Here is a 51,126-nt window from a genome sequence, read left to right as displayed (position 1 = left end):
TTAAGATCCAACCTATGAGTTAATGTATAGGTTTTGCTCTTATTTAGAGAATTTAATTACTGCATAAAAATTACACAGCATTCATTTGGCCGATTCAACTTTAATAGCAAGTTTCTTTTTTAACTTTTCTTGCCACTCTACAGCAAGCTCTGGCAGAGTTAGGGCCTCTAAAAGTACGTCTTCGTAACCTACGTATTTTTTGTCAAAAAACGCCTGAAACAGCTTTTTAACTGAAATTTTATGCGCCGCTTTTTTTTCTATAGTGACTGCGTCGCCTGTTTTGGCAACACCTTGCTCAATGACTCTAAAATATATGCCCGTGCAGTAATACTGCGTGAACAGTTTAAGGCTGTTTTTATTATTAAGGGCGATAGCCAATTTAAAACAGGGTACACGAGGCTGGCTTACTTCAAGTAATGCAGTACCAATTCGAATATGATCGCCTATATGTATATTCGCTTCATCAAGGTCTGAAATCGTGAAGTTTTCACCAAATATGCCACTGGTTAAATCCTCGTTTGCAAGCATTCTCCTCCAATAGTCATAATGATTGTGCGAAAACGCATAAACCGCTTTATCAACCCCGCCGTGATTAACTAAATCAGCTTGCTCATCCCCTATAATATTTAGCTTTTCAATAACAACAGGTTCGTTAGTTGGGGTTTTAAAAATACCGGTTTTAACCTCTTTGCCGTTATACACTACCGTTTTTATTTTAGAGATATTAGTAGAGATTATTTTCATTAAGACTCCCACCTACCCATCGCTTGTTTGTCACTTTGTTTAAACTCAACCCAATTTGATGAGTCTTTAAAGTGCTCTTTTTTCCAAAACGTGGCGTGGTTTTTTAAATAATCCATTATAAATTGTGCGCCTTCGAACGCGGCTTGGCGATGGCGGGACGTTACGCCTACAAATACAATTTGCTCGCCAAGTGCTAAGTAACCAACGCGGTGAATAATACATATTCGCGCCAGTTGCCAGCGAGTTTGAGCTTGCTCTGCTATAGATTGAAGCAGTTGCTCGGTCATACCAGGATAGTGCTCAAGCTCAAGTGCAATAACGTTATCGCCACTGCTGAACTCTCTTACCAAACCTGTAAAGGTGACAACAGCGCCATCGCTTTTGTTATTACTACAGAGCGTATTGTGCTCGTCACCTACATTAAAGTCATCGGTTTGCACTTGAATATGTATGCTCATTAGCCACCTGTAACCGGCGGGAAAAAGGCAAGCTCATCCCCTGCTTTCACTATTTCATCGCTTGATGACATAGTTTGGTTAAGCGCTGCAAGTAACTCACGCTCATCCAGCCACGGTTGCCAATGCGGGTATTGGCTTACTAATCTTAATTTAAGCTCTGAAATAGTAAGCGGCTGCTCAATCTCAAGGCTTAATTTACTGCACTTTAACCGCTCTTTTAGTTGCCCAAAAAACAATAACTCTACTTTTCCGGCGCTATATATGACATTGTTTGGATTAATCGCGCTGCCAACTACCATTTTTGCCCCCTGCTTTTTGAGTAACGCGCATGCCGCTAATTTCCATTAATGGGTCGGCTGCTTTACACATATCAAACAAAGTAAGGCTAGCCACAGATACCGCCGTTAACGCTTCCATTTCTACGCCAGTTTTACCGGCAAGTTTGCAGTAGCTGGTTATTTTAATTTGGCTGTTAGCTTCATCAAGTTCAAAATCAACAGCGACTTTACTAAGTGCAAGCGGATGACAAAGCGGAATTAAATCAGCGCATTTTTTTGCGCCTTGAATACCTGCAATGCGTGCCACGCCTAACACATCACCCTTTTTGTTTTGATTAAGCATTACTTGTTCAAAGGCAAGCTTGCTCATGCTAATAAATGCTTCAGCTGAGGCATCGCGCAAGGTTACGTCTTTGAGCGATACATCAACCATATTCGCTTGGCCGTTTTCGTCTACGTGGCTTAACATACTATTGCTCACGCGATTCACACTTTTTACCAATGGTAATGTGCGGTACAAAGTTACACGGTTTATGCATTGAGTTAAGTTGATCTTTTATAATGCCTGTCCATGCTGTTTTGCATGCGCCTGTAGAGCCTGGCATACAAAAAATAACCGTGTTGTTAGCAAGTCCTGCCAATGCACGAGATTGAATAGTTGAGTTACCAATTTCACCGTACGATATATGTCTAAATAGCTCACCAAAACCGTCTACGCTTTTATCAAACAGCGGCGCAAATGCCTCAGGTGTTGAATCGCGTTCAGTAAAACCTGTACCGCCAGTCACTAAAATAGCGTGAATGGTGTCATCGGCAATCCACTGCGATGCAATAGCGCGCATTTGGTAAACATCATCTTTAACAATTTCTTTATCGGCTAAGTGATGACCCGCCTCAGTTAGCGCTTTAATTAAGTAATGACCTGAGGTGTCAGTAATTTCATCGCGTGTATCGCTTACCGTCATTACGGCAATGTTTAATGCTATTTGTGACTCAGTTGTGTGACTCATAATGTTCTTCTTAATTGATTAATGCTTTGGTCAAAATGCTCATTTACAGCTTTAAATTGCGCCGGTGTATTGGTGTTTATTAATGCATGCGCTTTATTACATAAAAGCGTTTGCACACCAATACTTTGGGTAAACTGTTTTATTGATTTATGACTGTTTGCGTTTGTGAGTATGTGCTTTAAATGATTTTTTACACTGCTTGTATTACGAATATACAGCGGTAGTGGTTCATTTTCAAAGTGCCAAGCATGTATTTGTGACTGATTTAATTGATTGCTCACACTTTGTACGTTATTTGACTGAGAAGCCAGCACAATTGTGCTTAACAAACTACTCGTAAGTAGAGGCATATCTACCGCAGTAATGAGTAAGTCATGCTCGGTGGTTATTAATGTTGAATAAATTCCGCCAAGGGGTCCACTATTTGGGTATATATCTTTAACGTACTTCTCTGAAGGATAATCGCTCGGTGAATATTGGCTCGATGATTTAACTGGATTTGTAACGTTGCGACTTATAAGTATGTTTTTAGCGCCTACGTCTTTTAATAAATCACACGCATTGTGCAATAGCGTTTTGTTTTTTAAAACTAAATCGGCTTTGTCTGTGCCCATTCTTGATGACTTACCACCAGCAAGCACAACGCCTGTAAAATCTCGCTTAGCTTTTACTTCCATATTAACCGCCTAACATGGCTAAGTGAGTTGTCGCACCTGTTAAGCGTTTATCTAGCTCATGGCTTATTTCTTTATTGCCCATAGCGGCTCGAATTGCCTTTACGGTCGCTGCAGTATCGTCCTCGTTTAGTAGTTCGCGTAAATCTATACCTTGCTCGGCAAACAAGCATAAGTGTAATTTACCCAGCGCCGACACTCTCAAGCGATTACAACTTTTACAAAAATCTTTACTGTACGGCATTATTAAACCAATACGACCATCGTAATCAGGATGACAAAATTCCTCAGCGGGTCCGTTTAATTTCCCCCTAACTACTTGTAACCAGCCTTGAGCTAAAAGCTGGGCTTTAACCGTTTGCCCACTTAAGTGATTTTCTTCAAAAAAGGTCGCGCCGTCACCTGTTTCCATTAATTCTATAAAGCGCACTGTAACTTTGTGGTGTTTTACCCACGCTAAAAAATCCTTTAATTGGTTTTTATTAAACTGCTTGGCAAGCACCGCATTTATTTTTATATCTTTTATGCCCAGCTCTACCGCGCGTTCAATCCCTTTTAAAATAAGGTTAAGTTTGTCGTGCCCTGTTATGAGTTTAAACATACTCGGATTTAAACTATCAATACTTACATTAAGCGCATCAAGCCCGGCTTCAGCAAATTCATCAATTTTTTTTAATAAATTAAACCCGTTGGTAGTAATGGCTACTTTTTCTATACCAGGCGTATTTTTACAGAGTTTTATAATATCGGTTACGTCGTTTCGCAAGCACGGTTCACCACCTGTAATACGCACTTTTTTAGTACCTAGTTCTGCAAACGCATTTACTAGCGTGCTAATTTCGCTTTTATTTAAAAAATTACGCGGCGTATCGCACTGATATCCGTTTGGTAAACAATAACTACAACTAAAATTACATACATCGGTTATTGAGAGGCGCAAATAGTTAAACTGCCGACCAAATTGATCATTAAGCATATGCTTCCTTTTTTCTTTACATTACAACCGCAACATCAATGCTGCTAGAACCTGCTTTGTAATGTTGTTTTATTAATTGGCTTAATTGTGTTTTACACGAACCGCAGTTCGTCCCACATTTAAGTTCAGACCCCAATTGCTCGACTGTGTTTGCACCGTTTTTAATGGCGTTTATAATCGGCTGCTCTCTTACTTTAAAGCAGCTACACACTTGCACGCCTTGAGTAAATTCTTCATCGGGGGTTGCATAAAGCAAAGACTGTAACTGTGTAAAGGTCAGTAATGGCTCTGCAAATAAATGGTTTATCCACTCAAGTGATATTTCTTTTTGCTCGTTAGAAATAACAACAACAAACGCTAATTGATCGTTTTGAATACACTGCACATGCATGGCTTTTGCCGTATTCATAGCCGACCACTGCCCTTGTAAACCGGTTAAGGTTTGGCAGTAATACAGTAAATCACTTTGTGGCTCATTAAGCGCCAATTGGTAATTAAAGCAATTGCTTGCATTAACTTTGAGCCAAAAATCACTGTTTATAACAAGTTCGTTTTTAGCAAACAGCTGCATATATTGCTCAAAGGGTGCTTTAACTATATTAACAGCGCCGTGTTTACACTCAGCCTGACCAGATAGAGGGTCAACTACCGATTGATACAACCCACTTACTGTTGCTGATGACGCAAATTGCTTATTCCAATGAATAGGCATAAAGCATTCACCTTTTCGAACCGAATCGGTTACTTTTGCATGCGCGGTAACGTGTCCTGTTTGGGCAATTGCACTTATTAAATCGTTTTGTTTAATTGCTAATTTACTGGCATCAAGCGGATTAATTTCAATGTACGGGCGTGTAATATGCGATGAAAGCGCAGTGCTTTTACCGGTGCGGCTCATGGTATGCCATTGGTCGCGTATACGCCCTGAGTTCATTACAAACGGATAATCACTTGATGTTTGTTGCACAGGTAATTGCGGCGTTATAGGTATAAAACGCGCCTTTTTATCAGCGGTGCTAAATTGGTTATTTGTAAAAACCTGACCATTTTTATAAGGCTGATTTTTAACAACAGGCCACATAATGGGTTTTAAATTATCATACTCATTTTTTGTGAGCCCAACTAAACCAGAGAGGTTTAATAATCGGCTGCCGTTATTTTCAAAGTCGGTTAATTGTGCCCATTCTTCAAAAATGCCACTTGGATCTGTAAAATCAAAACCTTCAAAGCCCATTTTTTTAGCGACTTCACACATAATTTGCCAATCGTTTTTAGCACCCGAATAAGGCGCTACTAACGGGCGCTGTCTTGATATTCTGCGCTCTGAGTTAGTTACTGTGCCGTTTTTTTCGCCCCATCCGGTTGATGGAAAGGCAACATCGGCAAATTTTAACGTATCACTTTTTGCAATACAGTCAGATACAACCACCAGCTCACAGGTCTCTAATGCTTTTTTAATAGCGGCGTTATTGGGCAAGCTCACCATTGGGTTTGTTGCCATTATCCACACTGCTTTTATTTTGCCTGCGGCTATTTCATCAAACATATCAATAGCATTGCTGCCTGCTTTGTTAGCAATAGTTGGCGAGAGCCAAAAGCGTTGTACAAGTGATTGATGCGCTTCGTTTTCAATATCTAAGTGCGCCGCTAACTGATTAGCCAAACCACCTACTTCGCGCCCGCCCATCGCATTGGGTTGCCCAGTAATTGAAAACGGACCACTGCCTGGCTTAAGTAATTTACCTGAGGCTAAATGCGCATTAATAATGGCGTTGCATTTATCTACACCCGAACTTGACTGATTTATACCCATTGAATAAAAGCTAATCGCACTTGGGCTGTTAGCAAATAGCGCGTAAAACTCAGTGACTTGCTCAATTGCTATATCGCAAAAGTCGCTAACTGCCTCACAGCTCCACTTTTGTGCCTCTTGCAATGCGCTTTCAAAGCCGTTTGTGTGCTGAGCAATAAATTGCGTATCGAGGTGGTTATGCTCATTTAAATAATTAAGCAAACCGTTATAAAGCGCAGCGTCACTGCCTGGTTTTATATTTAAAAATGTGTCGGCAAGCTCAGCTGTGTCGGTTTTACGCGGATCAATAACCACCACTTTCATATTTGAGTTAAGCTGCTTTGCACGCTCCATTCGCTGATACAAAACCGGATGAGTCCATGCGGCATTAGAGCCAATTAAAATAAGCAGCTCAGTTTGCTCTAAATCCTCGTAGGTACACGGCACTACGTCTTCACCAAAAGCGCGTTTATAACCTGCCACAGCAGATGACATACACAGGCGCGAATTTGTATCAATATTGCCTGAGCCTATATAGCCTTTCATTAATTTATTAGCAATGTAGTAATCTTCAGTAAGTAACTGCCCCGATACATAAAATGCCACCGCATCGGGTCCGTGCTTTTGTATTACGTCGTTAAATTTATTGGCAACGTGGTCAGTTGCTTCATCCCACGTGGCTGCTTTATTATTAATGAGGGGCGACGTTAAGCGATTATCACTGCCTGTTGTGTCGAGCAAATGGGTGCCTTTTACACATAAACGACCAAAGTTTGCGGGGTGTTCTCGCATGCCTTCAAGCTTGGTTGGCACATTATTAAAAAGTGAAATATCAACACCGCACCCTACACCACAGTAAGCACATGTTGTTTGTTTTAAACTGGTTTTATTTATAGTTGGTGACGTGTTTGCCGTTGTCATACTACTGCTCTCTTTTAGTGTGCTTTAATTTATGCAGGCTGTTTTACAGGCTCATTAATGGTAACTACGTTAATAGTGTTACTTGCTTTAGCGAGCACGCTGTTTATTACGTTTTGAACGAGCTTTTCACACCCTCCACAACCTGTACTGGCTTTGGTGCTTTGCTGCACACTTGCCAAATCTATGCAGCCGTTAGAAACTGATTGTTCAATGGTGTGTTTGGTTACTTTATGACACGCGCAAATAATGGCGTCATCAGGCAAGTCATCGGCGCTTAGCTCTGCCATGTCGCCGGCAAGGGGCATAATGAGCGCTTCGGGATCGGTGGTAAGCTCAATGTCGTTTAAATGATATTGCAGCAAATTGTCGTAATCGCTGGTATCGCCAACAAGTACCGCGCCAATCAGCTTATTACTTTGTGAATTAGTGACTATTTTTTTATAAATACCATTGGCTTGGTCTTCAAAGTAATAGCTTATTGCGCCTTCGCTGCGTGCATGCGCATCGCCGATAGAGCCTACTTCAACACCCATTAATTTAAGCTTAGTGCTCATATCGGCACCGCTAAATTCATCGGCTTTATTGTCTAAGCCAGTACTTTGTAAACTACCTTGCTGCGTATCTTGTAAAATATGACCAACTGCTATTTTAGCCATGGCGTAACCAGGTGCCACTAAGCCAAAAATAAAATTATTCCACAGTGCACATTCACCAATAGCGTATATGTTTTTATCGCTCGTTTGGCAGTGGTTATTAATTACAATACCGCCGCGCTCGCCTAACTCTAAATTAAACTCGCGGGCCAAATTATCATAAGGGCGAATACCCGCCGAAAATACAATCATGTCGGTTTCAAGGGTTTTACCGCCCTTAAAACACATTTTGTAACGGCAACTTTCACCTTCTACTATTTCCTCCGTTGCTACCGATGTATGCACAGTAACGCCTAAATCCGTAATTTTGTTTTTTAGTAGCCGACCGCCACCAGCATCAACTTGTACACCCATAAGTTGCGGAGCAAATTCTATTACGTGAGTATGCAGACCCAATTGCTTTAATGCGTTTGCAGCTTCAAGCCCCAGTAAACCGCCACCAATTACCACGCCTACTTTGCTGCCGTGGGCTGAATTTTTTATTGCGTGTAAATCGTTAATGGTGCGATAAACAAGGCAATGCTCGCGATCTTTACCCGGTATAGGCGGTACAAATGGGAATGAACCTGTAGCAAGCACAAGTTTGTCGTATTCAAACAACTCCCCTTTAGCGGTCGTTACAGTGTGCATATCACGATTTATATCAACCACTTTAGAATGAGTATGAAAGCGTATTTGCCAATCGTCATAGGTTTTATTGCATGTAAGTGCGAGGTCGTCTGCGGTTTTGCCTTTAAAAAAAGAGGATAGTTGTACACGGTCATACGCTAAACGGTCTTCACCGCTAAGTACCGTAATTTCAAATTGCTCATCAGCTTGATTTTGAGAAACTAGCTGCTGCACAAAATGGTGCCCGACCATTCCGTTTCCTACCACTACAACACGCTGCTTGCTTAACATTTACCCACCTTAAAGTGATACCTATTTTAGTAATTGACTAAAACTGACATCGAATAATTTGTTATAGGTTTGTTATAGCAATATGTAAGCCAAATATATAAGCACTTAAAATCAACAAGTTAACTACATTGGTGCAGAGGTGAAAAGCATAAAGCCCCACAAGATGGTGCAATTGCACCATCTTGTGTCGCTATAAATTACAAGTGAATATTAGAAGATAATGAGGGTTAAAATTTAGCGCTCATCCATACCCACAATTTTTGAGTATCGACTTTATTAGCAGCAGTATCGCCCGCTGAGTAATCAGCGTATTTAACACCCACTGCGTATTGTTTATTAATAGGTTTAACGTATTGTACGTTTAGTTCAGTACCCAAATCGTCAACCCCATTTGATTGCTCATTAGCATCAAAACTGTGATAAGCCACCAGCCATTTTCCGTCAAACGCTTTACCGTTTAAGCTTATGTAAGTGTCGTCCAAGCCTTGTGTGGGTGTATTTAAAAACGTATCTGTCCAACCATTAAATTTATGTAACGTGGCAAGCGGTGTTGCAAACCCGTAATCGCCATTGTCAGAGCCAAGTGACTCTATGCCGACTTTTAAAGTTACTGTTTTTATGCCCAACCCATTTAAATCCACAGCGCCTTCAAGTGCATAGTAATCAGCATCAAAATCACTCACGCTTGTTGACGCAGACTGCGTTGCATACTCCGCTTTGTAATAAAATTTTATGTCGTTTAGGGTTTTATTACCGTTAAAAGAAACGCCATAAGTGTCTAAACTGTCGTCTTGTAGTGCATCGTCACTTAATAAGTAACTGTATAAAACCACTTTACCGTAGTCTGTTTTAAAGCTTGCATTAATTAGATGATCGGACGATTTAATGTCTTTATCGTCAGCAAATATGCGGTTACGCTTATTTAAATAACTGTACTGTAAATCTATGTTATTAAATGCGTAATTAATGGTTGCTGCATCAAAGGTTTGCCTGTCTTGGCGCCAACCTACGTGCCCAACAAAACGCTGCCCATCAAGGGCTATTACTTGGCGTCCTACTTTTAGCGATAGACCATCGCGGGCATATTTAACAAAACCTTGATCTATCTCAGTGTTTTCTGGGTCTGCAATAACAGAGTAATTAGTATTTTTCCCCACCGTATTGTTGTAATCATCTACGCCCAATAGGCTGCGAGTATCTTCTACTTCAATAAGGGCTGAAAAACCATTCACCTCATCTGTTTGATGCGTTAAGCGGGTTCTAAGTGTTAAGCCGCTTGCATCTTTTAAGGCATTTTCTTGATCAACGCTTTCAAAACGCAGTCTAAAATCAAGATCAGTTTGCGAAGCTTGGCTTATTGAAGGCGCAGTGAAGCAACCCAGTATAAAAATAATAGGTAAGTTGTTCTTGTAATTAAGCATTTTGGTTCTCTAAGTTTTAATTATTAATACACATACCAAAGCAATAAATAAACACAGCGAAATACATTTCCACACCATAACTGGATCGCGTTTCATTATTGAACTTTTATTAGCGGTACTTTCTAAATAAGGATTAGGTTTGTTGATATCGTTTATAAACTCAGAAAAAGCTTGGTATCTGAGCTCAGGTTTAGGGGCAAGCGCCTTCATAAGGGCTTGATCTAACCAAAACGGAATATCGGCTCTGTATTTACGAATACTTGTGTAATGCCAATGGGTGTAATCTTTTGGCGCTACGTGGTTAAGTGGCAGTGGTTTATAAGGCAATTTTGAGCACAATAACTCATATGCAATCACGCCAAGTGAAAACAAATCACTTTTAAAATCGGCGTGCATAGTAATAAGTGTTTCGGGTGCGGTGTAGTCGGCAGTACCTTGCGGGCAATCATCCGCAATTTGTTTAACCGACTCGTCCATAGCCGCAACACTTACTGTGCCGTAATCTATGAGCGTTACTTTACCGTGCGCATCTATCATTACATTATCGAGTTTTAAATCGCGATGTACCATATCGAGTCGCTGAAACGCCCTTAGTGCATGTACTATTTGTTCAATAATACTGCGTACTTGGGTTATTTCTGGGTGCGGCACGTCGTGCTTCCAATCACTGAGTGTTTGCCCGTCCATGTACTCACAAATATGATACAAAAAACGACTCTGCGATTGCGTACTCAGTACTTTCATCACGTTTAAATGGTTTATGCGTTGCCCTACCCAGCCTTCTCTTATAAAGCCTTGAAGGTAGTGCACATCGTCTTCAAAATTAACCGAAGGTGCTTTTAAAACCACTGGCGGTATATCGGGCGCTTGTTGCACTAAATAAATGTGTGAGCGACTACTGGCATGTAATTTACGAATAACCGTGTAGTCATCAATTTTTTGCCCAACATTAAGCGCTGGTGGAATTTTTCGTCGTGTTAGCGAATGGTAAAGTTCATCTAACTTTTGCTCGGCAATATTTTCTACTTTTACCAGTAAACAACTTACGTTGTCGTCACTGCCTCGTGCTAATGCAAGTTCGGTAATTGCTTTAGCTGCATTTTCTAAATTAGTGTACTCGTTAATTAATTTAGCTATATCACTACTTGGGAGCACATCGTGTACGCCATCGCAGGTTAATATATAAATATCGTCTGCTTTTAGGTCAACTTCGTATACATCTATTTCTTGATGAAGTTGTGCGCCAAGTGCACGCGTTAGCGTATCGTTTACTTTGTGATCCCGTGTTATTGCCTCTATTTTATTTCCTCGCAAGCGAGTAATACGCGTATCACCTAAGTGAAATATATAACCCGTTGCCGACTTTAAAATAAGTGCTGTAAAAGTCGTCATCCAATCGGCTTGGCGCTGACCAAGGTGATTGTAATTAACCGATTGCGAATAAAGCCACTGATTTAAACTTGCTAACACCTTCGACACTGACTTTTTAACCGCCCAACTTTCGGGGGTATTTAAATACTCATTTATAAAATGAGTAACCGAAAGTTGAGACGCTTGTTTAGCATTTTTTGCTGATGAACACCCATCGGCTAAGCAGGCAATAACGCCTTTAGACTCTTTTTCTTGCGCTTTGGTATTAAGAGCTGCAAACGCATCTTGATTTTCTGCTTTTAACCCTTTAGCACTGTGCCCGCCAAATGAAACGTTGAGTTCATTTTTTAGCGATTTAGCGTGGAGTGTTTCATCAAACATAGTCAATAATGCCTTAAGTCACTGAAATAAGTTCAACGGTGCCGTCTTCATTTACTTCGGTAATATGGCCATCTGGTTCTTTCATAAAAAACAGTGCAGCTAGACCAAGTAATGCACTACCCGCAATAATGAAAAAGAAAGTTTGATAATCAACAAGTGACAATGCCGTTAAGTACACTACTGCACCTACATTACCGTAAGCACCTGTCATACCTGCAATTTGCCCAGTTAAACGACGTTTAATTAACGGTACTGCCGCAAATACAGCGCCTTCACCAGCTTGCACAAAGAACGAACACGCCATAGCTGCAACAACTGCAAGCCATAAAGGCCAAGAAGCATCAACCAAGCCCATTACAAAATAACCAACAGCAAGACCCGTTGTAAGTACAATAAGGGTAATACGACGACCTAATTTATCTGAAATCCAACCGCCACCTGGGCGAGATGCTAAATTCATAAATGCATAAGCAGAGGCTAAAATACCCGCGTACACCATATCAAGCGCAAACACATCCATAAAAAATAGCGGTAACATAGATACAACTGCAAGCTCAGAACCAAAAGTTGTAAAATATAAAATATTTAAAACAGCCACTTGCTTAAATTCATAACGATGAGACTCAGGTACTGGCTCTTTAAAAATATGACCATTTACGTCAAAGGTTTTATACACTTCGTAAATATAAAGCAGAACTAAAAAAGCATACACGGCAAGTACAAAGTTAGCCGAAATTAGGTTAGCACCGGTTGGTGAAAGCTTCCAAGTAAGTAATGCTAGAGCACCATACATAGGAATTTTCATAATAAGAAGTAATACAAAGTCGCCTTTACTGGTTACTTCCATTGCGCCTACTTTTTTAGGCTTAAAGTATGTACCGCCTTTTGGTGTATCGGTTACATTTAAGTACCAAATAATACCAAATATAACGCTTAATACACCCGTTAAACCTACTGCGTAACGCCAACCATCTTCGCCACCAAACATAAGTGCAATAATTGGCAATAACATAGCCGCTGCTGCTGAACCAAAGTTACCCCAGCCGCCATAAATACCTTCTGCTATGCCCAGCTCGTTAGCAGGAAACCATTCACTCACCATACGAATGCCCACAACAAAGCCAGCACCAATAAAGCCTAGCGCAAAACGCGCTATAGCGGCTTGTTCAAATGTGGTTGCCATAGCAAACATAAAACACGGAATACTACAGGTAATAAGTAGCGCCGCATAAACAATCCGGGGACCAAATTTATCGGTCAGCATACCCACCACAACACGGGCAGGAATAGTTAACGCTACATTTAAAATTAGTAATGTTTTAACTTGTGCCATGGTAATACCAAGCGAGCCCGCAATTGCACCCAATAAAGGAGCATGGTTAAACCATACAAAAAATGACACAAAAAAGACCATCCAACTTAGATGTAATACTTTCATTTTTCCTTTAAAGGATATTAAGTTAAATCCAGAACTCGGTTGCATGTTTATTTCCTCGTAAACGTATTATTATTTTATAAATGCCCCACTCTTTTATATGAGTAGCAGCCCAAACTTTGTTAAATTTTAGTTAACCCAATACAGCAATTACTGAGCCACTAATTAAAAACCATATATTTCAGTTGGTTATATGCATTTATTATTTTAATGCGTTATAGTTGCACTATATGAGTGAGGGGGTATGGGCTGTTACAGTGCAAATAAAAAGCGTTACTGCTTGCTCTAGGATTTAACAAATTGGTATTGTTCAAAAAAAGTATGAGATGTTTAAAAATGCAAAAAGCACCGTTAACGTACCAACAGCAACTACGCTATTCTCGGCACATTATGCTGCCGCAGCTTGATATAGACGGACAAGAGAAGCTATGGCAATCGCATGCTTTAATTGTTGGTGTGGGTGGGCTTGGATGTGCGGTAAGTCAATATTTAGCGGCATCTGGCGTTGGCACGCTTACCTTAGTTGATAACGATGAAATAGACGTAACCAACCTACAAAGGCAAATACTGTATAAAGAAAGCGATATTGGTAGCTCAAAATGCAGTGCTGCAAAAAAACAGCTTAACGCACTTAATAGTGAAATAGATATAAACACCATTGAGGCATTTTTTGATGTAAATACCTCTACAAAACAATTATTTAATAACATTGATATAGTGATTGATTGTTCAGATAACCTAGCAACGCGTAATGCACTTAATAACGCCTGTTTTAAAGCTAAAGTTCCGCTAGTGTCTGGCTCTGCAATACGTATGGAAGGACAAGTCGCGTGTTTTACTATGGATGAAAACAGCCATTGTTATGGTTGTTTATCGCAATTTTTTAGTGAACAAACACAAAGTTGCTCCGAATCTGGTGTGCTTTCTCCTATTGTGGGGCTAATAGGCAGTATTCAGGCTACTGAAGCGCTAAAAATGCTTGCTGGTTTGCCAAGTGGTTTAAGCGAGCACTTACTGCTGGTGGATGGTTTAAGCATGGAATTTAATCGTTTTAAAATAGCTAAAAGCAGTCAATGTGCAGTGTGCAGCATTTAGTTATTCTAGATTACTGATTGTTGTATAAAGCACATCGCCCACTTTAAAGTCGTTTTTGTCCCACACTCGTCTTGATGCCAAACAATACAATGTTTGCCCATCTACATTGAGCGTTAACTGCCACTTATTATTAATAAGCTCAGCCTGAGTTAATACCGACTTTAAAACATTGCTATGCGTTGTTTGCTCAGGCTTTAACGCACTAAGCGACATTTGCTCACTTTCTATAATTAGCTTATTACTGCTATCTACAAGTGCAGGAAGCACAAAAAGCGGTTGCTCACTTTGCTGTAATTGCAGTTGATATAGCCCGTAGTCTTCATCAAATTTAACCACATCGTAATTAATTAAGCTCAGCGGTGTTTGCCTGTCGTTTGCGTAAATAGCTTTTGCAACGTGCGCACTTGCACCTTGGTTTATCACCTTACCTTTATCAAGCTGAATAAGGGTATCGCAGCAAAATAGCAGCTCTTTTAATGAGTGACTTACTATTATAAATTTAATATTAAACTTAACGGCTAACTCATTGAGTTTAGTGAGCGTTTTAAAACGCAATGACCAATCAAGCGCACTAAAAGGCTCATCGAGCATTATAAATTTTTGACCGGCAAGCAAAGTGCGCGCAAATACTACACGCTGGCGCTCGCCACCCGATAAGCTTTGTACATCACGATTTAGTAAATCTTGTAATTCAAGTGTTTTAACAACGTATTGAAGCGTTAAGCTGGTTTGCTTATTTCCGCAGTGTTTTTGTGTAAACGCTAAATTACCTGCCACATCTAAATGAGGAAACAACGGACACGATTGCAACTGAAGCGTTATACCGCGTTTATCACTTGGCAACTCATGCACTGGCTGATTATTAATATGAACACTTTTTGCAGGCTCTAAACCACTAATACAACGCAGTAATGTTGACTTACCTGAGCCTGAAGGCCCGTAGACACCCAACACATTAAACGACTCAAGCTCAAGGTTTATATCTAAATCAAAATTATTGAGTGCTTTAAAAAGGCTTAACTTAATCATTTTATTGCTTAACCCCTACAATGCTTTTATTAAACTTAAATAACAGCACTAAACAGGCAAACGAAATAGCCAGTAAAATAAGTGAAAGCTGATGCGCCGCCGTATAATTTAACGATTCAACATGGTCATAAAGCGCAATAGACACCACCTGTGTTTGCCCCTGAATATTACCGCCAATCATTAATACCAAACCAAATTCACCCAATGTATGCGCAAAACCTAAAGCAAACGCGCTACCAATACTGGGTTTTAAAAGCGGAATGATTAAATGCACAAAGCGTTTAAACGGGCTCAACCCAAGCGCAATGGCAGCTTCGTTATAGGTTTGATTAATATGTTTAAACCCAGCCACAAGCGGCTGCATTACAAAAGGCAGTGAATAAAAAAGCGAGCCGATAACCACGCCCTGAAAACTAAACGCAAGCTGCGTACCCGTTAGCCAAAACCAAAACTGCCCAAAAGCGTGATCAGGCGAAAATAAAACAAGTAAGTAAAACCCTAATAATGTAGGCGGTAGCACTAAAGGCATTGCAATTAATGCCTCTAAAAATGGTTTAAATTTACCGTTATAGCCAGCGAGCTTGTATGCCAGTGGAATACAAAAAACAAGAAGGAGTACTGCGGTTATAAAGGCAAGTTTTATAGTTAACCACAGCGCGGTTAAATCACTTTGAAGCATTGTTGTCCTTTATTCTGTAACCTAATTCAATTAACTGCTGCTGCGTAGCTTCTGCCATTAAAAATTGCATAAGTTGCTTAGCGCTAGCATGCTTTTTAGTCGAGCTAATAATAACGCCTTGTTGAATTATATCGGGATATTGATTGGTAGGCAGCACGGTGTACTCTAAATATTTTTGATCTTGCGTGTTACTGTAAGCCGCCTTTAGCGATGAAACAGCCACCAGCCCTACTCCTACATTACCGCTTTGCACAAACTGAAACGCATGCGTAATGTTATTCCCGTACACATAATTTATTGGTTTTTTAAAATGGTTACTAGCGTAGTGCTCTGAGGCACGCCCGTAGGGTGAAAAACGCGGATTAGCAATGGCTACTTTATCATTTACTTTTTCAGCTTTGGGTTGCCACAAAGCAAGCTCACCTAACGCGTAAGTGATTAAACTGCTTTGCTCGGCATAGCCTTCTTTAATAAGTGATTTCGGTCGAAAATCGTCAGCCGATAAAAACACATCAAATGGCGCGCCATGCACTATTTGCGAATATAAAACACCGCTAGAAGCTGCTGATATTTTCACGTCAATATTTGGTAATGGAGATTTTTTTAGTAGGGTTTGCAATACCGTTTTAAAATTACTCGCCACGGCTACTTGCAGCGTTTCTTTTGCGTTTACGCTGCACGAAAACATGCATATCACACACAAAAAATAACCCAACCATGTATTGTAAAGCTTTGACATTATAAGTATTGTTTCAAAATAAAATGATTTAAGTAAGCAATATATATGAACGATGTTTGCAATGCACCCGGTTTATTGCCAATTGAAACTGCAATACAGAATATACTTGGCACAATAACGCCTGTTAAAGACGTTGAAACTATTTCTATAATGCAAAGCGTTGATCGCGTTTTAGCAAGCGATGTTAAGTCAACTATAAACGTACCCGCTCATAACAACTCAGCAATGGATGGCTATGCGCTGTGTATTTCAGATAAAAGCTTAACCTACACACAAGTAGGTAGTGTGTTTGCAGGTCAAGTTTTTGAAGAAACGCTTACCCCAGGCCAATGCGTAAGAATAATGACCGGCGCCGCCATTGCACCAGGCGCTAACGGCGTTGTAATGCAAGAAAATGCCTCGGTTGATGGTGATAAAATTACGTTTACCGCGCAACCAAAACTAAACGAAAACGTGCGTTTTGCTGGCGAAGATATAGCAATCGACGACGTTATTTTAAAAGCAGGCGATAAACTAAAAGCCGTTGATGTGGGGTTACTTGCATCTTTAGGAATTGCCAATATAGACGTAGTAAGAAACTTAAAAATAGCCGTGCTTTCTACAGGCGATGAGCTAATAGAACCTGGTCAGCCTCTTGAGCAAGGCGCTATTTTTGAGAGCAACCGCGCTGTTATTATTAGTGCGCTGCAACAAAAAAATATAGACGTGCTTGATTTAGGAATTATCCCTGATGACAAAGAACTCATCACTAATGCATTTTTAAAAGCGAACGAACTTGCCGATGCCGTAATAAGCTCAGGCGGTGTATCCGTTGGTGAAGCCGACTTTACAAAAGAAGTGCTCAACGAAATTGGCAATATTCACTTTTGGAAAATAGCCATGAAACCAGGCAAACCTTTTGCCTTTGGTAAATTAAGTAACAGTTACTTTTTTGGCTTGCCAGGTAACCCTGTGTCGGCTGCTGTTACATTTAATCAGTTAGTAGAGCCTGCACTGCAAAAGCTGTCGGGTCTTGGTGACGTAAATCCTAAAATGCGTTTTAACGCTATTACTACATCCGTTATTAAAAAGCGCCCAGGAAGAGCCGACTTTCAACGCGGTACTGCAACAACTAACGAGCAAGGTGACTTGGTGGTTGCCCCGTTTAATAAACAGGGCTCGGGTGTACTTTCGTCGCTTAGTAAAGCTAACTGCTTAATTGTAGTGCCAGCACAAAGCGGCAATATCGAAAAAGGTGCAACGGTAAGTATTGAGTTGTTATAAATACTTAATATAGACATAAAAAACCAACTAATGTTGGGCTTTTATGTCTAATATTTAAGTCAATTAATTAGAACAACGATTCAAAATCGCCATTTGAAAATAAAACCCCGGGGATGCCACGAACGGCAGTAACGTCAGCTATTTTAGTATCACCAAAATATAAACCGCCACTGTAATTACGGCCCTTTTGTTTTACATCTAACCAACGGCCATTTTCGCCTTTCGCAATGAGGTTAATATTGCCACTAACATCACGAATACGTAAATCTAGCGCGCTATTTTTTACACTAACAAATATATCTGTAGAAGTAAGTTCAGATAAATTTTCAACATCACCTACGTATGCAAATTTAAAGTCGCTTGCTCCACTTAATGGAAAATCTAACTCAAAAGTAAAGGCTAAATCATCATTGTCTTCGCCAATAAAAGGCGAAGCCTCTACTGCTGTGATATGAAATGCAGTGTTTTGAATGCCGCTTACGTAATTACCATTAAAATCAAAGGTAGATAACGTAGTTGACTCCTCACCTAGTGAATTAACAAAACGATTTAAGTTTAATGATAAGTCACCTTCTAGTTTACCCGCTGTTTTATTGATAATTACATTGGTCGTGATCTGCGCTATACCTGTATCAGCTTCTGGGTTTAATTCACTTTGAGCATCTATACCATCAAATTGAATAACCAGCTCACTCACATCAACACTTAATACCGTAGCGCCATTTGTGACAGTTGCACTCATTACACCTTCAATTTTATCTCCCAGTACACCACTTACCCTAAATGTTGGGATTGATAAATCAATTGCTATAGGTAAATCATCATATGTGCCAGTAATAGCCCATGTATAAGGTGATTGGCTATAAATGATATCCAAATCACGAAGCTTATATTGTCCTGCTGGCGTAGAGCCTTCTGCAAGTGGAGAATAGTTTGTAATAACTTCATTTAAAGCATTAGTAAGCGCACTAAGAGTTCTTTGTGTGTCTTCATCAAATGCACCTTCAAGCTCAGTAAATTTTGCGTCTAATTCATCTGAGTAAGCTTTTTCTTGAAGTCTTGCAACACCTATTATATTTCGCGTATCAACAAGTAACTCTCTTGAATCTAAGCTTTGTACTTCTGCTGAACGAGCCTGCCAATTTGTGAATGTAGTTACGCTCGCAATGGTTTGCTTAACTTGACCAGCGACATTTTTCAGCAAAGCATTACCTTGGTCGCTAAATAAGTTATCTGTAACATACTGCACTGCTAAATCGCTGTAATCTTGCCACGCTTGCTGGTCAGTCTCCAAGTTAGTAAATGCATTAAAAGCACTTACAACGCTAAACGTACTATCAGCAACACCAGCTAAAATTGCCGCGTAAGTAAATGCGTTAGTAACCATTTCTGCTTCAACACTTGCATTTAAATTACTGTGCGTTAAATGATAAAAAGGCGTGGCTGATAAACTAGCCTGTGTAGCACCAAAACCTTCGTCAGTAATTGCTTTACTCAATGGCGATAAATAAACCGTATTTACACCAGGAGCACTAAAAGCAGCTGCTTTGTAATTAAGAGTAACGGCTGTTAATTCTTGATAGTCGATTAAACGGTTCGCGTTTAAGTCATTTGCATCACCACGAACTGTTCTGCCGCAACCGGTAAAGCGTGGGCAAGGTAGCGTTGTATCACTAGGTATAAACTCAAAGCTATTAAAAGTAAGTGGAGTTACATTTATACTCGCAGTATTGATGTTTTCGACTTCAATTGATTCTTTCACCACCCCATCACTATCTAAAACATTAAGCGTTCCCTGTGGTGATTGCCAATTAGATACATAAAAATTTACAGAAGAAGATGTTGAAGCTTCACTCACTGCAACAGATTCTGAACTGTCACTGTCTGATGAAGAACCACAACCTACCAATGCAATAGCGACCCCTAAAGGTATAATTTGTTTTAACATCTTCATTCCTTAAAACTTAATGTTCACGTACCAATTCACATTCGCATAATAGGCTTTATCTAAATCTAAGCTATCTGTTTGTAAATTAAGACCAAAATATTCACTTTCTATACCAACCAAAAACGCTTCACTTTTTGTTTCGTAGCCTGCTTGTACTTTCCAATGATCCCAAAAGTGAATGCGGCCTTTTAATTGGCTAAACGTGTCTTTATCGTAACGTTTTAAAGTTAGTTGGGTTGAAAAACGCTCGTTTATTCTGTAATCGGCAAATGCTTGTAGTCGCATTTCCATCTCAAAATCATGCGATTCGGTATTTCCAAATGCAGACGTTTTTAATGATACTGTTGGCTGGGTAGTAATGTCGCCGTTGTCATTTTCACTAAATGGAACTTCTGTAGTTTGGCCTTTAACAAAGCCACTATCGTCGTAATCTGTTTTATAGAGTAAATCTTTTACACTAAAACCAAGTTGTAGTTCATCATTTACTTGCCAATCAGCAAAAATATCTAGGCTATAGCCTAGGCTTTCAGGTTTCTGGTCTGGTGTGAATTTTTTAAATAAAATATCTTTTGAAAAATTGTAATCAACAGTTACAGCACCTTCAACTTCATCGCTATAAATTTCGCCATTTACAGTAGCATCTTGAAAATGCGTACTCGAAAAAACGGATAATTTAGGTGTAATTGTTAATGAATTTTTATCTAAAAACTTAAAATCGTAAGATACAAAAACACCATTTGAAGTCGCTTGTTTTGCATCTAAATTATATGTATAAAAACGATCCTCAAACTCTAAATCATTTTTTTCAGTGTGAGTGTATTTGGCCGTATCTGGATCAAAATTAAGCACGTAATCATAGCGACTTTGTAAACCAACCTTAAAATTCCCGAAACCCACACCGACTTCAAATATATTGTAAGTAAATGCACTGTCTCCCGATTTTAGTGGTGCATCGAAATCATCGACAAAAGCTTGTACTGGCTGTGCTTCGGTGTAAATCTCTGCGTCAAAATGTGTAAATACTTGAAATTGGTTATCTGCGGAAACAAATGGAGAAATAAGAGCTGTTGAAAATCCTAACAAGAGAATTTTTTTTTTCATAATTTAATCGCTTTCTATAAAAAAAGGGAAAAGCGCTAGGCTTTTCCCTTTTATAGTTTAAATATTACTTAGATGAATCAATTAAATCAACATCAGTGTAATCAACCACGTCACCATCGATATAGGTTATTGAAATACCATTAGTAATCTCGGTTACTGTACCAAAAGACATCATAGCCTCATTGTACATAGCCATAACGCTACCTATGTAATCCGCACTTTCGCCATCAGTAATAGACAATGTGTAACCCATAGCATCATTCACAGTAATATCTAAGGTACTGTCAGAGCTCATTACTTTAAAGTCTACATCACCAGATACACCTTCTAATAAAATAGAACTTGAATCTGTTTCTTCATCAGCTGTAATGCTTAACACGCCGTTAAAGCCAGAATCGCCATCCATAATTTCAATATGGTTAGTCGTTTCAGTCATTATGATTTCTGCATCATCTACATTATCAGCCGTCACCGCGCCATCAAAAGTAAATACTAAACATGAATCGATTTGAGTAGCATCAATTGTACCTGCTGCAAATTCAACACAATCTGTCAATGCTGCTACTTGCGTATCAGCAGTTACAAGCTTAATAGATGCATCATTTTCGCCTACCAGCGTAGCACCCCAAGCAACAACTAGCTTATCACCTTCATAAGAAGCCGCTGCGTTAATCATTTCACCTGTAGTAGCATTGCTAAGCATAAGTGTAAGATCATCTAAGCTGTAATTGTAAGCCCAGTTAGGGAAACGTGTAGATGTACCCGATGCAGAATCACCCATACCAGAAACTTCATCGATTACATCAGCTACAATTTCAGCAGCATCAATAATAGCACCACCACCAGTACTCGTTAGCACTGTCATAGTCGCTAATGACTCTGACGTAGCTTTAACAGAAGCTAGTACAGTTAGTTTAGGAAGCGCTTCTTCTGCAGCAACTTGAAGCGCTAACGCAGCTGTAAACTGCTCTGCTGCTAATTCAGCTTTATCAGTAGCAACTTTAACCATTGCATCAGCATCATCAACTAATGTTTGTGCTGCGTCTTTATCTTCATCTGTTACAGCAACATCTAAATATGCTTGTGCAGCTGCTTTAGCTTGCGCTATAGCAATTTCCAATGCATCTACAGTTGTAGCAAATTCAGATGCGGCAGAGACTGCTGCTGTTGCAAGCTCTAAAGCAGCCGCTGCATTAACAGCGGTATCGATCGTCGCGTTTTGTGCATCAGCAAGCGCTGAAGTAGAAGCAGCTTCTGCTGTCATTGATAGGGTTTGCTTCGCATCTGCAACATCTGCTGCATCAATAGCAATAGCTTTAGCCGCCGTTACTTCAACATCAAACTCTGTAACAGCCGCATCAACAGCAATAACTAATTCAGCAAGCGCTGCGTCAAACGCACTTACTTTGTCAACTTCTGTATTTGCATCAGATAGTAGATCTTCTGCATTATCAAGAATTTGTTGGTATGTATTATTTTGGTCAACAAGTAATGTTGCTGCTGAAACAAGACCTTGAGACTTAATAAATAATTTATTTACTTTATTTGCTAAATCGGCAGTTTCAGCTTCATTAACAAGTGTAGCTACTGCACTTGCAAATGCGACAGCACTTGCTGCATCAGTAACCGTTTCTCCACCTAGAGATTGAGCATCTGCTAAGTTAGTCTCAGCTGTCACGACTAAAGCTTGTAAAGTAACAAGTTCAGCTTCTGATGCTGTAACCTCTGCTGTAACAGAAACAGCTAATTGAGCATAAAAATTGTCATCAGCTTCACAGTTATCTGTACAACCTAACTTTTCTAATGCTTTTTTAACTTTTTTAGCAATAAGAGCTAAACTAGCGTCAGTTGCTGCGCCATTTTTAATAGCTTTATTTTTTGCTGCTTTTGCTTTAGCAGCAATGCCAGCCGCTTGTAAAATAAATGCATCTTTTTCAGCATCTGTTGCATTTGGATTAACAACATTGAATGCATTTATAATTGCAGCTTCAATAGCATCATCATCACCAGTAGCAATGGCTAAAAAAATGTTAGATGTGTTTGTTACTGCTTGTTGAAGTTTAGCCGCTAACGCTGCAATTTCAGCATCATCACTACCGCTTAACTTACCATCTTTAATGCCTGTTTTTAATTTACTTAGCACATCGCTGATAGAGTCTAAACCTTGAATAGATGACGCTATTTGAGAAATTGCTAAAATACCTTCGCTTAACTCTTCTTCACCGTCTACATCACTTAAATCAACTGCACCACCAATTGAAGGGTCAGCAAGTAACTCTGGTATTTGAAGTGTGCTATCAGGTCCCATTAATTGGAAAAAACTGCGTAAACTTACTTCAGCAATAGTAGGAGGACCAACCTCTCCTCCAGCTGTAATAATTAACTGAGAACCGATAGTCGTAAACAATGTTGCATTAGCTGTTAAAGAACGAGATACACCTGGATCGCCTTGAGCTCCACTTGCACCTGACGTATCAGCTGTAATTGCTGGGACAAATTTGATTACTGAAAGTTCTAGATCAGTTTTGTACCATTCACCAAATTCAATTGCAGTATCGCCATCATTTACATCATCAACTTCTGGGGCTGTTGCGTAAGAACCACAACCTAAGTAAGCATCACATCTTAAAAAGCTCTCATCGCCTTCTTCTGACGTTTTAACTGTGATGTAAACTGGTCCAGTAAAGTTATCTTCTAAGAAAATGCTGTAGCGTCCGCTTTCATTTGTTAGAACATCATCAGGGTTACCTGCAATTTTGTTTGCTTCTAAATCAGCATCGGCTGCATCTTGCGATAAACCTTCTCCAGAGAAAGATTCAGCTTCAGAAGAGGCTTCTAATCTAAATGCAACAGGTACACTTTGACCAGTTGCATCTAATGTAGAAACGCTTACTACCGCGTTCATCATTGCGCCTTTAACAGCTTTACCAGTTACTTCAACATTAAATTGAGCATCATCTGATGAGCTAAAAGATTCAACAGGAGGTACGTATACATTCCTATCGTTATCAGAACCACAAGCTGTTAAGCCCAATGTAAGTGCAACTGATGCTGCAATTGGTGTAAATTTGATCATACGCTTCGACATTTATTTCTCCTTGATAGCTTGAAATGAGTATCAGAAATTAGTTTAGTCACAATTTGCATTGTTCAAGTTTACAAAAATAATAAACGAACACGCAATACTAACCTTTGTTACTAGAATTCTAAAAATACCATTAAGCCATATATTTTTGCTACATATTTATACATTTTATTAAATGTATTTTGATTTTATCTACATACTATTTCTTTATGACCCTCAGTAATCTAATTAAAAATCATAAAAACTCAGGACGCTAAAATATAGTATATCCATTTTGTGAATTGAATATTACATTTAATTTAGTTTGTTAATATTATTCTTCAAGTAAATGCGATGAATCGAAGAAAAAAGCGGTTTTTTTACTGAACTGGAATGAAAATTAACTAAAAAAATATGACTATGACAACATTCAAATTTTTTCAATCGCTAAGCATTGAGCCATATATTTGGTTTTTCTTTTTATTACCTAAGGCAATTTAATCGCGATGCGAGGTTTGTAATCTAGTGGGCTCGCTAACTGCGTTGAAAATAGCTGGCTAGAGAAAATAAGTTTAATATCATCATGATTCAATATGTTAGTAAGTCTCTTAACCAGAGTTAAGGTTAAGTAATAACCGAGCAAATAGTCCCCAACACGAACCCAAGGGCAATGCATGTTTGACATCTATGCTGCGTTATCGCCTATTTATAGTAAATAACACCATAGGCGTTGCCTTGCCTAAAAACCAAACATACAGCTGCAAATTCAACCTCGAAGATAAATAGACCCAGATATTGAAATAATTACTACATAGAAAACCCCACTGCATAATCACAAGAGGGACTTTATTTTAATAAGGAACCCTTACAACCCCTTCCATTAATACTCGTGCACTGCGGCTCATACTTGCTTTGGTAACTAGCCAATTACCTGCAGTATTTTTAGCTTCAGCACCTACTTTTAGCGTGCCCGACGGATGACCAAAGTTAACTTCACTCAATGCGCCGCCACCAGCGGCTATATTTACGAGTGTGCCTTCGATTGCTGCGGCCGTGCCAATAGCAACAGCCGCTGTGCCCATCATGGCATGGTGCAGTTTACCCATCGACATAGCGCGCACTAATAAATTGATATTTGCAGCTTCAATAAGCTTTCCGCTAGACGCTTTGTAATCTAAAGGTGATGCAACAAACGCAACCTTTGGCGTATGTTGGCGAACTTGCGCTTCACTAATGTTAGTGATTAAGCCCATTTTAACAGCGCCATAAGCACGAATGGTTTCAAGCTTTTCAAGCGCTGCAACATCGTTATTTATATCGTCTTGCAGCTCTGTGCCGGTATAACCAATATCAGTGGCTTTAATAAATACAGTAGGAATACCTGCATTTATCATGGTTGCTTTTAAAGTACCAACACCTGGAACCTCTAAGTCATCAACTACGTTACCTGTTGGAAATAACGCGCCATCGCCATCAGCGGGGTCCATAAATTCAAGTTTTACTTCAGCTGAAGCAAAAGTAACACCATCGAGTTCAAAGTCACCGATTTCTTGCACTTCGCCATTTGTCATAGGGACATGCACTAATATGCTTTTTTTAATATTAGCCTGCCACACCCGCACGATAGCAACACCGTTATTAGGTACTCTGCTTCTATCGACTAAACCATTACTAATGGCAAAAGCACCGACTGCTGACGTTAAGTTGCCACAGTTACCACTCCAATCTACAAAAGGTTTATCTATAGCCACTTGACCAAACAAGTAATCAACATCGTGTTCGGCTTGCTCACTTTTACTTAAAATGACGGTTTTACTGGTACTTGATGTAGCACCGCCCATGCCATCCGTTTGCTTAGCATACGGATCGGGGCTGCCAATAACACGCAGTAATAAATTATCGCGCGCCTCGCCTGCTACTTGAGCAGGCTTTGGCAAATCAGTTAAATTAAAAAATACACCTTTACTGGTGCCGCCACGCATATAGGTTGCAGGCACTTTAATTTGCGGTTTAAACATAATGCTTGCCCTTATGCAGATTGTGTTGCTTCTAAAAAGTCTTGAGCAAAGCGCTGTAATACACCACCAGCTGCGTAAATAGAAAGCTCTTCTTGGGTGTCGATACGGCACTTCATAGGCACAGTAAGCACTTCACTGTCTTTACGGGTAATGCTTAAATTAACGGTGGCGCCTGGTTTTAAATCACCCGTTACATTGTACGTTTCACTGCCATCCAGCTTTAGAGTTTTACGCGTTGTGCCTGCTTTAAACTCAAGCGGTAAAACCCCCATACCAATTAAGTTAGTACGGTGAATACGCTCAAAGCCCTCAGCTGCTATTACTTCAACGCCTGCAAGTCTTACGCCTTTTGCAGCCCAATCGCGCGATGAACCTTGACCGTAATCGGCACCGGCTACGATAATAAGCGGTTGTTTACGCTCCATGTAAGCTTCGATTGCTTCCCACATACGGGTATTAGTACCTTGTGGCTCTAAGCGTGCGTAAGAACCTTGTTTAACGTCGCCGTTTTCGTCAAGTACCATTTCGTTTAGCAGCTTTGGATTGGCAAAGGTTGCACGCTGCGCTGTTAAATGATCGCCCCGGTGCGTTGCGTACGAGTTATAGTCTTCCTCTGGGACGTTCATTTTGGTCAGGTATTCGCCAGCAGCGCTGCTTGCCATAATTGCGTTTGATGGCGATAAATGATCCGTTGTAATGTTATCGCCAAGAACTGCAAGCGCACGCATACCGGTCATTGTGCGCTCACCCGCAAGTGCACCTTCCCAATAAGGAGGGCGACGAATGTAGGTGCTTTCTGGGCGCCAATCGTAAAGTGGGTCGTTATCTTCACCGTAATCTACGGTTAAATTAAACATTGGCTCGTATACTTTTCTAAATTGCTCAGGCTTAACGCTTTGCTTAATAACTGCATCAATCTCTTCGTCAGATGGCCATAAATCTTTAAGTGTAATATCGTTACCTTGTTGATCTTGCCCAAGTATTCCTTTTTCAATATCAAAGCGAATAGTACCAGCAATGGCGTACGCAACAACCAAAGGAGGTGACGCTAAAAATGCTTGCTTAGCATAAGGGTGAATACGCCCATCAAAGTTGCGATTACCCGAAAGCACCGCGGTAGTGTATAAATCGCGATCGATCACTTCTTTTTGAATAACAGGGTCAAGCGCCCCGCTCATACCATTACAGGTAGTACACGCAAAACCAACAATGCCAAAGCCAAGTTGCTCAAGCTCTGTTAGTAAGTTTGCATCTTCAAGGTATGATTGCACTGCTTTTGAGCCCGGTGCTAATGAAGTTTTAACCCAAGGTTTGCGCATTAAACCCTTAGCATTTGCGTTACGGGCAAGGAGTGCTGCAGCTATTACATTGCGTGGATTACTCGTATTAGTACAGCTAGTAATAGCAGCAATAATACACGCGCCGTCTGGCATTAAGCCCTCTTCATTTTCAACAATACCCGAAATACCTTCTTTAGCTAAATCGCTTGTTGATACTCGGCGGTGTGGATTAGATGGACCTGCAATATTGCGCCCCACGCTTGATAAATCAAACGTAAGCACACGCTCATATTTTGCGGTTTTTAAGCTATCGCTCCAAAGGCCTGCTGTTTTTGCGTAGTTTTCTACAAGGGCAATTTGTTCTTCTTCGCGACCTGTTAAACGCAAGTAATCTATTGTTTTATCATCAATATAAAACATGGCTGCAGTTGCGCCAAATTCAGGCGTCATGTTCGAAATGGTTGCTCTGTCGCCAAGTGTAAGCGCGTCGGCACCTTCACCGTAAAACTCTAAATAAGTAGAAACAACACGTTGCTCACGTAAAAATTCAGTAATGGCCAACACAATATCGGTAGCGGTAATACCTGGTTGGCGCTTACCTGTTAGCTCAACACCAACAATATCAGGTAAGCGAATATAAGAAGCGCGGCCCAGCATTACGCTTTCAGCTTCAAGCCCGCCTACACCCACCGCAATAACACCCAGCGCATCAACATGAGGCGTGTGGCTGTCGGTACCTACTAGTGTATCTGGAAATGCAATGCCATCTCGGTTTTGAATAACCGGCGACATTTTTTCAAGATTAATTTGATGCATAATGCCGTTACCCGGTGGAATAACGTCAATATTTTTAAACGCAGTTTTAGTCCAGTTTATAAAATGAAAACGGTCATCATTTCGTCTGTCTTCAATAGCGCGGTTTTTTTCAAATGCGTCAGGATCAAAACCGGCATGCTCTACCGCTAGTGAATGATCCACTATTAACTGCGTAGGTACTACCGGATTCACTTTAGCCGGATCGCCGCCTTTTGCTGCAATTGCATCACGAAGCCCAGCTAAATCAACAAGTGCTGTTTGGCCTAAAATATCGTGGCACACTACACGCGCCGGATACCACGGAAAATCTAAATCTTGTTTGCGCTCAATCAGCTGATTAAGTGCATCGGTTAACATGGCAGGGTCGCATCGGCGTACTAGGTTTTCGGCAAATACACGCGATGTATAAGGTAGTGTGGCGTATGCACCTGGCTTAATTGCATCTACGGCTTCTTGCGTATCGTAATAGTCGACATTTGAGCCCGGTAGAGGTTTACGGTATTGGGTATTATTAATTATGGTCATAATAAATTCGCTAATTGATGACGGTGTTTGCTCACAGCTAGCGTGTTTAATGAAAAGTTGAGAAAAACTGCTCGCTAGTGGCTATGTGCAATAAAAAAGTGAGCACATGCGTGCTCACCCATTTTTTAACGTGACTCTATTGGTGTGTAACTACGTGCATCGGGCCCTGTGTAATCGGCACTTGGGCGAATAATACGGTTGTTAGCACGTTGCTCTTTTACATGGGCAGTCCAACCAGTAACACGGCTCATTACAAATATTGGCGTAAATAATTTAGTTGGAATATCCATAAAGTGATAAGCAGATGCATGGAAAAAATCAGCATTACAAAACAGTTTTTTCTCGCGCCACATAATCTCTTCACAACGAACAGACACAGGGTAAAGCACGGTATCGCCTACCTCTGCTGCTAGTTTTTCAGACCACTTTTTAATAATTACGTTACGCGGATCCGATTCGCGATAAATCGCGTGACCAAAGCCCATTATTTTGTCTTTACGTTCAAGCATGCCCATAATTTCTTTCTCAGCATGTTCAGCGCTTGTAAAACCTTGAGTCATATCCATTGCCGCTTCGTTAGCACCACCATGTAATGGACCACGCAGCGTACCAATCGCACCAGTTACGCAAGAATGAATATCAGAAAGCGTTGATGCACACACACGCCCTGTAAAGGTAGAGGCGTTAAACTCGTGCTCTGCGTACAAAATTAGTGATACATTCATTACCTGTGCAAACAATTCACTGGGTGCTTTGTCATGTAACAGTGTTAAAAAATGTGCGCCAACAGAGTCGTCATCTGTTTGTGTTTCAATGCGTACGCCATCGTGTGTAAAGCGGTACCAGTAACAAATAATACTTGGGAACACAGCAACCATACGGTCGATTGCATCATTAGCTTGGCTAAAATCAAGCTCCATTTCAAGGTTACCCAACATTGAGCAACCCGTGCGCATTACATCCATTGGGTGCGCGTCATTAGGAATATTTTCAAGCACGGTTTTAAGCGCATCAGGTAAGCCGCGTAAACTTTTTAGTTTTGCTTTATATTCTGCCAATTCGCTTGTGGTTGGTAACTCACCACGTGAAAGTAAAAAAGACACTTCTTCAAACTGCGCTTTTTCGGCAAGTTCACTAATATCATAACCACAATACGTTAAACCAGAACCACTTTGTCCAACAGTACACAATGCTGTTTGACCAGCCACTTGTCCGCGTAAACCCGCGCCGCCTAATGCTTTATCTACCATGATTTTCTCCTATCTTAAATTTGTGTGTGATTTTAATAATTATTATTTGTCAGATTTTGATGAAAAAAGTGTGTCGAGTGTGTTCTCGTACGTGTGGTAATCTAAAAAGTCGTAAAGCTCAGAACGCGTTTGCATATTTTCAATTTGGCTTTGTTGCGAACCTTCATTTAAAATTGCTGAATACACGTTTAGTGCTGCTTTGTTCATGGCTCTAAATGCACTTAGTGGGTAAAGCACCATTTCAACACCTACATCACTTAACTGCTCTTTTGTGTAAATAGGTGTTTGGCCAAACTCAGTAATGTTTGCCAAAATTGGAACGTTAATCGCTTTTGCAAACGCTTGGTAATCAGCAAGGTCGTGTACGGCTTCTGCAAAAATAGCGTCAGCACCGGCTTCAACACAAGCAGCTGCACGGTCTATCGCGGCGTTTAAACCTTCTTTTTGAAATGCATCGGTACGCGCCATAATATAAAAATCGCTATCGGTTTTTGCATCAACCGCCGCTTTAATGCGGTCAACCATTTCACCTTGGCTTACAATTTCTTTATTGGGACGATGACCACAGCGCTTTTGCGCTACTTGGTCTTCAATATGAAAACCCGCCGCACCGGCTTTAGTCATTTCTTTTACTGTGCGCGCAATATTAAATGCCCCACCCCAACCGGTATCGGCATCAACAAGTAGTGGTAAGTCGCTAGCACCTGTAATACGACGAATATCTTCAAGCACGTTATCAAGGCTTGTCATACCTAAATCTGGCATACCAAACGAGGCGTTTGCAACACCGGCACCTGAGAGGTAAATAGCTTGGTGACCCATTTTTTCAGCCATCATCGCTGTGTAGGCGTTAATAGTACCTACCACTTGTAACGGGCGGTTATTGGCAATAGCGTGTTTAAATTTTAATCCTGCTGACATTACTTTCTCCTCACTTTGAACGGTTGCTACGTGGAGTAACTTATAGTTTTAATCTGTAATTATGACTGTTTAACTGCTCTTGCTAGCTTTTAGCAGCTTATGCTTTTTGCTTAGCTAATAAGTCGAATTTGGTTTGAATATTTGCTTGCGATGCGCTTATGTGGCGCTTCATAAGCATTTCGGCCAGTTCGCCGTCGTGGTTTTCAATCGCGTTAATAATAGCTAAATGCTCATCAAACGCTTTTGATACACGCGGCCCCACCATGCCCATTTGTACACGGTACATGCGTATTAATTGATAGAGCTCATTACACAGTAAATGAATTAAATGCGCGTTTTTACTGCCTTGAATAATACGGTAATGAAAATCTAAATCGCCGGCTTCTTGATAGTAAGACTCGCCCTCTTTAACACGTTGTGTTTGCAAGTGCTGATTAAGTAATTGCTTTAAGCCTTTTATCTCTTCGGGTTCCATATTGTCGGCAGCCAGCCTACATGCCAAGCCTTCAAGTGAGCTGCGAACTTGATAAACTTCAATCAAACGCTCAGCGGTAAGGGCAACTACTCGGCAACCTACGTTAGCTTTACGCTCAACAAGGTAGCAACTCTCTAAGCGATTTAACGCCTCTCTAAGCGTTGCACGGCTTACACCATAACGCTTTGCAAGTTCAGGCTCTGATATTTTACTGCCTTGGACTATACTGCCTTCAACAATCTCACGGCGCATATCTACAAATACTTGATCTGATGCGGTAGTTATAGGCGCTTCGTTTAAAAGTGTGTGTCATAAGTTATTTTTTAGATTGTCGACAATTAGTGTGGTTACTATGAGCTTATTAAAAAATCATGTCAACCCTTAAACCTATCAAAATGGCTAAAAAACACGCCCATTGTCGACACTATTAACCTAAAGTCGCATAAAAATGGTTTTAAAATGGACTAAAACAATGAAGTGTCGACAGGGCAATAAATCAGATGTTACGTCTTTAAGCGCTGAAAATGCATTATATAAATGCTATTATCGCGCTTTATTTTTATAGTATGAGCCAACGCGTGAACGCCAACACTTTTATTCCTGAGCACTTTATTGATGACGTAAAAACCTATTTACCAGCGCATCTAAACTTAGATGACTTTTTAAATGCGTGTCGCAGGCCACTCAGAAAATCTATCCGCGTTAATACATTAAAAATTAGCATTGAAGAATTTGTAGAACGTGCAACTGAAAAAAATTGGCTGCTAACCCCCATCCCTTGGTGCAGTGAAGGCTTTTGGTTAGAACGCCCAAGCGATGAAGAGCAAAACCTCGCTCTTGGTAATACTGACTTACATCTAAGCGGTGCGATGTACGTACAAGAAGCAAGTTCAATGCTGCCGCCTATTGCCTTAAAACAAAGTATTAAACTCGCTAACTCGCAAAATAACACCGTGCTTGATATGGCATCAGCACCGGGTTCTAAAACATCACAACTTGCAGCACTTATGGATAACCAAGGCGTGCTTGTTGCAAATGAGCTTTCGTCATCTCGTTTAAAGGTACTTAGCGCCACCTTAAAACGCATGGGGGTTGGTAACTGTGCGCTCTCGCACTTTGATGGCGTTATATTTGGCAACTACATGTTTGAATGCTTTGATAGCATATTGCTAGACGCGCCATGCTCTGGCGAAGGTACTGTGCGTAAAGACGCCGACGCACTAAAAAATTGGTCAATAGAATCAAACATACAAATAGCCCAAGTACAAAAAGACTTAATTAAAAGCGCATTTTACGCATTAAAGCCAGGTGGCACGTTAGTGTATTCAACCTGTACACTTACTCCGCTCGAAAACCAGCAAGTATGCGATTATTTACTCAGTGAATTTGGCGACTATATAGAGCCACAATCCCTAAGTGATTTATTTGAAGGTGCAAGCGAAGCCACAACTAATGAGGGCTATTTGCATGTTTGGCCGCAAACATTCGATAGCGAAGGCTTTTTTATTGCAAAATTTAAAAAGCAAACAAGTTGTAATAATCCAAATCAAACTGTTAAAAAAGGCGCGTTTCCGTTTAACGAGTTTAATAAAAAGCAAAGTGCCGCGTTTATGCAGTCGCTTAAAAAGCACTTTGAATTAACTAATCTTCCTGGCAACTTAATGCAGCGCGACAAAGAGCTGTGGTTATTTCCACAAGGGTTTGAAGCCCTGCAAAATAAAATTAAGTACGCACGCTTAGGTATTCAAATTGGCATTATTCATAAAAATGGCGTAAGGCTAACGCACGAGTTTGCAACCGTATTTGGCAATGAGTGTAAAACTAATATTTACGCGTTAAATAACGAGCAAGCAAATGATTATTTTCAAGGTAAAGATATACGCTTAACGGAAGCAACTCAGACAATAGGTGAAGTAGTATTAACACTGTGTGGTTGCCCTATTGGGCTCGGGAAATGGCAAAAAAATAAGATCAAAAATTCACTACCCCGAGATCTAGTGCAAAATACGCAGTTAATAAGCTGGGTATAAAAAATGGATAACCATTTTAAACTGCGCATAAAAAATCTAAGCATTTGTTATTAAATATAACTAAATGCAAAATTTAGTTATGCCTTTTATCATTACTTAACTACACTTTTAAGTACTTTCTTCTTCTCCCTAAGAATCTAGAAAGTTTTTTTAGTTAACGCAAGACTCAACAGAGAGTCATTCTAAAGCCCAGAGTTTTCCTAATTACTCTGGGCATTTTTTAATTTTCAACTAAATCAAATTCGGTTAATTCCCCAGAGCCATGAATCAATTGATAGCGCGCTAAATTGCCTTGTTCGAGTGTTATTAAACTAATCGCAGAGTCACTTACTAAATACTTTTGCCCTTCGCCCTTAGTTTGGTGTTTATCTACTTCCATATGCCAACGTTTAGTAAAAAAGTTAAGTGGGCTTTTTGGTCCATATAAAATTGAATCTAGTTTATCGAGTACGTTTATTAATTTACGTGGAAATTCGTTTTTAATACCACTGGCGGTAAGTTGCCAAATTCGGTTGGGGTGATTACCAAAACGTTTTTGCACTGAAAAGCAAAATGAATAGTGCACGTCTCCCGATAAAATAAGCGTTTCGTTTGGTGTATCAGTTCGCCTAAACGTATCGAGTAGTTTTTTAGCCGATCCTTCGTGTGCCATCCAGTTCTCTACATCAACCATAAGCGGTTGCCCGCAAATATTAAACATGGCTTGAATAGCTTCTATTGATTTAACACCAAATACGGGGGCTGGCGATACAATAATAACCTGATCGTGGCTTAATAGGCTTTCTTCAAGCTCTGTTAGGCGTTCCCAATCAAGTAGACCTGAAGGCTCGTTAAAATTTTGCTCATTTCGCCAACGGTGCGTACGTGTATCTAGCACCACTACTTTTGGGGTTGTAGTTAACTCGTAATGCCAAAAACTAAAATCGTTTAGTGGTTTATCAAATGCTTTAAACTGCCATAAATTATTAGCAGTACGGCTTTGCTTAAAAGGTGTTAGTAACTCGCCTGTTTTATTTAGTGCATCGTTCCCCATTCCTTGGAAAAGCCAATAACTAATTAACCCGTTATTAATGATTCGTTTACTACTTGGATTTTCATTTATAGCTTGCTCCCACCCAGCGGTGAGGTTCCAATCATCGGTTACATCGTGATCGTCAAACATCATTAATGTCGATACATTGGCAAACAACCGCTCTACTTCACTTAAGCCTTTTGCATAATCAATCAGTGCTGTTTTTTCAGCGTCAAAAATAGTTTTGTTTTGCTTGTTTTGACCTGAATACGTTGTATTTTGTATATCAACGCATTGCCAAGCAGCAGCACTAAAATTTAATAAATAAAGCGCTATGTATTCTTCAAAATGGATAAGGTGATTGTAGGCTTTTACACTTGAAAAGTGAGGTTCGTCTTTTTTTAGCCAGTAACCTATACCTAATTTTGAACGTTTTTGCCAAGGCGTTTTTGGTAAATACAAATGACGATTATAAAGTTGCTCTTTTATATCGTCCGGTAACTCAATGGCAAGTGGTTGCTCTTTATAAATACCGAGTTGCTTAACTAACTGATGAATAGCTAATAACATGGGGCCTGCTACGTCATCGGCGTAAACCTGATCGCCACTGAGCAAGAGTAGTTGTGCACCTTCGTTATTGTTGGCACGCTGGGTATTTTGCCAGTGACTTGCAGACACTAAGCTATCTTTTGCTGGATGATGTGCATTACGGCACGAGCCATGCAAAATATCACTGAGTTTATCGGGGATTACAAATGCAGGCGTTGTTTGACTGCTATAGCACCAAGGCGATAAATCGATTACTGTATCGTCAATTACAAGCTCATAGTTTAATAAGCTATCTAGAGGGAGTTTGTTGTCTATTGGCTTTATAATGACGAAATGCAGATACAAATGTTCCCCTAAAGAAACAGTGTGTTGATCGCTATAACACTCAACATTTAATAAGTTTATTTGGCAGTTTGCAGACTTGCTGGTAGCAAACTGAATACAGACTCCAGTTTGCTCTGCACGGCGCACCATTGGCCCCATTAGTAAAATAGGAAGGTTTGCCGTGTTAGTAATCATGTATTTAGCCTTTAGCTGCTAATTTAAATAAAGAATAAAAGTTCTCGGTAGTCGCTTTAGCCAGTTCATTAAAGCTAATGCCTTTAAGTTCGCTAATGTAATAAGCAACGTCTTCTACGTATGCTGGCTGATTTGTTTGCCCACGATACGGTACCGGTGCTAAATAAGGCGAGTCGGTTTCTATTAATAAGCGATCGAGTGGGATTTTTTTTACGACTTCTTTTAGTTCTAAAGCATTTTTAAAGGTAACAATGCCGGAAATCGAAATATAAAAGCCCATGTCTATGGCTTTTTTGGCCATATCCCAGTCTTCAGTAAAACAATGCAATACGCCACCGCAATTTTCCGCTTTATGTTCACGCATTAAGTTTATGGTGTCGACACGTGCATCGCGAGTATGAATAATTAACGGCTTTTGTAATTCGTTAGCTACTTCAATATGCCCAACAAAACTGGCTTGCTGTACTGCATGTGTATCTTTTGAATAATAATAATCAAGGCCTGTTTCGCCAATAGCGACTACTTTGTCGTGCGATGCTAGGTCAATTAACTGCTGCTTGTTAAGTGCGTCTTTTTGATCAAGTGGATGTACGCCACAAGAAGCTGATACATCGTCGTAATGCTGAATTTTATCAAGCATACTCGGGAACTGATCAAGTGTTACACTTACACATAAAAAATGCTCAACCTTTTTAGCACGTGCTTTATCAAGCACTTGGTCAAGGTTTAAATCAAGTTTATCAAAATCAAGACGGTCTAAATGGCAATGCGAATCTACAATCAAAATTGGGCCTGTTTTTTACTACATGGTGTAAGTCGGATTACCGGAGTTTAACATAGTCCCCAGTAGTTTTTCGATCTTAGAATTAAGGTTTGTTTTATCATCTAAGAAAGTAATACCTATCCCTGGTGGGTTAGAGCTTTGTGCACCTTGTGGGGTGATCCACGACACTTTACCCGTCACTACATCATCTTCTAGTGCATCAGGCAAGGTAACTCTAAGTGCCAATGAGTGCCCTACTTCGTAACGCATATTAGTGGGTACAAATAAGCCACCTTTTTTTAAATAAGGCATATAACAACGATATAATTCATCTAGATCATCTATATCAACTAATAGCTCTTGCATGTTTAATCCTTTTTATGAATTACGTAATATGTGCGCTAATCGCGATACTGCAAGCGGTAAATTAAGCCCAAGGATTTTTGTGTTATTTTGCAAAAATTCACTCAGAGCCTGTTGCGCAATCTGATATGCATCAAAGCTCATGCCTTGCATTAACTGCTGCTTTAGTTGCTCACTTAAGAACAAAGTAAATATGCGAACAAGCTCAGGCTGTTTATTTATAATATCGACTAACACTTTAAAATTATGACTTTGTTTAAACTCAGTTGCAAACTTATAAAGCATATCAATACTTTGTAACTGACTTTGCTCTTGCCAATGCTTAACTTGTAATGGTTGGCTATAAAAAAGTGGCAACCAGCTATAACCTTTAATTTGCAATGACTCAAGCCATTGCTGGGCAAGTTGTGTGTTTATTACTTTTATATCTGTTTTAGCACACCGGCTTAATATCGTGGCCGGAAGCTGTGCAGCTTGGCTTGTTGTAAGTATCAAAAATCGGCTATTACTTGGCTCTTCTAGCGTTTTTAATAATGCATTTGCTGCGGCGGTTGTCATTTTTTCACAATTTTTAATAACAACTACTTTGTTACCATTTTGCGCCGCAGAGTGATTCATAAAATCACTGATCCCGCGTATATCGTCTACGCCAATACTTTGCCCATCAACCTGCGTTAAACGTTTATCAGGGTGCGTGCCTGCAAGTGTGAGTAAACAACTTTTACAGTGGCCACACGGTGCTAAAATACTATTAGCAGCTGCTGATTGCTGTACTATATTTTGGCACAATAAGGCATTAGCTAACTGATCGCTTAACTCGAATTTACCAACGCCAATGGGTCCACAAAACAACTGTGCATGATGAAAACGCTGGCCACGAAAGCTCTGCGCTAAGCGTTGCTGTGTATCGTGTAGCCAAGGCAGTGCCATATTATTTTAGCCCTTCAAAAAATGTACGTAGTACGTTAGTTATATCGCGGTGTACTTTATCGATGTCTTGGTTTGCATCAACTGTTTTAATTGAGCTGTCGTCGTTAGCAAGCTCAAGGTAACGCATGCGAGTGCGCTGAAAAAACTCAATAGCTTCTTGCTCTATTCTATCAAGTTCGCCTCGCCCTTTTGCACGTTCAAGGCCAATAACAGGGTCAATATCAAGGTAAATAGTTAAATCGGGCTTCAATCCTTTTAATACCATTGATGATAACGACGCTAGTGTATTTGAGCTAATACCTCGTCCGCCACCTTGATATGCTTGAGATGATAAATCATGGCGATCAGCCAATATCCATTGACCTTGCTCAAGCGCAGGATTAATGACGTTATGCATTAACTGCGAACGCGCCGCATACATGATCAGCAATTCGGTTTCAAAGGCAATTTCTTCTTCATGCTCTGCTTTTACAAGTGTGCGCAGTGATTCGGCTAGTGGTGTTCCGCCTGGTTCACGTACATTTATAAAGTCGATCTGTTTTTTGTTTAAAAAATCTTGGCATAACGAAATAGCGGTTGATTTACCAGCGCCTTCTAGCCCTTCTATTACTATAAATTTTGGTTTCATAAAATATTAATTCTTTTTATTTAATATATACGTTTTAACTGCCGCGTTATGCTGTTTTAACGTGGTTGAAAACTGGTGGCTACCATCGCCTTTTGCGACAAAGTAAACGTATTCACTTTGCGGCGGATTAACTGCAGCTAAAATAGCGGCTTTTGATGGCATTGCTATAGGTGTTGGCGGTAAACCATTAATACGATACGTATTGTAAGGCGTATAATCGCGCAAATCTTTACGTTTAATATCACCATCAAAATCAGCGCCTAGCCCGTATATTACGGTGGGATCGGTTTGCAGGCGCATATTGGTGTTTAATCGATTAACAAACGCTGATGCAATTAACGGACGTTCGCTGGCAAGGCCTGTTTCTTTTTCAATAATTGAAGCCATTATTAGTGCTTCGTATGCTGTTTTATAGGGTAGATTAGCAGCGCGCTGCTGCCAAGCATCATCTAATGTTTGCTGCATTTTCTGTGCTGCACGTTTTAATACACCGCTTGCAGTATCGTTATTATGATAATGGTAAGTGTCGGGGAATAACCAGCCTTCTAAGTGCGTGTCATTACCCAGTATTTGTGTACTTAGTTCATCACTTTTTAAATCGTTTTGTAAATTATCGGCTTTTTTAATAGCACTTAGTACTTCACGTAAGTTTTGCCCTTCAATAATGGTAAAACTAAAACTGACTTGCTGGCCTTGATTAATTTTTTTTATATTACTGATAACACTATCGGCTGTTAGCTCGTAAAGCCCCGCTTTTAAGTCGGTGAGTGTGGGATCTAATTTGGCAATTACCTGATAGCGCCAGCAACTTTCTACCCAGTTTTTAGCTTGCCATTGATGGCATAACTTATTAAAGCCAGTGCCATGCTTAACTTCAAATTGTGTGTTTTGAGCTACCTTTAACGGGCTATTTATTGTTGCTTGTAATTGCTGGTAACCAACAGCAGTGGTTATAACAGCTAAAAAGAGTACCGATAAAATAACTTTTAACACTCAGCCTCCTTGGCTAATAATTTAGTTAATAATGCGTGGCTGTCGTCTGTATTAAATACCTGTTGTTCAATACGTTTTACTGGTACTGCTCCCATTAAGCTATTACACACAAATACGGCGTCTGCTTGGATTAAGTCTTCTACTTTCACGCGTTTAAATTCAACTGGTAATTTAGCACATAACGATTGTAGGTAAACGCCCTTTATTCCGCACTCATCAAGCAGTGGCGTAAACACACACTTATTTTTAATCGCAAAAATATTAGCTGCTGAGGCTTCAATTACATTGTTATTGTAATCAAGCACTAACACATCGTCGCAGTTTTGCGTTTGCATTGCTTTTTTAACTAGTACTTGCTCAAGCCGGTTTAATGTTTTAAGACCTGCTAAATAAGGTTGTGCAGCTAATTTAATCGGGCATATTTCTAGACTTACACCCTTTTTAGTAAGCGCACTGTAATTACTAGGGTAATCTAATACACTCAATAAAATAGTAACATTACACTCACTTGGCAGCCCATAACCACGTCCGCCTTCGCCTCGCGTTACAAGTATTTTAAGCACGTTGAGTGATGCTGCTTTTATATGCAAAGCAATTTGATTTTCAAGGCTATTAAAATCTAGCTCAGGAAAACCCAAACGCTGTGCACATTCAATCAAACGCGCTTTATGGTGAGCCCAATACTGTACTTGCCCATCAACAACTTTAGCCGTTGTAAAAAAGCCGTCACCGTAATTTAAGCCTCTGTCACGCGTGCTTAAAGTGCTGTTTTGATCTACTGCTATTATTGTTTGCATTTTATTTGGCATAAAAAAAAGCCCAGTTAAACAACTGAGCTCTTATAATTTGATTCGTTGTTAAAAAAGATTATACCTTTTTAAACAGCAACGAGCCATTAGTACCACCAAAACCGAACGAGTTACACAGTGCAAAGTCTAGCTTTGCATCACGTGCAGTGTGCGCAATATAATCTAAGTCACACCCTTCGTCTGGGTTATCAAGGTTAATAGTTGGCGATACTTTTTGATCCGTTAACGATAAAATCGAAACGATTGATTCAACAGAACCCGCAGCACCTAATAAGTGACCCATCATTGATTTAGACGAACCGACCATTACATCTTTAGCTGCATTACCAAAAATAGATTTAACAGCGGCAGTTTCGGCTTTATCACCAGCATGCGTTGATGTGCCGTGTGCATTAATGTAGCCCACTTGCTCTGCATTTACTTGCGCATCGTTTAATGAATTTTGCATTGCAAGGGCAGCGCCTGCACCGTCTTCTGGTGGTGATGTCATATGGTACGCGTCGCCACTCATGCCAAAGCCTACAAGCTCAGCATAAATTTTAGCACCACGTGCTTTAGCATGTTCGTACTCTTCAACTACAACAACACCTGCGCCGTCAGAAAGCACAAAACCATCGCGGTCTTTATCCCAAGGGCGAGAAGCCGCTTGTGGATCGTCATTGCGGGTTGATAGTGCACGTGCAGCATTAAAGCCACCCATACCAATTGGTGTACAGGCTTTTTCGGCGCCACCGGCAACCATTGCATCAGCATCGCCATAAGCAATCATACGCGCAGCATGGCCTATGTTGTGCAAACCTGTTGTACAAGCCGTTACAATAGAAATATTTGGGCCACGAAGCCCATGCATTATTGATAAATGACCTGAAATCATATTAATAATGGTAGATGGCACATAAAATGGCGATAACTTACGCGGACCACTATTTAATAGTTTAATGTGGTTTTCTTCGATAAGCGTTAAACCACCAATACCTGAACCTACAGCCACACCTATACGTGTTGCATTTTGCTCTGTTATCTCGAGGCCAGAATCTTCAAAAGCTTGAACACCCGCTGCAATGCCGTACTGGATAAATAAATCCATTTTTTTTGCATCTTTTGGTGACATATAAGCCGATGCATCAAAGTCATTAATTAAACCAGCGAACTTTGTACCAAATTTTGATGTATCAAAGTGGGTTATTGTTTGAATACCACTTTTACCATCTAATAAGCCTTGCCAGGTTGATTGAACATCATTACCTAGCGGCGTCAACATTCCTAAGCCAGTTACGACGACTCGACGTTTAGCCACGGTTTGCCTCCAATAAGGGATATTTTTATAAGGTGGATGATCATACCCAAGCTACCTCAAAGTGCTAGTCCCAAAATAGATTAAAAACGCATAACACTAGCAAAAATAATTTTTAGTTAAGATTGGGAGTTAAGGTTTGTTTTTGAATCACGAACTTTGAGGTGGTTTGGATATATAGATTAAGGGCAGCGAATGCTGCCCTTAATTTTCGATTAATTACTCAGCGTGAGCTGTAACGTAATCGATTGCAGTTTGAACTGTAGTGATCTTTTCAGCTTCTTCATCTGGGATCTCAGTATCAAACTCTTCTTCAAGAGCCATTACTAGTTCTACAGTATCAAGAGAATCTGCACCTAAGTCATCTACGAAAGAAGATTCATTTTTAACTTCTTCTTCTTTAACACCTAGTTGTTCAATGATGATTTTCTTTACGCGTTCTTGGATATCGCTCATTCTTCTTTCCTTTATTAAAAACGCCAATGCGTTATTTTCAGATTGCGGCGTAGTTTACGCCGCATAATTCTCTGATTCAATGATTTGGCCATAAATAATTGTCTGGTCAAACCTCTGAGTGTAAGTTTTATCTTTTATCGCTTATTTTCACAGCAATTTCAAGTATGTTTAAAGCAAGTTCACAAATAATTCAATGTTTTTGAGTTAACTAACTTAACTTAATTTTATTATTTAGCCGATATTATGACTACTAAACCATGTACATCGCACCATTTACATGCAAAGTTTCGCCTGATACATACGCAGCTGCGTCAGATGCTAAATAACACACTGCAGCAGCAATTTCGTCTGGTTGACCTAAACGCCCTGCTGGAACATTGGCAAGCGTTGCTGCTTTTTGCTCATCAGTTAAATCATCAGTCATATCAGTTTGAATAAAACCAGGTGCCACTACGTTAACTGTAATACCACGAGATGCAACTTCGCGCGCAAGTGACTTAGAAAAACCAATTACGCCCGCTTTAGCCGCCGCATAGTTAGCTTGCCCTGCATTACCCATAGTGCCTACTACTGAGCCAATATTGATAATACGGCCTTTCTTTTTCTTCATCATTGGACGAAGTACCGCTTTAGATAAACGGAAAATCGAGCTTAGGTTAGTGTCGATTATATCGTCCCACTCAGTCTCTTTCATACGCATTAATAGGTTATCACGTGTGATACCTGCGTTATTAACAAGTACGTCAATATCGCCAAAATCAGCTTTTATTGCGGCAAGTGTCGCTTCAATAGATGCAGGATCCGTTACATTTAATGCATAACCTTTACCACTATCACCCAGGTACTCACTGATTTTAGCAGCGCCTGACTCGCTTGTAGCAGTGCCTGCAACTTTTGCACCTTGCGCAACTAATGTTGTTGCAATTGCTTTACCAATACCACGGCTAGCGCCAGTAATTAGGACAATTTTGCCCTCTAATGAAAATAAATTAGACATTTTATATACTCTTATTTAGCTGCAGCGATTGAAGCGGCATCGTTTACTGAGCCACAGATCATTGCTCTATCAATTCGTTTAGCAAGTCCTGTTAATACTTTACCAGGACCAAATTCGTAGCTTTGTGTTACATCTTGCGCAACCAAGGCTTGTACTGTTTCTGTCCAGCGAACTGGGCTGTATAGTTGACGTACTAGTGCATCTTTAATTGCATCAGCGGTCGATTCAGCTTTTACATCAACATTATTAATTACATCACACTTAGGTGTATTAAATGTTAAAGCGGCTAAGTCTACCGCTAGCTTATCCGCTGCTGGCTTCATTAGTTCGCAATGTGAAGGTACGCTAACCGAAAGTGGTAATGCGCGTTTAGCACCAGCATCTTTACATGCTTGTGATGCTCTATCTACTGCCGCTTTATGCCCTGCAATAACAACTTGACCAGGAGAATTGTAGTTAACTGGAGATACAACCTCACCTTGCGCTGAGGCAGAACACGCCACTTTTATTTCTTCATCGCCTAAGCCAATAATCGCAGCCATTGAACCTACGCCTGCAGGCACAGCTTCTTGCATGTATAAACCACGGTTTTCAACAAGCTTAACAGCTTCACTCAAGCTTAGTACGTCGCTACATACTAGTGCTGAATATTCACCTAAGCTGTGACCGGCCATAACAACGTCGGCATCTGGGTTTGCTGCAAGCCAATCACGATAAATAGCAACACTTGCAGTTAATAATGCAGGTTGTGTACGGTGAGTTTGATTTAATTTTTCTTCTGGGCCATTAAGAACTAGCTCTGCTAAGTCGTAACCCAATGCATCTGATGCTTCTGCAAATGTTGCTTTAACAATGTCAGAACTCTCTAGTAGCTCTTTTAACATACCAACGCTTTGCGAGCCTTGACCTGGGAATAGAAGTGCAATTTTTTGTGCCATACTTTGCTCTTTTTAATTAAACAAATAAATAATGAAATACACGGCACATCAATTATTGATTAACCGCCGTGTTTTTAGAATGTGTTTTTTCGAAAATAGCGGCTATTTTATCAGGAAGTTGACGTTCAACCTCTTTTACCGCTTCATCAATTGCTGCTTGAAATGCTTTAGCTGACGCATTTCCATGACTTTTAACGACAATACCGCGCAATCCTACCAGAGAAGCACCGTTATACTGGTCGGGGTTCACCCTTTTATAGAGTTTTTTTATTATTGGACGCAATATAAACGCCATACATTTATATAAAAGGTGCTTTTCGAGCGCAACTGTAAACTTATTCATAATAAGCTTGGCAATGCCTTCGCATGTTTTAAGTGCAACGTTACCCACAAAACCTTCGCATACAATAACATCAGCCTTGCCAGAAAAAATATCGCTTCCTTCGCTATAACCAATGTAATTAATATGTGGGCTTTGCTGCATTAATTGTGCAGCCTGTTTAATATCATCGTGACCTTTAATATCCTCAGCGCCAATATTTAATAAGCTAACGCGAGGGTTATCGCAGCCAAGTGCTTGGCCAGCAACTACAGAGCCCATAATGCCAAACTGATACAGCATTTGCGCATCGCAGTGCACATTAGCACCTAAGTCGAGTAAATATACTGGGTTTTGGCTTTCTGTAGGAACAGATGAAATGAGTGCGGCACGTTTAACACCTGGCAGCATCTTTAATACATAGTGAGCCATAAAAAATAGCGCACCAGTATTACCTGAACTAACACACGCTTGAGCTTCGCCTGACTTAACTAAATCAAGGGCAACACGCATAGATGAATCTTTTTTTGAACGCACAGCAATTGCAGGTTCACAAGCATTAGTGACTATTTCACTACAGTGACGAATTATGAGTCTAGGATGAGGTAAGGAATCGAGGGATTCGAGTTCTTTAGATATAACGTCTTCATTGCCACATAAAATGAGAGTTAAATTGGCATGAGCGTTTACTGCGTGAACGGCAGCAGGAATAGATGAACGGGGGCCGTAATCGCCCCCCATCATATCTAACGCTATGGTTAGATCATTCAGCATATAAGTAATCTCTTATTTAGAAATTACTTGAACGCCTTTGTAGTAACCATCTGCAGTCACATGGTGACGACGATGAGTCTCACCAGATGTTTGATCTACAGTTAAAGTTGGACCACTGATCGCATCGTGTGAACGGCGCATGCCGCGTCTTGCACGAGACTTTTTGCTTTTTTGTACAGCCATAGTCTTCTCCTAAGAATCTTTCTTAAGTTGTTTCAAAATATCAAATGGATTAGGTTTATCATCTTCCGCCTTTAAAACACCAAAGCTGGCAGGCTTTGCTGAATAACTGCATGAAGCTTCGTTGTGGGTAGCTACTAATGGAATTGCTAAAATTAGTTCGTCTTCAATTAAATCAAAAACGTTAACTTCACCATTTTCATCAAGCGCTACTTCATCGTAGTCTTCTGGAAAAATATCTAACTCTGTATCTTCACCTACTGGTGAATATGCAAAGTCTTGAACCAAATCCAACCCTAAATCACCATTACAACGTTGACAAATGACAGTAACGTGTGTGGACAAATTGCCTCTAATCACAGCGAAACCTTGATCATCATTCTTGCAATGTATTTTTACCGCTATTTCACCTACTTCTTCCTGCACAACTTTCTCTAAACGAGTAAGTTTTTCAAGCGGTACAATTCCGTCATACTTTAAACGGTGCTGCGCTGCTTTGCCTGGATGAAGAGTGATGGGAATTTTCACCTTTTGCATAGGGGCTGCATCATATAGATAGTTAGTTTGTTAGTCAAAGTAAAAAACCATTTTTACTTGGTTTTTAACGTGTTTTACTCTCGGATCTGATTTATCCTAACTCAATCTGAATTATCTTAGGGAAACAGTCCGTGAAGCACCCACTTATTTTAGCGTCAAGCTCGCCTTTTAGGCAGTCTTTATTACAAAAATTTAATTTACCATTTGATACATTTTCACCAGACGTTGACGAGTCAGCACTTGAATGCGAAACACCTACCGAACTGGTTAAGCGTTTAAGTGAATTAAAAGCCTCTGCAGCTAATAAACACTTTAACAAAGGGTTAGCTATTGGATCAGACCAAGTCGCTGTGTTTAACAATCAAATTTTAGGTAAACCACACAATAAACAAAATGCCGTAAAACAACTAAATTTATTTAGCGGGAATACTGTAACATTTTTAACTGGGCTTTGTGTTTACGATATTGTAACTGGCACTAAAAAAACCTGTGTAGAACCTTTTAATGTGACGTTTAAAACACTCAGTGATGCACAAATTAGTGCTTATTGCGACGCAGAGCAGCCTTATAATTGTGCTGGCAGCTTTAAAAGTGAAGGGTTAGGTATCTGTTTATTTGAAAAACTAAGCGGAGACGATCCTAATAGCCTAATTGGATTACCATTAATTAAACTCAGCCAATTACTGGCTGAGTTTGGTATTGATGTACTTACTGCTCAAAACAAGTCCTAGTTAAATAAATTAACCAAGCAAAACCTGTTGTAATTGCAGATAATTATCTACCATTGCAACAGGGCTAAGCTCATTTAGCTGCTGTGCGTTATGTACACCCATTGTTACGCCAATTCTATCCATGCCTGCAGCTTTTGCCATTGTCATGTCTATTTGGGTATCACCAATCATTACAGCTTCTTGAGCGCTTATGCCAAGTTCTTCAAGTAATTGATACAACATATCTGGAGAGGGCTTTGATTGCGCTTCGTCACTTGTACGTGTTGCACTAAAAAAATGTCTAAGTTGGCTTTGATCAAGCAAACGCTCTAATCCATCCCTACCTTTACCTGTGGCAACAGCTAAAACAATGCCCTGCTCTTTTAAGGCACCTAAAACGCTAACAACATTATCAAATACAGGAGTTGGCGTGGTATCAACACTATATTGGTGTTTATACCCCTTAATTAGCGTTTGATGCTGCGCGGCATTATCGGGAAATAAAACATCAATTGCTTTTTCAAGCGACATACCAATAATGTTTTTAATGGCTTCGTCACTTGGTGACACTAAATTAAGTGACTCAGCACTACTACGAATACAGTTAACTATTTTAGTGACTGAATCCATAACGGTGCTATCCCAATCAAAAATGACGAGCTTATATTTTTTAATTGGCGTCACTGCAATCACTGTTTTGCGTCTCGTAATTTTAGTAATGTATTTTTAAGCGTTTTATCAAGGGGCGCTTCAATACGCATCGTTGTTTCGTTTTTAGGATGATAAAAACTTAAATCGTGTGCATGTAAAAATAATCGGTTTAAGCCAACTTTACGCATAGATTCATCAAACCCTTGATCGCCGTATTTATCATCACACGCTATTGGATGACCTTTACACTGCGTATGCACACGAATTTGGTGTGTACGACCTGTAACAGGCGACGCTTGTACAAGCGAGCAATCATTAAAACGTTCAAGTACTTTAAAACGCGTATGCGAAGGCTTGCCCTCAGTGTTATCTACACGTACTACGCGTTCACCCGATTTAAGCGTATTTTTACGCAGCCCTTCGGTTACATTTTTAGTTTTAGAGTCCCACTGCCCTTCAACTAGTGCCCAATAATTTTTTTCCATTGTTTTTTCACGAAGCTGTTCATGCAATGCTGTTAACACCGAACGACGTTTTGCTATAAGTAAACAACCCGATGTATCACGGTCAAGCCTGTGAACTAGCTCAAGACTGCGCTCCTCTGGGCGAAGCGCGCGCAAAGCTTCAATTAAACCATAACTTAAACCACTGCCACCATGAACAGCCATGCCTGAAGGTTTATTTATAACGATAAGGTATTTATCTTCAAATAAGATATCGTTTTCAAGGCGAGTTACTTTATCTAGTTTTGATGGTACAAACTCTTCACGCTCAGCAACCCTGATAGGTGCAATACGAAGCACATCGTCAAGCTGTAGTTTATATACAGGCTTAATACGCTTTTTATTAACGCGTACCTCACCTTTGCGCAAAAGTTTATAAATAGCGCTTTTAGGCACCCCTTTTAAATGGGTAATAAGAAAGTTATCAATACGCTGACCTAAATGGTCTTCATTGATCGTGACATAAGTTACTTGTAAGTCGTTTTTTTCTGACATTGCCTAATCACTAATTTAAGTAAAATAATTTAGTTGCTAACACTGTAATAATAGTGGGATAATCAGCAGCGCAAATATTTAGTATTTGCAAATAACAACGGTGCTTTTTAACACATTAAAACATTCGTGATGCACATTCTGGGTAGCCGATCATACAGATCCGAGTTAAGTTTTCCAAAGCTTTTATACATACCTAGTCAACACGTGCGATCAATTAACGGCAATGCGCGTAATATATTGCTGGTTAAGTTTGAACATGAAGTGGTTTTTAATGCGATTGAGAAAGCAATGAACAGATAATTTGTCTGATAGTGACGACGTAAAAACACGTCGTTCAGCATTTGCTCAATTATTGTAGTACCGTACAGCAGCTTATTTAGAACTAAAAAAATCTAATAAATAAGCGTTCATTAACATTGGTAGCAACTTTTGCTCTTAAAATGGATATTAGTGATACATAAATATGTATTACTCACCAACTTAATGAGCCCTACGCACCTAATATGAATGACATTTAGTAAGATTGATATGACAGGCCAACTTCTGTGTAAAACATGTAAACGTAGCTGAAAAGCCGACTGTTTTAACACCATTTAGAATTTAATAACGGTAATACACGTTATTGTTTGCCAGCATTTAAAATACTGCGTACGAAAATACAGAGCCGTTCCGTTAAAGACCCAGTCGTGAGGCTGCACATTCTAAAAATAGGAACAACTGAACAGGCGATAAAAACATCGTCATGTCAGCGACATAAATAAGTAGAGTAACAATATGAAACGTATGCTAATCAATGCAACGCAGCAAGAAGAAATGCGCGTAGCACTGGTTGATGGCCAGCGCCTATATGATTTAGATATAGAAAGCCCAGGTCACGAACAGAAAAAAGCCAATATTTATAAAGGCAAAATAACCCGCATTGAACCATCTCTTGAAGCAGCATTTGTTGAATACGGTGCTGATCGCCATGGTTTCCTCCCTTTAAAAGAAATAGCCCGTACTTACTTCCCTGCAGGTTACACTTTTCATGGTCGTCCGAATATTCGCGACGTAATCAAAGAAGGTCAAGAAGTAATAGTACAAGTTGATAAAGAAGAACGAGGCCAAAAAGGCGCAGCGTTAACTACTTTTATCAGCGTTGCTGGTAGTTACTTAGTTCTAATGCCTAACAATCCTCGTGCCGGTGGCATTTCTCGCCGTATTGAAGGTGATGAGCGCACTGAACTTAAAGAAGCACTAGGTCGTTTAGAATTACCTAAAGGTATGGGCTTAATTGTTCGTACTGCTGGTGTTGGTAAGTCATTTGAAGAACTAAACTACGATTTAAAAGCATTATTAGTACACTGGGAGGCTATTGGCCAAGCAGCCGACAGTGCTAAAGCGCCTTTTTTAATACACCAAGAAAGTAACGTAATATTTCGCGCCATTCGCGATTATTTACGTCGCGACATTGGTGAGATATTAATTGATAAACCACGTGTTTTTGAAGAAGCTAAAGCGCACATTGAGCGTTTTCGTCCTGATTTCATGAGCCGCGTTAAGCTTTACCAAGGCGATACGCCATTATTTACACATTATCAAATTGAAAGCCAAATCGAGTCAGCGTTTCAGCGTGAAGTGCGTCTTCCATCTGGTGGTTCAATAGTTATTGACCCTACTGAAGCATTAACATCTATCGATATTAACTCGTCTAAAGCAACAAAAGGCGGTGATATTGAGGAAACAGCACTAAATACTAACTTAGAAGCTGCTGATGAAATTGCACGTCAGTTACGTCTTCGTGACCTAGGTGGTTTGATTGTAATCGACTTTATCGATATGACCCCTCCACGTCATCAACGTGAAGTAGAAAATCGCTTAAAAGATGCTGCTCGCCCAGATCGTGCTCGTGTTCAAATTGGTAAAATCTCACGCTTTGGTTTACTTGAAATGTCGCGTCAGCGCTTGCGTCCTTCATTAGGTGAAGCAAGCCAAGGCCCATGCCCTCGCTGTAGCGGACAAGGGACTATTCGTTCTAACGAATCAATCGCACTTTCTATTCTTCGCTTAATTGAAGAAGAAGCAATAAAAGACAATACGACACAAGTAAATGCACAAGTGCCTGTTGCTGTTGCCGCTTATTTGTTAAATGAGCAACGACGTAGTGTTCATCGTATTGAAAAACATCATAAATGTGATGTAGTGATTATTCCTAATCAACATATGGAAACACCACATTACGAAGTTATGCGTTTACGTAAAGACGAAACACTTGAAACGGTAAGTTACGGACAAGTTATTGCGCCTGAGCCTGAAGTATTTGAGATGTCTAAATCTCCAAGTACTCCAGTACGTGAAGAACCAATGCTAAAAGGTGTAGTAATGCCTTCTACACCAGCTCCACAAGCAGCGCCTGCACAAACAGCTAAGCCAGTGACCAATGAGACTAAAGCTAATGGTGGCTTATTTACAGCAATCACTAAGTGGTTTAAGTCGTTATTTGCTACTGAAACGGTAGAAGAGAAAAAAGAAGCCGCTGAAAAGCAGCAAGAAGAAGCACGTAATAACCGCAGAGGTAACGATAACCGCCGTCGAAATAACAATCAACGTCGTCGAAATAATCCTCGCACTAAGCCTCGTGCTGAACGCAGCAATACTGATCAAGATGAAGCTAAAACTGATTCACCAGTAACTAACGAGAACCAAGAAAGAAACGAAAATCGCAACAAGCGCCGTCGTAATCCTAACTCTCGTAAGCGCCCAGAGCATAAAAACCAAGAAAAAGATCAAGTTAAAACTGAAGCCCCTGCAAAGCCGGAAGTAGAAACTGATTCTAAACCAGCACAAGCTGCAGAGCCTAAAGAGCAGAAGCCTAAAGTTCGCCGTCAACGACGTAATTTACGTAAAAAAGTACGTTTACAAGACGAAAATGCTGAACAAGCAAAAACAGTAGATAAAATAACAGAACAAACTGTGGTAAGTGATGAAAAACCACAAGTTAAAGAGCAAGTTACGCCTACTGTAGAAAAGCAAACGCAAGCTCCAGCAGAAAAAACAGCGCATATTAAAGAAGAGAAAGTTGACGTTGTTGATTCTAACGATGAAACATCTGCATCTGATGAAGAACAAGAGCAAACACGTACACGTTCACGCCGCTCTCCTCGTCATCTTCGTGCATCTGGTCAACGTCGCCGCCGACCAGAAGGTGAAGGTTCTGAAAACAAATCAGACGAAACACCTGCATTTGTACCAGTAGCAGATCAAGCTGCAGCTGAGTATGAAGCTGAACTTAAAGCTAAATCGCAAGAAACCGCTGTTGATGCTTCTGAAAAAGTTGAACAAGCACTTGCTGTAGAAGACTTGGCTAAAGTTGAAGCGGTTAAAGAATCAGCTGAAGTTGAAGCACCTGTAGTGACTGAGCAAGCAGCTGAAATTGAAGCACCTGTAGTGACTGAGCAACCAACTAAAGTTGAAGCGCCT

General features: G+C 40.1%; 44 protein-coding genes. 5 read left to right on the top strand and 39 right to left on the bottom strand.

From position 1 onward, the window contains the following. Positions 1-81 precede the first annotated feature (81 nt). The 12 genes from DC53_RS07005 to DC53_RS07060 all read right to left on the bottom strand — a co-directional run bounded on the left by DC53_RS07005 (position 82) and on the right by DC53_RS07060 (position 13,062). Positions 82-744, bottom strand: coding sequence for an MOSC domain-containing protein (locus DC53_RS07005; protein WP_033030661.1), 663 nt, complete (start codon positions 742-744; stop codon positions 82-84). Beyond that, a complete protein-coding gene (gene moaE / locus DC53_RS07010; protein WP_033030657.1) occupies positions 744-1,202 on the bottom strand; it encodes a molybdopterin synthase catalytic subunit MoaE in 459 nt (152 codons plus the stop codon). Before moaE ends, DC53_RS07005 begins: the two co-directional genes overlap by 1 nt. Further along, positions 1,202-1,501: a MoaD/ThiS family protein gene (locus DC53_RS07015; RefSeq protein ID WP_033030654.1), complete on the bottom strand. Its 300-nt coding sequence runs from the start codon at positions 1,499-1,501 to the stop codon at positions 1,202-1,204. The genes moaE and DC53_RS07015 overlap by 1 nt, the downstream gene beginning before the upstream one ends. Then, on the bottom strand, positions 1,479-1,949 hold the full coding sequence (gene moaC / locus DC53_RS07020; protein WP_007375236.1) for a cyclic pyranopterin monophosphate synthase MoaC: 471 nt from the start codon (positions 1,947-1,949) through the stop codon (positions 1,479-1,481). The genes DC53_RS07015 and moaC overlap by 23 nt, the downstream gene beginning before the upstream one ends. Before the next feature lies 1 nt (position 1,950). Continuing rightward, entirely contained in the window at positions 1,951-2,490 is a 540-nt protein-coding gene (gene moaB / locus DC53_RS07025) for a molybdenum cofactor biosynthesis protein B (RefSeq protein WP_033030651.1), read from the bottom strand. After that, positions 2,487-3,167: a molybdenum cofactor guanylyltransferase gene (locus DC53_RS07030; RefSeq protein ID WP_033030649.1), complete on the bottom strand. Its 681-nt coding sequence runs from the start codon at positions 3,165-3,167 to the stop codon at positions 2,487-2,489. The genes moaB and DC53_RS07030 overlap by 4 nt, the downstream gene beginning before the upstream one ends. A 1-nt stretch (position 3,168) precedes the next feature. Beyond that, entirely contained in the window at positions 3,169-4,140 is a 972-nt protein-coding gene (gene moaA / locus DC53_RS07035) for a GTP 3',8-cyclase MoaA (RefSeq protein ID WP_033030645.1), read from the bottom strand. 16 nt (positions 4,141-4,156) lie between these two features. Then, entirely contained in the window at positions 4,157-6,853 is a 2,697-nt protein-coding gene (locus tag DC53_RS07040; RefSeq protein ID WP_033030643.1) for a nitrate reductase, read from the bottom strand. 29 nt (positions 6,854-6,882) lie between these two features. Next, positions 6,883-8,406 (bottom strand): FAD-dependent oxidoreductase, encoded by a 1,524-nt coding sequence (locus DC53_RS07045; RefSeq protein WP_050484147.1) that lies wholly within the window; start codon positions 8,404-8,406, stop codon positions 6,883-6,885. 227 nt (positions 8,407-8,633) lie between these two features. Further along, positions 8,634-9,827, bottom strand: a complete 1,194-nt coding sequence (locus tag DC53_RS07050) for an alginate export family protein (RefSeq protein WP_033030641.1) — start codon at positions 9,825-9,827, stop codon at positions 8,634-8,636. 9 nt (positions 9,828-9,836) lie between these two features. After that, complete coding sequence (locus DC53_RS07055; protein ID WP_033030635.1) at positions 9,837-11,579, bottom strand: bifunctional protein-serine/threonine kinase/phosphatase; 1,743 nt, start codon at positions 11,577-11,579, stop codon at positions 9,837-9,839. A gap of 13 nt (positions 11,580-11,592) precedes the next feature. Next, positions 11,593-13,062: a NarK family nitrate/nitrite MFS transporter gene (locus DC53_RS07060; RefSeq protein WP_033030633.1), complete on the bottom strand. Its 1,470-nt coding sequence runs from the start codon at positions 13,060-13,062 to the stop codon at positions 11,593-11,595. A gap of 288 nt (positions 13,063-13,350) precedes the next feature. Between DC53_RS07060 and moeB the strand changes: the two genes are divergently transcribed. Further along, complete coding sequence (gene moeB, locus DC53_RS07065) at positions 13,351-14,109, top strand: molybdopterin-synthase adenylyltransferase MoeB (RefSeq protein ID WP_033030675.1); 759 nt, start codon at positions 13,351-13,353, stop codon at positions 14,107-14,109. On the opposite strand, the gene DC53_RS07070 is transcribed toward moeB, so the two are convergent. From DC53_RS07070 to modA, 3 genes are read right to left on the bottom strand one after another with little or no spacing between them, the layout of a single operon-like run. Beyond that, positions 14,110-15,138 carry an ATP-binding cassette domain-containing protein gene (locus DC53_RS07070; protein WP_033030630.1) on the bottom strand — a complete coding sequence of 343 codons (1,029 nt, stop codon included), beginning with the start codon at positions 15,136-15,138 and terminating at the stop codon, positions 14,110-14,112. It abuts the gene before it with no gap. Between the two features lies 1 nt (position 15,139). After that, a complete protein-coding gene (gene modB, locus DC53_RS07075) occupies positions 15,140-15,817 on the bottom strand; it encodes a molybdate ABC transporter permease subunit (RefSeq protein ID WP_002959821.1) in 678 nt (225 codons plus the stop codon). After that, positions 15,804-16,505 (bottom strand): molybdate ABC transporter substrate-binding protein, encoded by a 702-nt coding sequence (gene modA / locus DC53_RS07080; protein WP_033030628.1) that lies wholly within the window; start codon positions 16,503-16,505, stop codon positions 15,804-15,806. Before modA ends, modB begins: the two co-directional genes overlap by 14 nt. A 96-nt stretch (positions 16,506-16,601) precedes the next feature. Here modA and moeA point away from each other — a divergent pair, with 96 nt between their 5' ends. After that, positions 16,602-17,819, top strand: coding sequence for a molybdopterin molybdotransferase MoeA (moeA, locus tag DC53_RS07085; protein WP_033030627.1), 1,218 nt, complete (start codon positions 16,602-16,604; stop codon positions 17,817-17,819). A 67-nt stretch (positions 17,820-17,886) separates the two neighbouring features. On the opposite strand, the gene DC53_RS07090 is transcribed toward moeA, so the two are convergent. The 8 genes from DC53_RS07090 to DC53_RS07125 all read right to left on the bottom strand — a co-directional run bounded on the left by DC53_RS07090 (position 17,887) and on the right by DC53_RS07125 (position 31,502). Then, on the bottom strand, positions 17,887-19,767 hold the full coding sequence (locus tag DC53_RS07090) for a hypothetical protein (RefSeq protein WP_033030626.1): 1,881 nt from the start codon (positions 19,765-19,767) through the stop codon (positions 17,887-17,889). A gap of 9 nt (positions 19,768-19,776) precedes the next feature. Further along, on the bottom strand, positions 19,777-20,868 hold the full coding sequence (locus DC53_RS07095; protein ID WP_033030625.1) for a hypothetical protein: 1,092 nt from the start codon (positions 20,866-20,868) through the stop codon (positions 19,777-19,779). A gap of 64 nt (positions 20,869-20,932) precedes the next feature. Next, entirely contained in the window at positions 20,933-23,956 is a 3,024-nt protein-coding gene (locus DC53_RS07100; RefSeq protein WP_033030624.1) for a hypothetical protein, read from the bottom strand. An 827-nt stretch (positions 23,957-24,783) separates the two neighbouring features. Beyond that, the gene (gene prpF, locus DC53_RS07105) at positions 24,784-25,950 is read right to left on the bottom strand and encodes a 2-methylaconitate cis-trans isomerase PrpF (protein WP_007375253.1); all 1,167 of its coding nucleotides are present in this window, start codon (positions 25,948-25,950) and stop codon (positions 24,784-24,786) included. Positions 25,951-25,961: 11 nt separating this feature from the next. Further along, positions 25,962-28,571 (bottom strand): Fe/S-dependent 2-methylisocitrate dehydratase AcnD, encoded by a 2,610-nt coding sequence (gene acnD / locus DC53_RS07110; RefSeq protein ID WP_007375254.1) that lies wholly within the window; start codon positions 28,569-28,571, stop codon positions 25,962-25,964. Positions 28,572-28,696: 125 nt separating this feature from the next. After that, positions 28,697-29,821, bottom strand: a complete 1,125-nt coding sequence (prpC, locus tag DC53_RS07115) for a bifunctional 2-methylcitrate synthase/citrate synthase (RefSeq protein WP_033030623.1) — start codon at positions 29,819-29,821, stop codon at positions 28,697-28,699. Between the two features lie 42 nt (positions 29,822-29,863). Further along, positions 29,864-30,742 carry a methylisocitrate lyase gene (prpB, locus tag DC53_RS07120; protein ID WP_002962361.1) on the bottom strand — a complete coding sequence of 293 codons (879 nt, stop codon included), beginning with the start codon at positions 30,740-30,742 and terminating at the stop codon, positions 29,864-29,866. A gap of 97 nt (positions 30,743-30,839) precedes the next feature. Continuing rightward, entirely contained in the window at positions 30,840-31,502 is a 663-nt protein-coding gene (locus tag DC53_RS07125; protein ID WP_033030622.1) for a GntR family transcriptional regulator, read from the bottom strand. Positions 31,503-31,795: 293 nt separating this feature from the next. Between DC53_RS07125 and rsmF the strand changes: the two genes are divergently transcribed. Beyond that, positions 31,796-33,247, top strand: a complete 1,452-nt coding sequence (gene rsmF, locus DC53_RS07130; protein WP_033030671.1) for a 16S rRNA (cytosine(1407)-C(5))-methyltransferase RsmF — start codon at positions 31,796-31,798, stop codon at positions 33,245-33,247. A gap of 220 nt (positions 33,248-33,467) precedes the next feature. Here the strand turns inward: rsmF and DC53_RS07135 are convergent, their stop codons facing one another. The 14 genes from DC53_RS07135 to yceD form a co-directional block, all read right to left on the bottom strand. Continuing rightward, complete coding sequence (locus DC53_RS07135; protein ID WP_033030621.1) at positions 33,468-35,327, bottom strand: alkaline phosphatase D family protein; 1,860 nt, start codon at positions 35,325-35,327, stop codon at positions 33,468-33,470. 4 nt (positions 35,328-35,331) lie between these two features. Then, complete coding sequence (locus tag DC53_RS07140) at positions 35,332-36,111, bottom strand: TatD family hydrolase (protein WP_007375259.1); 780 nt, start codon at positions 36,109-36,111, stop codon at positions 35,332-35,334. Between the two features lie 18 nt (positions 36,112-36,129). After that, complete coding sequence (locus DC53_RS07145; RefSeq protein ID WP_007375260.1) at positions 36,130-36,456, bottom strand: PilZ domain-containing protein; 327 nt, start codon at positions 36,454-36,456, stop codon at positions 36,130-36,132. Positions 36,457-36,468: 12 nt separating this feature from the next. Then, complete coding sequence (locus DC53_RS07150; protein ID WP_007375261.1) at positions 36,469-37,383, bottom strand: DNA polymerase III subunit; 915 nt, start codon at positions 37,381-37,383, stop codon at positions 36,469-36,471. A 1-nt stretch (position 37,384) separates the two neighbouring features. Beyond that, entirely contained in the window at positions 37,385-38,011 is a 627-nt protein-coding gene (gene tmk, locus DC53_RS07155; protein WP_008135397.1) for a dTMP kinase, read from the bottom strand. A gap of 6 nt (positions 38,012-38,017) precedes the next feature. After that, complete coding sequence (gene mltG, locus DC53_RS07160) at positions 38,018-39,004, bottom strand: endolytic transglycosylase MltG (protein ID WP_033030620.1); 987 nt, start codon at positions 39,002-39,004, stop codon at positions 38,018-38,020. Beyond that, positions 38,998-39,813: an aminodeoxychorismate lyase gene (gene pabC / locus DC53_RS07165; RefSeq protein WP_081824570.1), complete on the bottom strand. Its 816-nt coding sequence runs from the start codon at positions 39,811-39,813 to the stop codon at positions 38,998-39,000. Before pabC ends, mltG begins: the two co-directional genes overlap by 7 nt. Before the next feature lie 58 nt (positions 39,814-39,871). After that, entirely contained in the window at positions 39,872-41,110 is a 1,239-nt protein-coding gene (fabF, locus tag DC53_RS07170) for a beta-ketoacyl-ACP synthase II (RefSeq protein WP_033030619.1), read from the bottom strand. A gap of 216 nt (positions 41,111-41,326) precedes the next feature. Further along, positions 41,327-41,563 carry an acyl carrier protein gene (gene acpP / locus DC53_RS07175; protein WP_002962377.1) on the bottom strand — a complete coding sequence of 79 codons (237 nt, stop codon included), beginning with the start codon at positions 41,561-41,563 and terminating at the stop codon, positions 41,327-41,329. Positions 41,564-41,813: 250 nt separating this feature from the next. Further along, entirely contained in the window at positions 41,814-42,560 is a 747-nt protein-coding gene (fabG, locus tag DC53_RS07180) for a 3-oxoacyl-ACP reductase FabG (protein WP_007375266.1), read from the bottom strand. Positions 42,561-42,571: 11 nt separating this feature from the next. Beyond that, entirely contained in the window at positions 42,572-43,498 is a 927-nt protein-coding gene (gene fabD, locus DC53_RS07185) for an ACP S-malonyltransferase (RefSeq protein ID WP_033030618.1), read from the bottom strand. Positions 43,499-43,550: 52 nt separating this feature from the next. Continuing rightward, on the bottom strand, positions 43,551-44,591 hold the full coding sequence (gene plsX, locus DC53_RS07190; RefSeq protein ID WP_033030617.1) for a phosphate acyltransferase PlsX: 1,041 nt from the start codon (positions 44,589-44,591) through the stop codon (positions 43,551-43,553). 12 nt (positions 44,592-44,603) lie between these two features. Beyond that, positions 44,604-44,774, bottom strand: coding sequence for a 50S ribosomal protein L32 (rpmF, locus tag DC53_RS07195; protein WP_002962381.1), 171 nt, complete (start codon positions 44,772-44,774; stop codon positions 44,604-44,606). Positions 44,775-44,783: 9 nt separating this feature from the next. Then, the gene (gene yceD / locus DC53_RS07200) at positions 44,784-45,308 is read right to left on the bottom strand and encodes a 23S rRNA accumulation protein YceD (RefSeq protein WP_007375269.1); all 525 of its coding nucleotides are present in this window, start codon (positions 45,306-45,308) and stop codon (positions 44,784-44,786) included. Positions 45,309-45,439: 131 nt separating this feature from the next. On the opposite strand from yceD, the gene DC53_RS07205 reads away from it, so the two are divergent. After that, on the top strand, positions 45,440-46,039 hold the full coding sequence (locus tag DC53_RS07205) for a Maf family protein (protein WP_033030614.1): 600 nt from the start codon (positions 45,440-45,442) through the stop codon (positions 46,037-46,039). A gap of 9 nt (positions 46,040-46,048) precedes the next feature. Here the strand turns inward: DC53_RS07205 and DC53_RS07210 are convergent, their stop codons facing one another. Beyond that, on the bottom strand, positions 46,049-46,711 hold the full coding sequence (locus DC53_RS07210) for an HAD-IA family hydrolase (protein ID WP_204247248.1): 663 nt from the start codon (positions 46,709-46,711) through the stop codon (positions 46,049-46,051). Beyond that, positions 46,708-47,667 (bottom strand): 23S rRNA pseudouridine(955/2504/2580) synthase RluC, encoded by a 960-nt coding sequence (gene rluC, locus DC53_RS07215; protein ID WP_002962392.1) that lies wholly within the window; start codon positions 47,665-47,667, stop codon positions 46,708-46,710. The genes DC53_RS07210 and rluC overlap by 4 nt, the downstream gene beginning before the upstream one ends. A 774-nt stretch (positions 47,668-48,441) precedes the next feature. On the opposite strand from rluC, the gene rne reads away from it, so the two are divergent. Next, positions 48,442-51,126, top strand: a 2,685-nt coding sequence (gene rne, locus DC53_RS07220; RefSeq protein ID WP_033030612.1) for a ribonuclease E, incomplete at its 3' end; no start/stop codon positions are given.

Source organism: Pseudoalteromonas fuliginea (genome assembly GCF_000690055.1).
GTDB lineage: Bacteria > Pseudomonadota > Gammaproteobacteria > Enterobacterales > Alteromonadaceae > Pseudoalteromonas > Pseudoalteromonas fuliginea.
This window is presented reverse-complemented; position numbering and strand designations above follow the sequence as displayed.

Excerpts from the sequence above, each read along its gene's own strand:
- DC53_RS07005 (WP_033030661.1), bottom strand. The coding sequence starts at position 744 with ATGAAAATAATCTCTACTAATATCTCTAAAATAAAAACGGTAGTGTAT.
- moaE (WP_033030657.1), bottom strand. The coding sequence starts at position 1,202 with ATGAGCATACATATTCAAGTGCAAACCGATGACTTTAATGTAGGTGAC.
- DC53_RS07015 (WP_033030654.1), bottom strand. The coding sequence starts at position 1,501 with ATGGTAGTTGGCAGCGCGATTAATCCAAACAATGTCATATATAGCGCC.
- moaC (WP_007375236.1), bottom strand. The coding sequence starts at position 1,949 with ATGTTAAGCCACGTAGACGAAAACGGCCAAGCGAATATGGTTGATGTA.
- moaB (WP_033030651.1), bottom strand. The coding sequence starts at position 2,490 with ATGAGTCACACAACTGAGTCACAAATAGCATTAAACATTGCCGTAATG.
- DC53_RS07030 (WP_033030649.1), bottom strand. The coding sequence starts at position 3,167 with ATGGAAGTAAAAGCTAAGCGAGATTTTACAGGCGTTGTGCTTGCTGGT.
- moaA (WP_033030645.1), bottom strand. The coding sequence starts at position 4,140 with ATGCTTAATGATCAATTTGGTCGGCAGTTTAACTATTTGCGCCTCTCA.
- DC53_RS07040 (WP_033030643.1), bottom strand. The coding sequence starts at position 6,853 with ATGACAACGGCAAACACGTCACCAACTATAAATAAAACCAGTTTAAAA.
- DC53_RS07045 (WP_050484147.1), bottom strand. The coding sequence starts at position 8,406 with ATGTTAAGCAAGCAGCGTGTTGTAGTGGTAGGAAACGGAATGGTCGGG.
- DC53_RS07050 (WP_033030641.1), bottom strand. The coding sequence starts at position 9,827 with ATGCTTAATTACAAGAACAACTTACCTATTATTTTTATACTGGGTTGC.
- DC53_RS07055 (WP_033030635.1), bottom strand. The coding sequence starts at position 11,579 with ATGTTTGATGAAACACTCCACGCTAAATCGCTAAAAAATGAACTCAAC.
- DC53_RS07060 (WP_033030633.1), bottom strand. The coding sequence starts at position 13,062 with ATGCAACCGAGTTCTGGATTTAACTTAATATCCTTTAAAGGAAAAATG.
- moeB (WP_033030675.1), top strand. The coding sequence starts at position 13,351 with ATGCAAAAAGCACCGTTAACGTACCAACAGCAACTACGCTATTCTCGG.
- DC53_RS07070 (WP_033030630.1), bottom strand. The coding sequence starts at position 15,138 with ATGATTAAGTTAAGCCTTTTTAAAGCACTCAATAATTTTGATTTAGAT.
- modB (WP_002959821.1), bottom strand. The coding sequence starts at position 15,817 with ATGCTTCAAAGTGATTTAACCGCGCTGTGGTTAACTATAAAACTTGCC.
- modA (WP_033030628.1), bottom strand. The coding sequence starts at position 16,505 with ATGTTTTCGTGCAGCGTAAACGCAAAAGAAACGCTGCAAGTAGCCGTG.
- moeA (WP_033030627.1), top strand. The coding sequence starts at position 16,602 with ATGAACGATGTTTGCAATGCACCCGGTTTATTGCCAATTGAAACTGCA.
- DC53_RS07090 (WP_033030626.1), bottom strand. The coding sequence starts at position 19,767 with ATGTTAAAACAAATTATACCTTTAGGGGTCGCTATTGCATTGGTAGGT.
- DC53_RS07095 (WP_033030625.1), bottom strand. The coding sequence starts at position 20,868 with ATGAAAAAAAAAATTCTCTTGTTAGGATTTTCAACAGCTCTTATTTCT.
- DC53_RS07100 (WP_033030624.1), bottom strand. The coding sequence starts at position 23,956 with ATGTCGAAGCGTATGATCAAATTTACACCAATTGCAGCATCAGTTGCA.
- prpF (WP_007375253.1), bottom strand. The coding sequence starts at position 25,950 with ATGTTTAAACCGCAAATTAAAGTGCCTGCAACCTATATGCGTGGCGGC.
- acnD (WP_007375254.1), bottom strand. The coding sequence starts at position 28,571 with ATGACCATAATTAATAATACCCAATACCGTAAACCTCTACCGGGCTCA.
- prpC (WP_033030623.1), bottom strand. The coding sequence starts at position 29,821 with ATGGTAGATAAAGCATTAGGCGGCGCGGGTTTACGCGGACAAGTGGCT.
- prpB (WP_002962361.1), bottom strand. The coding sequence starts at position 30,742 with ATGTCAGCAGGATTAAAATTTAAACACGCTATTGCCAATAACCGCCCG.
- DC53_RS07135 (WP_033030621.1), bottom strand. The coding sequence starts at position 35,327 with ATGATTACTAACACGGCAAACCTTCCTATTTTACTAATGGGGCCAATG.
- DC53_RS07145 (WP_007375260.1), bottom strand. The coding sequence starts at position 36,456 with ATGCAAGAGCTATTAGTTGATATAGATGATCTAGATGAATTATATCGT.
- DC53_RS07150 (WP_007375261.1), bottom strand. The coding sequence starts at position 37,383 with ATGGCACTGCCTTGGCTACACGATACACAGCAACGCTTAGCGCAGAGC.
- tmk (WP_008135397.1), bottom strand. The coding sequence starts at position 38,011 with ATGAAACCAAAATTTATAGTAATAGAAGGGCTAGAAGGCGCTGGTAAA.
- pabC (WP_081824570.1), bottom strand. The coding sequence starts at position 39,813 with ATGCCAAATAAAATGCAAACAATAATAGCAGTAGATCAAAACAGCACT.
- acpP (WP_002962377.1), bottom strand. The coding sequence starts at position 41,563 with ATGAGCGATATCCAAGAACGCGTAAAGAAAATCATCATTGAACAACTA.
- fabG (WP_007375266.1), bottom strand. The coding sequence starts at position 42,560 with ATGTCTAATTTATTTTCATTAGAGGGCAAAATTGTCCTAATTACTGGC.
- fabD (WP_033030618.1), bottom strand. The coding sequence starts at position 43,498 with ATGGCACAAAAAATTGCACTTCTATTCCCAGGTCAAGGCTCGCAAAGC.
- plsX (WP_033030617.1), bottom strand. The coding sequence starts at position 44,591 with ATGCTGAATGATCTAACCATAGCGTTAGATATGATGGGGGGCGATTAC.
- rpmF (WP_002962381.1), bottom strand. The coding sequence starts at position 44,774 with ATGGCTGTACAAAAAAGCAAAAAGTCTCGTGCAAGACGCGGCATGCGC.
- yceD (WP_007375269.1), bottom strand. The coding sequence starts at position 45,308 with ATGCAAAAGGTGAAAATTCCCATCACTCTTCATCCAGGCAAAGCAGCG.
- rluC (WP_002962392.1), bottom strand. The coding sequence starts at position 47,667 with ATGTCAGAAAAAAACGACTTACAAGTAACTTATGTCACGATCAATGAA.